This window comes from Thermosipho africanus Ob7 (genome assembly GCF_003351105.1).
Taxonomy (GTDB): Bacteria; Thermotogota; Thermotogae; order Thermotogales; family Fervidobacteriaceae; genus Thermosipho; species Thermosipho africanus.
The window spans coordinates 173,015-213,890 of the sequence record NZ_NKRG01000004.1 but is presented as its reverse complement, the minus strand read 5'-3'; the positions used below and the strand labels follow the sequence as shown (position 1 = coordinate 213,890).

Below are 40,876 nucleotides of genomic sequence, written 5' to 3'. Positions count from 1 at the left end.
TTTTTAGTCTCATACTTTTTTTGATAATCTTTTCTATAGTGTATTGTTTGTCTAAAAGGTAGATTATTTATTTTAATCTTTTCATCTAAAAGATAAGCATATAGTCTTCTCGTAGATTGAATATTAGCTAAATACATAAGGGTTAAAATTAAAATCCTTTTTTACTTTTTACTCTGACCAGGATCTTTTCAAATTTAACACAAATCAAACATTTATTTAATCAATAAAAAACAAGAAATATTGTGAATTTGATATATTTTTGTTATAATTACTTTGTATGGTAATTATAATTAAAAGTTTACCCAAGTACTTTACGGAGGTGGTATTATGAAAATTTTCAACAGACGATGATTTTGTAAATTTAATAAGTCAAATTTCTAACACATCTAGCGAAGAAGGTTCAACTTCATCAAAAAATTCAAAAGATCTATTAAAAACACCTATTTCATTAACTGAAGAAGTTTCATATAAAAATGAATATGATCAACTAATTAAAATTTTCGATGAAATATCAAACAAAGAGAATCTGATCAACAAGCTGAAGCAATTTAGGAAAGCAATAAACAACTTGTTAAAGCATGAAAACAGATACGAGTACTATGCTGAAGTCACAGGGAATGCTAAAATCAAGCTAGAAAATGCTCTAAGGCGATTAAAAGATTTAGATTCAAGTGCTTCAACAACAAATCTATATATCGATTTTAGAGATATCATGGTATTAAATTTACTTATTGAACCATTTATATTTATTCATGACAATCACGATGAACTTGTAAAAATTATAAGAGATTCATCAGAAAGCAACATTGAGCCAATTATTAGAGATGAATTTACAAGTTTAGTTAGTACCTTTGAAGCTTCCTATTCTAATATAGATTTCTCCTATTTTTCAAACCCAACATTTTTAAACGATCTCAAAAATACTCTGGACAAAATCTCGGACATTTCTGAAGATAAAAATTATCTTGACCTAAATGACATTTTCGTTCCAGAGGCTTTTGTACTCAATTGGGTTGATAATGCTATTAATCTCTCGGATCTACTTATAAAAACAATTGTTGAAATTAATGAATATGAAATTAGAAAAACAGATGAAAATGGTTTTAGAAAAGATGGAAAAACAACAATTTGGACTTTTGGAGAAAATAAAGCAGATAATATATCAATTACACTTGAATGGTACAACACTCCTTTAATAGAAGAAGATATTCCAAAAAATGCAAGTATAACTTTGAATGACAAAGAAGTTAACACTTCTACAACAGTAATAGATGTTCTTAAAATTTTAGATTCGGCTTTACCAGATAACACCTTAATTTTTAATATTAGCTTTGCAACTCCAATAAACTTAGAAAGTACCGCAACCATCAACTACTCATTGAAATTTGATTTTGAAAAATTAAATACTTCAGCACTCGACTTAAAAAATTGTAATTTAAAGATTAATGATGGAGTACTAGATATACTTAATGTTGCTTCAATAACAGAACTTACAATGGCTATAAATACTCAAAATATCGACATACTTAATAGTTATTTAAAATTCGTTAGCGAAAATCTTGAATTCGCTTCATTTAATTATGACTCAGGTTCCAACACAACAACCATTAAATTTGAATATAATCTAGAAAACGGAGCAGTTATAGGAACTCTAGAGTTCAAATTTGAAGGAATCACTTTATTTGATTTAATAAATATACCAATTAATTTTCAGGAGAAATTTAGTCACCTAAATCCTCAAAAGTTGTTATTCTAAAACAAATAAATTACTAAAAATCAAAAACAAGGAGCCTTATATGGCTCCTTGTTTTAATAAAATTTACCTCTAATGAACCAACATTCTATATAATTCTTTGTAATTTGAAACTTTCTTTATATTATCCTCAAACTTATTTTTTGGATCAAAAAGAATAAAATCAAGTTTCGCCTTTTTTGCACCTTCATAGTCGGTTTCTATATTATCTCCTATATAAATAGATCTTGAAAGCGGAACATTTGATAATTTTTCTGCATAGAAAAATATATCAGGTTCTGGTTTTGGTTTTCCAACCTTTTCTGAGGTAAGTACAAATTCAAAAAATCTATCTAGTCTTGCAATTTTTGCTCTTTTTTGCTGAACAGATTCCACGCCATTTGTAATAGCAGCCATTCTAAAGCCTTTTTCTTTCAATTTTCCTAAGAAATCTTCAGCACCTTCTATAAAAAAAGCAACACTGGAAAGTCCTTTTAAATAAACCTGTGCAACTTCATTAAAATTCAAATTAAATACTCCAATTTTTTCAAAAAATTCTCTAAATCTTTCTACAACAATCACTTCTTTTCTATACTTTCCTTCTGAAAAAAGCTTCCACCATTTTTCATTTATAGGCCTATAAATTTCTATGTAACTTTCATCATACCTAATATTAAGGTATTCAAACACACTTTTTAGAGCATACTCTTCAGATTTGTCAAAATCCAATATTGTATTATCAAGGTCAAAATATATCATTTCATATTTCATATTTTTTCTCCTTTATCTCATATGTAGAAAATTCAAAAGGAAATTTAACCGGTTTTCCTTCAAGTGCAGATTTATATATCGCAAGGACTATCTCTACTGCTTTTTTACCATCTTCTCCACTTATGTATGGCTTCCTATCATTCACTATTGATTCATAAAAATCTCTATATAGAGGTACATGCCCACTTCCATATACTGTATCTGGATCTGGCAAGGACATAAATGGATGCCCTTCTTCTCCTTCAAATCTCCATTCTTCTATCTTGTTTACCGCCAAACCTCCTATTACCACTGTCCCTTTTTCTCCAAATATTGCTAGCTTTTCATGCAAGTTCTTTGGATATATCGTTGTTGTACCTTCTATCATCCCTATTTTCCCATCTTTAAACTTTATTATCGCTCCTCCAAAGTCTTCTGCTTCTATATATGGATGATTAAAGTTCTTTATTACCCCATATACTTCTTCTATTTCTCCCCCTAGCATCCACTGGAGCAAGTCTATGTTATGTGTGCATTGGTTCATCAACGCTCCTCCATCTTTCTCCCATGTCCCTCTCCAACTTGCTTGTTTGTAATAATCTTCATTCCTATTCCACCTTATTGTCGCAACTCCATAATGAACTTTTCCAAAATCTTTTCCTTCTATCTTTTTCCTTAACTCTTGTATTGGTGGATTAAATCTATTTTGAAAACATACCTCAAGTTTTAAGTTTTTCTCTTTTGAAAGCTTTATCATTTCATCTGCATGTTTTGTAGACAGTGCCATTGGTTTTTCAACAAGTACATGTTTCCCATTATTTAACGCTTCCACTATCTGTTGCAATAGCAACCGCATCTATATCTTCTCTTTTTAGAAGTTTTCTAAAATCTGTTTCAACTTCTGGCCTTTTTCCTAACCTTTCTTCAAAAATTTCAGCACAATTTGATGCTTTTTCTTTTACTATGTCACATACTGCAACCACATCAAATAATTCTTTGTTTTGTATCAATGCCTCTGTATGTTTTTTTGTCGCTATCCTTCCACATCCTATTAATCCTATCTTTAACATATATCTTCCTCCTATCCTAAAACAACATCAAGTGCAGACATTATAAAGAAACCTATTATTAAAAAGTACGTTGACAGTCTTTCATTTCCTCTAAGATGGGTCTCTGGAATTACCTCATCACTTATTACAAATATCATAGCACCACCAGCAAATGCCATCATATATGGAAGAAGTGCTCTTGAAATAGACACTATTCCAGAACCCAAAATACCTCCAATTATCTCAACCACACCAGTTAAAAATGCCACCCAAAACGATGTTTTTATAGAATACCCGGCATTTAAAAGCGCTGCAGCAACAGCGGCTCCTTCTGGTATATTTTGCGCTCCAATTGCAAATGCGATATTAATTGCTTGATCTGAAAATGCACTCACACCAACCGCCATACCTTCAGGTAAATTGTGAATTGTAATTGCAATAACAAAAAGCCATATTTTACTTAATCTTTTAAGTTCAGCGCCCTCATGCCCCTTTAAAAAGTGCTCGTGTGGTGAGTATTTGTCCATTAAATCAACAAGTATTGCACCAAGAAAAAAACCTACTCCAAATCTTAGAAGTCCACCCATTTCGATAGAAGGTGCAACCAAACTAAACGCACTTGCAGCAAGCATAATACCCGCTGCCATACCTAAAAGTGCATCAATAAACTTTTCACTTGCTCCTTTTCTAAATAACAAAAATGGAATTGCCCCTAAAGATGTAGCCATCCCAGCAGCAGAACTTAGTAATATTCCTTTTAAAAACAAATTCATCTTATCACACTCCTATATAGCTCTTTTTTCCTATTTAAAAAATACGCATGCGATATTCCTTCTTCTTTGTATCTAAAAAAATCTAATTTTGAAACATCAAGATCTGCATAAATAAGCTCTTCTTTTCTTCTTGCTTGAGTTATAACATTACCATCTGGCCCAACTATCCTTGAGCTTCCAATAAAGTCCATTAATCCTTTCCCACTTGTTGATGATGTTACAAGAAACGCTCCATTTTCAAGAGCCCTTGCTCTAGTTGCAATTTCATAAATATTCTTTCTCTCCTTTGAAAATGCAAATGGTGCAAGTAACACTTGAGCCCCGTTAAGTGCCAAAACTCTTGAGATTTCAGGAAAACCTATCTCATAGCATATCAAAATTCCAAATCTAACTCCTTGGAATTTAAAAACTAAAAACCTTTCCCCAGGTAAAAAGACATCTTTTTCCCCTCTAAATAAATGTGTTTTATCATAAAATAAAATCTCTTTTTTCTTCTTTATAACAAACACAGAATTTCTAACTTCAGAAAGTACCTTTCTTGGAACGCCACCTACAATAGCCATGTTATATTTTCTTGAAAGCTTTAAAAGCTCAGATTGTACCTCATTGAAAAAGCTTATCGAATCTTCAAGTATATTTTTATCGTAAGTATAGCCGGAAATTGAAAGTTCGGGAAATAAAATTAAACTAGCACCTATCTCTCCAGCCTTTTCAATAAAATCTATGTGCTTTTTTAAATTGTATTCAAATTTACCCGGTTTTGGACTAAATTGGGCTGCTGCTATTAACATCTGCAACCCTCCTTGCAAGTTGCTCTTGTTTTAACCAATATCCATCAAGATACCCTTGCGAAGTTAATAACCCTAGGAACTTGTAATGTTTCTTTGTAAGAACACCTGGTCCAATATTTGCAAGTGGAGTACCTGGAAGAGGCATAAAGGTATGTGCGTGCACCTTGGCCTTGTATTTATTTACAATTTTTTTGATAAATTCAAAAGTTTTTTCAATATCTTCATCAGTTTCAAATGGAAAACCAAATATAAAATCTACTCGAGGAATAAAGTCATACTCTTTCAATAATGATAGAGCTCTTTCAATTTCTTCTAAATTATGCCCTCTTTTTATCATTTCCAATACTCTTTCACTTCCACTTTGTGCCCCAATTACTATGTACTTATTATTAACATACTTTTTTATAACCTTAAGTATTTCCTCATTGACACTCTCGGGCCTAACATCCGAAGGAAACGTTCCAAAATATATTTCTTCAACTCCAACCTTTTTCAAGTTATAAAGCAAGGTATCAACTGCTTCAGGGTTGGGAGTTACACCATTTTTGCTACCGTATCCAAATGAGTTTGGTGAAATAAACCTTGCAATTTTCCTGTTATTTTCCACACCTATCTTTGAATATTCAACTATTTGCTCTATAGGTCTATGTCTTACTAATTTTCCAGCAAGTCTTGGGGTCTGACAATATCCACAAGAAAATGGGCAGCCCCTCGTTATTTCTATAGGCATATACAAATTCTTTTCAGGACAAAACGGAGGATAATCAGAAAGATCTACCCTTTTTGTTATCCCATCATATATTCTATTTTCTGGAAACTTGCCATCTATAAATTTACGTATATTTTCTTCTCCATCCCCAACAAATACATAATCAAACCCTAAATTCAATAATTGCTGTGGCATCGCAGTTGCATGAGGACCACCAGCAACCACCATATAACCTGATTTCTTTAATTTTTTCAACTCATCTACTACTGCTTCAAGATCAAAGCTCATAAAAGAATAGAGGACTACTGTCCCCTCTTTTTCATACGAAAAAATTTCTTCAAAGCTTCTTATATCAACAAGTTCTAAATCCTTTCTGTAAGAATAAATTGACGACACAAGCGCCGTTATACTATATCTATTATTTTGGCTGTATCTAAATAATAATCTCTTTATCTCCACAGAGCCTCATCAACCTCTTCCAATGTTTTCGATGTGACAAAAATATGACCACTATCCATGATAATTATAGACTTAGACTCTTCACCAAAGGTCATGTTGATAATATTTCCACCAATTTTATGCATTCCCCTAATTTTCCTTGCAACAGCAGAAGAAATTGGCAATACTGCAATTATACGGTTCCTTGGAATATAAAGATTATTCGAAATTTTTACAATTTGTTCCACACTTTCACCCCTAAACATTAAATCTTATTGTAATTATATCACCATCTTCAATTATATGCTCTTTCCCAACTAATTTCATCAATCCTTTTTCCTTTACCTCTTTTTCACTACCAAGCTCTATTAAATCTTTGTATTTAATAACCTCAGCTTTAATAAATCCTCTTGCAAGGTCAGAATGTATTGCTCCAGCTGCTTCTACAGCAGTACTTCCTTTCTTTAAAGTCCATGCCCTAACTTCATCAGATCCAACTGTAAAGAATGAAATAAGACCAAGTTGGTCATATACAACCTTTGAAAGTCTTTCTATCCCTGTTTGCTCAATTCCAAGGTCCTTTAAAAACTCTGCTCTTTCTTCTTCATCAAGTTCCTGTATTTCCTTTTCCATTAATCCACATAGTTCAATATATGCAAAGTTGTATTCTTTAACAAGCTCTAATACTTCTTCTTTTGTTTCATAACTATTAGAAGAAAATTGCTCTTCATCTAGATTAAGAGCAATTATTATCGGTCTTAAAGTTACAAGAGAATAGCTGGAAATCAACTTTCTTTGATCATCTGTTAGTTCATATCTTGAAAGAAATTCTTCGTTTTCAAGAACCTTTGCCAGTTCCTTTAAAAGCTTTAACTCATTTTCTTCGCGGTTATCAAGTTTTCTTTTTGCATTTTCAAGTCTTTCAATTCTATTTGTAATAATTTCAAGATCTCTAAATATAAACTCATCCAAAGCCAATTTTAATTGTTTAAAAGCTGTTTCACCATTTTCTGGATATGGAACACTATCATTTTTAAAAGCCCTTAAAACTAACAAAAGCGCATCGGCATTTTGGACCATATTAAATACCTGTATTCTGCTCTTTTTATCCGAAGGATCAAGAGATGGCGTATCGTAAAATTCAAGGGTTGCATAGGTTGTTTTTTTGGGGTTGTACATCTTTGACAAAATATCAACTCTTTTATCATAAACCTTTGCAACACCTTTTTGATGTATAGGTGAATATGGATCAACCTCTATTCCAGTCAAAAGAGAAAATATGGTCGTCTTTCCAACTTGTGGAAGACCAATTATTCCTATCTTCAAAACATTCCCTCCCTAAAAACTTTTTTTAACTTAAACACACTTTCTCTTACCTCATTCTTTTTTAGAAAACTTGACGTTCTCTGCGAAACGGCAATTGCTACTAATCTACCATCACAAACAAGCATAACATCTTGATCTTTCTTAAAATCATCCCTTATCTCTTTTACAAAATCCATAGTTGGTTGTACACCGTTAAATATCTTTTCAACGTAATCTTTATAAATCTCAACCTGTGGTAAATCCAAAACTTCCTCCACTCTTAAAATCCTATTTACAATTTGCTCAGAAGATAGTTCAAATGGATTAATTGAATCTTTAATAGAAAATTTTCCTACACTTTTCCTTACAAGTTCAACAGCTGTTGCCCCACAACCAAGCTTGTAACCTATATCCATACACAAACTTCTAATATATGTTCCAGGTGAAACTACTACCTCAAAAGAAAACTCCGGAGGAACTATCTTTATATTTTCTATCTCATATATTTCAACTTCAACAGGCGGAAGTGAAATAATTTTTCCTTCTCTTGCAAGTTTATATAACCTTTCACCATTATATTTTTTGGCTGAATATGCTGGTGGAACCTGTTTGTATTTTCCTTTGAAAGATAAAATTGCATCTTTTATTTCATCATTGCTTTTTTGACATACTCTTTCTTCCTTTACTTGTCCAGTGATATCAAAAGTTTCTGTAATCAATCCTAAGATAGCTTTTACATAGTATCTCTTTTTTTCATTCTTTAAATACTCCAAAAGTCTTGTTGCACCTGAAATACCAATAACTAGAACACCTTCTGCAAAAGGATCAAGTGTTCCTGCATGGCCTATTTTCTTTGTTTTAAGCTTTTTTCTTAGCTCATCAATAACATCATGAGATGTTACACCTTTTGGTTTAAATGCATTCAAAAATCCTACCATCAGTAATTCTCCAAAAACCTCACATCATTTTTTATAAAATCCCTAATATCTCTTATTCCGTACTTAACCATTGCAATTCTTTCAAGGCCAAGGCCAAATGCAAAACCAGACCATTCGTTTGGATCATATCCTACGTTTTTGAAGACGTTTGGATCAACCATACCAGCTCCTAAAATTTCAAGCCACTTTCCATTAAATAGAATATCAACTTCATAGCTTGGTTCTGTAAATGGGAAAAAGCTCGGTTTTAATCTAACCTTTGCGCTATCTCCAAAAACTTTTCTTGCCATCTCTTCCAATGTATATTTTAAATGCTTTACCGTAACATTTTTATCCACATACAACCCTTCCATTTGGGTAAACATCGGAAGATGTGTGGAATCATAATCTCTCCTAAAAACTCTACCTGGTGAAATAATAGCAAGTGGTGGTTTTCTTTCAAGCATTGTTCTTACCTGAACTGGCGAAGTATGGGTTCTTAGCAAAATTTTATCTGTAAAATAAAATGAATCTTGAACATCTCTTGCAGGATGCCATTCCGGTGTATTTAACGCATCAAAATTGTGCCATGTATCCTCGACTTCTGGACCTTCCACTACCTCAAACCCCATTGAAATGAATATATCTTCCAACTCTTTTTGTATTTTTGTAAGAATATGTAAATGTCCTCTATCTTTTCTTGCACCAGAAAGTGTAACATCAACTCTTAGTTTTTCATACTTTTTCTGTTTTTCGATTCTATATAACTCATTCATTCTATTATTTAAATAATCTTCCACTTCTGATTTTGCTTTATTAACAACTGCACCAAATTTTGGTCTTTCTTGTTGTGAAAGATCCTTTAACTTTTTCATCTGAGAGGTTATTAAACCTTTCTTTCCAAGATATTTAACCCTTATCAGATTTAATTGCTGAAGATCTTCTGCATTGTCTATTTCTTTTTTGGCAGTATCAACAAGTTGTTTGATCTCGTCCATCCAAACACCTCCAAATTTAACCTGTATGAAACGAAATTCAATATTAATTATAACATATATATGCTATCATTTAAACAAATAGGAGGTGAGGTAAATGGATTCAATCGAGCTTAGACACATTTTACACCAAAACCCAGAAATATCTTTTAGAGAATTTGAAACTCAAAAAATATTACTTTCGGCCCTAAAGGATCTAAAAGACGAAAGACTAAAAATTTATAAAATAGCTGGCACTGGTGTTATTGCATTGTATGAACCAAAGAAAGGTGAACCTTTCATACTCTATAGATCAGATATTGATGGACTTCCAATTGAAGAAGAGACAAAATGGGAATTTGCTTCTAAAAATTCAAATATGCATGCATGTGGTCATGACGTGCATATGTCCATTGCATACGAACTAATTAAAAAAATACTTTCTTCAAATATAGAAAAAAATTTTGTCTTCATATTCCAACCAGGTGAGGAAACAGGAGCTGGTGCAAGGTACGTTTTAGATGAAATTGAAGAGCTTGACATAAAACTTGCTCTGGCACTGCACATTACCGATGAATATGATTTTAAAACTGTTGCAACAACTAAAGGAGTTTTATTTGCAAGTGCTACTGAAATTGATTTAACATTCTCCGGCAAAGCCTCTCACGTTGCTTTCTACAAATCTGGTATTGACTCGATTTATCTTGCAAGTAAATTTTTGACCGAATTTTACAATCTAACTTTTGACAAAGCAATTGCAAGATTTGGAAAAATAGAAGGAGGAAATGCAAGAAACATCGTCTCTCCTCAAACCACATTAATGGGAAGTATCAGATCAGAATCTTTAAAAATTACTGAAGAAATAATAAATAAAATACAAGAAGTAGCAAAAAGTGTTGTTCAAAAAGATGGTGGAGAATTTTCAATCTCAAAAGGTTCAATATATCCACCTGTAATTGTAAATGATAAACTGTATGAACTATTTAGAGAATTTGTGCAAAAAAACAACATACAATTTATTGATTGTGGAATGAAATATACAGGCGAAGATTTTGGTTATTTTTCTCAAGAGTACCCTTCATTGATGTTCTGGGCGGGAGTTTCAAAAGGTGAAAAATACGGGCTCCACAATCCAAAGTTTTTACCTAACGACGAAGTTATATTATATTATGCAGATGTTGTTTTCAACTTTTTAAAGGAGCTGGAAATATGAAGGAGATATTCCAAAAAGTTGCTGATGAAATTGGAACACCCGTTTACATATATTTTGAAAAAATTTTAGAAGAAAGAATAAATAAAGTAAAAAATGTCTTTGAAGAAATTAATTTTTTCCCTACATTTGCAACGAAGGCAAACAACAATCCTGCGATTTTAAAAATTCTAAAAAATCATGGATTTGGAGTAGATATATTAGGTGAAGGAGAACTTCTTGCTTGTAAAATTGCTTCAATAGAGGGAGACAAAATTGTCTGGAATGGAAATGGTAAAACAAAGGAGCAAAAAGATTTAATGAAGGAATATAAAGTTAAATATGTAAATGTTGACAGCAAAGAAGAATTCGAAAATCTATGGAAAAATGAAGATGATTTTGAACTGTTTTTAAGGGTAAATCCAGATATAGATGCAAAAACACATCCATACATATCAACTGGATTAAAAAAGCACAAATTTGGTGTTGATTTTAAAACGGCTGAAGAAATTTTAAAATCTCAAAAAATCAGTGGAGTTCATATACATATTGGCTCACAAATAACAGATGTAAAACCTTTTAAAGAGGCTATTGAAAAAACTTTAAAACTTTGTCAAAAATACAACATAGAAAAGATAAATATTGGTGGAGGATGGGGAATAAAATATAAAGATGAAAATGAGCTAAATACTCAAGAATACAAAGAAGAAATAATTCCGCTTCTGAAAAATTTTAAATTAGTCATAAATGAACTTGGAAGGTTTATAATAGCACCTGCAGGATTTCTTTTAACAAGGGTAACATTGATCAAAAAAACAGAAAAAAAATTCTTTGTTGTAACTGAAAGCGGAATGAATCATCTACTTAGACCAGCACTTTACAATGCATATCACGAAATAGAGGTATTAAATAACAGTAAAGACGAAATTCTCGCTGATGTAGTTGGCCCTCTATGTGAATCTGGAGATTTTCTTGCAAAAGAAAGAAAAATTAAAAAACCTGAAATTGGAGAATTATTAGTTATCAAAAACGCTGGCGCATACGGTTTTTCAATGGCAAACAACTACAACGGAACGGTAAGACCTGCAGAAGTTTTAATTACAAAAGACGGTAAAATAAAACTTATCAGGAAACGAGAAACATTTGATGAATTGTTTAAAAATGTAATTTTGTAGTAAAATAGTAATGTACAAAAAAGGAGGCGTTGTTTATGAATAAAATAATGATCATAGACGATGATGAATTTGTACATAAATACATCGATGAAGTTCTATCAAAAGAATGTGAATATGAAATAGAAACCATACATGCTTTTTCTGAAAAACAGGCAAGTAAATTAATTGAAAAATTTAAAGATGATATCTCCGTATTCTTTATAGATGTTTTTATGGAAAATGATAACTCAGGTCTTGTATTAGTTGATCTGATTAGAAATCATCTAAGTTTAAGAAAGCCTAGAATTATCCTTGCAACCTCCTACAAAGAATTTGTAGAAAAAAAACATGATATCTCTGATTTTGATATAAGTTTTTTTATGGACAAGCAATACATGGATGAATTTATGGTAAAACACACATTTTTGATAGCCATCAAATCATACATTGAAATTGTAACTCTTGAAAATACAATAAAATCGCTACAAAAAATAATTGAACTTTCAAGGAACAAAGAAAAATTTGACAACATATTAAAATTTTTAAAATTCATGTTGTACGAAGCTATTAATCTCCTGAGATTTTCTTCAAATATAGGCATTGAAGGTTTTGTAACTTTAAACGGGATCGTATATGCTGCAACTCCAAAGTTTGAAGAATACCTAAATGTGCCACTTTCAAAAGTAAATTTTACATTTTTTCCAGAAAGCACTATATATTTTGAAAAAGAGCTAGCAAAAGATTTATCAATTAAAGTTTATATTATTTCTAATATAAAACTAAAAGAAATTAACAAACACCTTGTAAGTCTTTTTCTTGAAGAAATAACAAATTCGTATAGTTCAAACTATTATTCAAATCTTTATTCACAAACTCAAAAAGAGTTATTGGCTAAACTACTTTCAGCAATTGAGGCAAGATCTGGAGAAACTGGCGAACATGTAACAAGGGTTGGGAAAATTGCAAAGATACTTGCTAGTAAAATTAACTATTCACAGATAGATGAAATAGAAATAGCTGCATCAATACACGATCTTGGAAAAATTGCAATACCTGACTCAATTTTAAACAAGCCAGGTAAATTAGATGATGAAGAATATGCAATAATTAAAGAACATCCTATTATAGGATACAATATACTTGAAAATTCAACTTCTAAAATTTTAAAACTTGCAGCTGTTATTTGTCTTCAACATCATGAGAATTGGGATGGTAGCGGGTATCCATATGGACTTGAAAAAGAGCAAATTGATATATCAGCAAGGATAACATCAATTGCGGACGTATTCGATGCACTTGTAAGTGATAGAATATACAGAAAAGCACTTCCATTAAATAAAGCGCTAGAAATAATTAAAAAAGAAAGGGGCAAAAAATTCGACCCAAATCTTGTTGACATATTCTTTGAAAACCTTGATGAAATACTTGAAATATATAAAGAATAAATCTAGATTCCAAATGCTGTAAATCTTTTAAGTCCATTTCTCCACACAAATTCAGATACACCAAAAACAACAATTAACCAGAATAGTTGTAGAAAAAGTATGTTAAAAAACTTTTCTTAGCAAAAAGAAAATTTACAGGAGTATACAATATTAATCTAAAAAGCAAAAGGGCATGCTTAGTACATTAAATAACGTTTAAATTCTAAAATATGAAAGCCTTCTCAAACTCAGCTCCACACCAATTTTAAGTAACTCAAAATTCCTTTTAAGACTTTTCGACAAAATTCCTCTTATCTCTTCTATTTCTTCTTTATTCTCATACGGAACTTTTATTTTAACACTATTTTTTTCAATCTCTATGGGATATCCAAACAATCTGATATTTTCAACTGTAGTTTTAGTTGGTTTTCCTTCAAAATCAATAACAAGGTTCTTGTATCCAAATTTATTTTTTAAATGTTTTGTTTCAATATCTAATTTTAATTTTCCATTATCTAGCAGCAAAATTCTGGTGCAAAAATCTTTTATCACATAAAATTCATGTGTTATTATAAACACCGTCTTTTCAGATCCAAATGGATAATTTAATAGGAACTCCTTAAAAGCACTCTTTGCATTTACGTCAAGTCCTATGGTAGGCTCATCAAAGAAAAAGATGGAAAGATCATGAATTGATGCCATAAATATTTCTGCCTTCATTCTCTCACCAAGAGAGAGTGTTCTAACTATCCTGCTTAATAACTTTTCTATTCCAAAATATTCATCAAAAACTTTTAAACGCTCGTCAAGTTGCTTTTCATTTAATTGATATACAGCTTTATATAATTTTAGGCTATCATAAACGGTAAGCTCTGGAATAAGAAGAGATTTTTGACCCAAAAGAACACCAATGTTTTTTACATACCTTTTTCTATCCGAAAAAGGATCATACCCCATACATTTACAAACCCACGAAGAAGGTGGTATGATCCCAGTTAATATCTTAAAAAGCGTTGATTTTCCACTACCATTTAAACCCAAAACTGCAACCTTTTCACCTTTGGAAATTGAAAAACTAACGTTTTCCAAAACTGTGATAGTTTTAAATTGAGGGCTGAACAACCTTACAAAAAATTCCTCTCTTTATTATCTGCAATTTTATATGTTCTTGTCAAAGATTCAACTTTTATCAAAAACCCCCCACTTTTTAAAAAACTATCCAACGTACTCTACATCTTCATCCGGTTCTTCTCCTTCAAGGGCAAATTTTAATGATTCTATAGCAACCTCTATTTGCTTTTCATCAGGCTCAGCTGTAGTAAGCTTCTGAAGCAGTAATCCTGGAAATGACAAAAATCTTAAAAATGGAAATTTATCAAATAATTTTAAAAGTTCATAAGAAACAGATGCTACAACAGGTATCAAAACTATCCTAATCACTATTCTTTCAACCCAAGAAAGCGGACGATAAATACCAAAAATACTAAAAAGAATTATAGCAACTATTAAAAAGATCATCACAAAATTTGTTCCACATCTTGGATGAATGGTTGAATATTTTTTAACATTTTCAACGGTTAATTCATCACCGTTTTCATACGCATGAATGGTTTTATGTTCCGAACCGTGATATTGAAACACCCTTTTTACATCTTTCATAAATGAAATTATCCAAACATACAACAAAAACAGTCCAAGTCTTATAAACCCATCAACCAAAGAAAATAAAAATTCGTCATCTTTTACCCCCAAAAGACCTGTTAAAAATACTGGGAGCATTACAAATAATCCAATACCAACTACTATTGCTATAAAGATTGAAAAAAACGTTTCAGATTTTTTCATTTCTTCTCCCGTTGCAATCTCTGCAGACCTATCAAGACCTTTTAGACCAAAGTACATAGAATAAAAAAGACTAAAAAGTCCCCTTACAAATGGTATTTTCAAAACTTTTTTATTCTTTATCTTCCCAAGTTCTTCTTTTACAATTTCTCCTTTTTCATTTCTTACAGCAATTACAATCTTTTTACCCATCATCAAAACGCCTTCAATGATTGCTTGACCTCCAACTTTCATACAATAACCTCCTGTAAACAAAAAAATCGGGGTTATTACTCCCCGAGAATCTCAAGTATTTTTCTTGCATTTTCATCTTCCAAAATAATTTTAAAAAACTTATACGCGTTATTATCTTCTTCTGAATTTTTACCCAAAAAATATTGGCGAACCTTTTTAGCAAAGTCTTCTCGTTCCTCGCCACTCATGTTTGCAACATCTTTAACAATATTCAAAAGTCTTTCATCATCCCTACAGCTTTGAGCAATATACTCTAAATCATTCATCCAATAATTATTCCGCCTTCTTTGTTAAATATACTTTAAAAGAAATTCCTGTTCTTGTTTCACCATCTATCTCTACTTCAATAAATCCTGGAACCGCATATAAATCTTTACCTTCTTCTGACAAAAACCTTCTTGCAACTGCCAAAGCTTTTGAAGCTTGGTTAACAGCTCCAGCACCTATAGCTTGGATCTCAAGCTTTTCATTCTTGTTTAGAGATCCAACTATAGCACCCGCTACCTTGTTAGGATTAGATTTTGAGCTGACCTTAAGTGTTTCCATAGCTATACCACTCCTCCTTGAACAGATATTAATAGAACTGTTACTAATACGATTATATTTTAACATAAAATTACAAAAATTCAAAATTTTATAAAAATTTATATTCTAATCATATTACAACTTTGTTTTTCATCATAAAATATTGATTTTTCTCCGTCTTTCTTTAGAAATCAAATAACGATGATTGGTCTGTTTCAGGTAAGTTATTTAATATCTTCAATTTTTTCATAGTAGTTATATGTGCTTTACTTAATTTTGTTCTCTTTTTCAAATCCTCTATTGAAGTAAATTCTTTTTCTTCTCTTGCTTGAACAATTGAATATGCAACACTATCGCCAACACCTGGAATTCTGTTTAAAGGAATCCTTAGTTTGTTATCTTCAATTAAAAACCTTCTGTAATCACTCTTTAATATATCAGGTGGTAAAAATGAAAAACCTCTTAAATACATTTCTAAAGCTGCTTCAAGTACTTTTTCTTCGTTCTTTTCCTTTACATCTTTTTTCATTTTTACACTAAGTTCAGTTAATCTCTTTTTTATAGCATTTGGACCTTTTAAAATTGTTTCAATGGAAAATTCATCTCCCTTAATGGAGAAGAACGCTGCATAATATGCAAGCGGAAAATGAACTTTAAAGTAAGCAATTCTAAATGCCATACTAACATACGCAACAGCATGAGCCTTAGGGAAAAGATATTTTATCTTTTTACAAGATTCTATAAACCATTCTGGTACATTATGCTCTCTCATCAAATCCTCTTCTTCTTTTGTAATACCTTTTCCTTTTCTAACATTCTCCATTATCTTAAAGGCCGTTGATTCTTCAACCCCTGCTTTTATAAGGTAAATCATTATGTCATCACGACAAGAAATAACTTCTGAAAGTGTTGCTTTTCCGGACCTAATTATATCTTGTGCATTATTAAGCCAAACATCGGTACCGTGTGAAAGCCCTGAAATTCTAACAAGCTCTGCAAATGATTTTGGCCTTGTTTCTTTAAGCATTTCCTGGACAAAATCGGTACCAAATTCAGGAATACCAATAGTACCAACATCCGTTCCTAAATCAGAAGCTCTTACTTTTAAAGGTTTTAACGACGAAAAAATTTCCAAAGTTTCTTTATCATCCATAGGAACAGTAGTGGGATCTACTCCTGTATACTCATATAAAAGTTTAATCATTGTAGGATCATCGTGCCCGAGTGCATCAAGTTTTACCAAATCATCATGTATTGATTCATATGCAAAATGAGTTGTACACATTTCAGAATCTTTCTTGTTTGCAGGATACTGTATTGGAGTAAAATCATATACGGTCATATCCTTTGGAACGATCATTAGACCTCCAGGATGCTGACCTGTTGTTCTTTTTACCCCAGCAACCTTTTCTGCCAGTCTTACTTGTTCAGCTGTATTTAAAGTTTCATCTTTTAACTCCATATAACTTCTCACATAGCCAATTGCACTTCTCTCGGCAATTGTACTGATTGTTCCAGCCCTAAGAACGTTATCTTTTCCAAATAACTCTACAATATAGTTGTGCGCTCTTTCTTGATATTCACCAGAAAAGTTCAAATCTATATCCGGAACCTTATCACCTTTAAATCCCATAAAAACTTCAAAAGGAATGTCTTGACCTGTTTTATTTAATTTTGTTCCACATTTTGGACACAATTTATCAGGCAAATCATAACCTGAACCAACTTCCTTAGAAAATTCAAGGTATTTGCAGTTTGGACAAATATAGTGCGGCGGAAGTGGATTAACTTCCGTTATACCCATAAGGTATGCAACAAATGAAGAACCAACAGAACCCCTTGAACCAACAACATAACCATCTTCGTTTGCCTTTTTTACTATAAGATGTGCAATTTCATACAAAACTGCATAACCGTTATCAATTATACTTTTAAGCTCCTTTTCAAGCCTTTTTTCAATAACTTCTGGAAGTGGATCACCATAAAGCTCTTTGGCTCTCTTTAGAGATAAATTTCTAACATTCTCTTCTGCACCATCAATTATTGGTGGATGGAGCTTTTTCTTTACCGGCGCAATATCTTCAATCATATCTGCAATTTTATTTGGATTTTCAATAACTACTTCTCTAGCAATTTTTTCGTCTCCGAATATTTCCATTGCCTCTTTTAGTAATTCATCGGTAGTTCTCAGATAAAGCTGTGCATCTTTATCGCGTAGATCTTCATCATGTGGATTACTTTTTTCCTTAGGTGAAAGTAAGACATGTCTTGCCTTTATATCTTCTGGCTCTAAATAATGAGCGTTATCAACCATTACAACGGGCATTTTTAACCTTTTTGCAAGAAAATAAAGCCTTTTAAATATTTCCTTTGCCTGTTCTTTATTTACTGAAACAATAGTGCTAAGTGGGAAAATTTCAACATAATCATACTCTTTTAAAAGCTCTATTATTTCCTCATCGGTTGCAGAACCCTTTAGTGCTTCAAAAATTTCGCCCTGCTCACAGCCTGTACCAAATATCAACCCTTCTTTATATTCTTTTAAAACATTCTTTGGAACAAATGGCACGTATTTAAAATATTTTACATGTGCATCTGAAACTAATTTATACAAGTTCTTCAATCCTATTTTGTCTTTAACTAAAATAGTTATGTGATTAAATACTCTCTTTGTCCTTATACTTGAAATAGAAGTACCTGCTTTTAGTTTATTTATATCATTTAAACTCTTTATACCCATCTTACCTAATAATTCAACTAATTTACCAAAAAGTTCTGCAGTCACACTTGCATCTTCAAAAGCCCTGTGATGCTTAAATGGTCCAAGTTTGAAATATTCAACAAGTTTTCCAAGGCCAAAAGACTTAACCTTACCCTTTAAAATTACCCTTGAAAGCTTCAATGTATCAAGATAAGGCATTATCAAATCTTTATCGTACATCTTCCTGTAAACTTCCCTAATAAATCCATAGTCAAAGTCTGCATTGTGTGCAACAAGAACAGTACCTTCTATAAATTCCAAAAATTTTGGAACAACTTCTTCTATACCAGGAGCATCTTTTAACATATCATTTGTTATTCCAGTAAGCTTTTGGGTAAAATCATTTATATCTTTGTTTGGCTTTACAAAGCTTTTAAAGGTATCAATAATTTTTCCATCCTTGTACTTTACTGCACCAAATTCAATTATCTCATCGAATCGTGCGTTTGTACCTGTTGTTTCAAGGTCGAAGACTGTATAAACACAATCCTTAATCACATAATCTTTATCTAAATTCTTTACAATATCTCCAGGTTCATTAAGAAAGTACATTTCAGTTCCAAATATGGGTTTTATTTCATTGGATTTAGCTTCTTCATATAAATAAGGTATAGATTGTACATTTCCATGATCCGTTATAGCTACTGCCTTCCAACCCCATTCTTTTGCTCTTTTTACAAATTCCTTTATATCTATAATTGCATCTAAATCACTCATTTTCGAATGAACATGCAAAGGCACTCTCTTTTCTTGTGATAAATCTTTTCTCTCAATTGGCTCTGGATCTTCGTAAATTTCTTTGACAGAAAAATAAAACTCTCCATTTCTATCAACGCTCATAGAACCCTTAAAGTAATACCAATTATTTACTGAAACCAAGGTCTCTATTTTATCTACATTATCAAATACTTTCGCAAGTATGGAATCTTTGTTATCTGTAACATATATACTTAATAGCGGATTCCCATATTCAGATTTTTCAATTTTAAAAACCTTTCCTCTTAAGAAAACTCCTTTTGCATTCATTGAAATATTTGATGGAAAATAATATTTTATTTTTCCACCTTCAAATGTTTTCAAAGAACTTTCTACTTTTGGAGGAACAAAGCTTATTTCCTCTTCAATTATTTCTACTCTAACATTCTTTTTAGTTAGACTTTCAATTCTTTTTAATTTACTTTCTATTTTCTTAGCTGCAAATTCACCAAAAGCTTTAATAACTATTTCATTTTCAAGAAATTCCACATCTTTTACATAAGGAGCATTACCATTAAGCATATTCAATATTTTCTCTTTATTTATTTCAGGCAAACTATATTCTAAAAACACATCAACTCCAAAAAACATTTTCAACTTCTCACTTAAAATATCTAAATCTCCAATCGCTTCATTTAAGTAAAAAGTAAGCGATTGAGATTTTGTATCATATACAATTTTTACAATCTCACCTGAAAGTTCCAGATTAAAATATTCTGAAAGTTTTGTAATAGGGATATTCAAATTTGGAAAAACATATTTCATTTTTTATCCTCCCTATGCTTTTATTTCAACTGCAAGACACCAGGCAACTGCTAATGCATCGGCAGCATCATCGGGCTTTGGAATATCATTTAAATTTAAAAGCATTTTAACCATCTTTTGAACTTGTTTTTTATCTGCTCTTCCATACCCAGTAACGTTATTCTTTACCTGATAAGGTGTAAACTCATACAAAGGAATGTTCCTTTGCGAAGAGGCCAGAAGAATTACTCCACGAGCTTCTCCTACATGGATGGCTGTCTTTACATTTTTGTAGAAAAACAAGCTTTCAATTGCACAAGCATCTGGGGAATATTCTTCCAATAGCTCCACAAATCTATCATATATATACCCTAATCTTTTATACATTGGGACATCTTTTTCAGTGGTTATAACCCCATGCGTGACATGCGAAATTTTGTTTTTATTCTTTTCTAGGATCCCATATCCAAGTATACCATATCCAGGATCAACACCTATTATTCTCAAAGATAAATACCTCCACTTTTTAATTATTTTTTACTCCAAAATTATATATTAATATGGTTAATAGAGGAAAAACACTTGCACTCAAAAACATGAATATTGTGTTATTACCAAATATCGCTGCATAACCACTTGAAAGGAAACTTCCAATTGCCCAAGAAAATCCCATTGAAATACCAGATGCAAGAGCCTTATTATTTGGTAAAAGCTTTTGAGCAGAAACAATGTTAGATGACATTGTAAAAAAGCTAAAACCGTCAAACAAGACAAAAGAAATTACCTTTAACCACAAATTAGGTACAAATACGAACAACAATCCAAATATTCCCATTCCTACAAAACCAATAGTATTGGTAAATTTATCATTAGTTTTTTCAAGTACAATTGTACCAAAGAAATTAGTAAAAACTCCAAACATCATTCCAAATGTTAATATTGAACCACCTACTATTAAAGATTTTCCAACTTCATTCATATAAATTGGAATATATGTATGAAATATATCCATAGAAAAACTTCTTGATGCAACTATTAAAAAAATAGGCCAAAGTTTGAATATATCACCTTTAAAACTTAATTTCTTTGCTTCAACTGGTTTTTCATAACTAAATATCCTGAATGAAAGAAGTAAAAGAAATGGAATAAAAAATAAAGTTAAAAAGTATAGTTTTTCAATTCCTATTTTTTCTTGATAAAATGTTATAAAAACCGGTGCTATACCAGCACCTAATGTTCCTGCAACTGAAAATAAAGCAACATGCTTTCCTTTAGAACGCCTTCCTGCAAAGCTAGCACCCAGAGGATGAAACATAGAATTTAAAAGCCTAATAGCAACTACAAGAGAGAAAAATAAAATAGCTGATTTTACAATACCCAAAAATGATACCAAAAACACTTCTAATACAACAATTATTGTTATATAAATACCATCTCTTTTTATTTTATCAAAATACATGCCAAAAAATACTTGAAATATAGAAGTAATTCCACCAAGTAAAGCTATAAAGCTTGCAAATGTTTTGTTATCAATCCCTAATTTGTCAATAAAATGAGGCGCAAGAGGTTTTACAAAAGCATTAAAAAAATCTGCAAAAAAGTGAAATATTGCTCCCAATAACTCCATCTTGTTTTCCTCCCTTTTATTATTTAGCTTTGCGAATTATCAAGATTATTATACCAATTTTCTTTTTCATTGTCTAAAACAAAAGATTAAAAACTTTAAATATTATTTGTTTAGAATCTACCTATCAGGAGCGGATTTCTTAGATTTTGAAAAATGTGATCTGAGTTGATAAGATATATTATTTTTGAATTTTTAACTAAAAAGAAAAATCTATCTACAATCTCTTTTCATTCTAAATTCATAATTCATTTTTTATTTTTTCACCTAATAACCAATCTCTCTCACACACCTCTAATTTCTTATAGTCCACTTGTGTTAACGTCGAGAAAAATAATATTAACAGAATGTTTTCATAAATATTCATCAAAAATGGTAAAATATCTTAGGTTATAGTCGCCTGGAACGTGTCTTAAACGCCAAAAAAAGGCTACATGTTCCAGCGGTTGTTTATTTCAAAAAAACTGAGGAGGTGAACTTTGTGTACGCTATTGTTGAAAGCGGTGGAAAACAGTTTCGTGTTGAACCAGGAAAAGTCTTTTTCACTGAAAGAGTTGTCGGTAAAGGTGAAGGAGAAGAAGTCAAACTTGACAAAGTCCTTATGGTAAAAACAGACGATGGAAAAGTTTTAGTCGGGAAACCTTACCTTGACAACGTAGAAATTAAAGGAACCATTGTAGAACATGGCAGAGCAAGAAAAGTTATAGTTGGAAAATTTAGACCAAGAAAGAACTACAGAAGAATAAAAGGTCACAGACAATGGTACACCGCAATTAAAGTAGAAGAAATTCAAGTAAAATGATCACGTGTAAATTTTTTAAAGAAAACGGGTTTTTTGAAAAGTTTTTGATAACAGGACATTCAATGTATGCTCAAAAAGGTAAAGATATTGTTTGTGCAGCAGTAAGCGTTGTAGCTCAGCATACAGCAAGATATCTATTAAAAAATGGAGCCTCTGTCAAAATAAAAGATGGATATTTAGATGTAAAAAACATTTCGCACGATAACATCTCTCAGATATTCGTAAATGAATTAATTGATACCTTAAAAGATTTAGAGGAACAATACCCAAAATACCTTAAACTGGAGGTGAGCAATGATGAAAATTAACATACAGCTTTTTGCAAAAAGCAGTACTGCCAAAAATGGACGCGACAGCAATCCTAAATATCTAGGAGTTAAAAGAGGCGATGGCCAAAAAGTCTTAGCTGGTACTATTATTGTCAGACAAAGAGGAACCAAATTCTGGCCAGGTAAAAATGTAGGAATGGGAAGGGATTTTACCTTATTCGCACTAAAAGATGGCGTAGTCAAATTTGAAGTTAGAAACAACAGAAAATATGTAAGCGTATATGAAGAAAAATAAGGGGGGCATTTATGCTTAACGCCAAAAGAGTGGCAATTATAGGGGTGTTTGCTGCACTTGCATTTGTAGTAATGTATATCGAAATACCAATATTCCCAGCAGTTAATTTTTTAAAATATGATCCTAGCGATATTTTAGTATTATTAACTGCTTTTATATATTCTCCAACTGTTGGAGTAATAGTGCTAGCAATAAAAGATATTTTGTTTTTCATATTTAAATCACAAGATATAGTCGGTATTGCTATGAATTTTGCAGCTGGAGCTTTATTTATCGTTCCTGCAGCAATAATATATGGAAAAAAGAACAGATTCAGAGAAATATTAGGTTACATAATCGGTACTGTCGCTGCAACTGGTGGAATGGCACTTTTGAATATGATAGTAGTCCCATATTATTGGAAAATTCCTTTGGAAGAAGTATTTAAACTTCTGCCATGGATTATTGGTTTTAATGCAATCAAGTTTTCAATAGACTCAGTAATAAATGGAATAATTCATAGACGCGTTAAAAATATTTTAGAACCAGATGAAGCGAAAATATAAGGAGGGAGGAATAACAATGGCAAGAACGTTGCCTATACAAAAAACAACTTTGTTAAAGAAAGAAGAAGTAAAAAAAGATTGGTACTTAATAAATGCAGAAGGTCAAACACTTGGTAGACTTGCAACAAGAATTGCTCTTGTTCTTATGGGAAAAAATAAACCAAACTGGACACCTCATGTCGATTGCGGAAATTTTGTCGTTGTAATCAATGCTGACAAAATTAAACTAACAGGTAAAAAATGGGATCAAAAAATCTACTACAGACACTCTGGTTATCCTGGAGGAATTAAAGAATTTACAGCAAGGCAACTTCAACAAAGAAATCCAGAAAAACTCATTCAACTTGCTGTTAAAAGAATGCTTCCAAAAACAATTCTTGGAAGAAAAGCATTAAAAAGACTTAAAATATATGCGGGTTCAGAACATCCACATAGTGCACAAAAACCAATTGAATTGAATTTTTAATCAAGGAGGGATGTAGAAAATGGCTGAATACTACATGGGTACTGGAAGAAGAAAAACATCAGTTGCAAGGGTATATCTAAAAGAAGGTAATGGAAAAGTTACAGTTAATGATAAAGAATATGAAGATTTAAATGGTTACCTCGAAAATTCTGTTTGGACTCTTCACGCTCTTGAACCATTAAAAGTAACCGGTCTTGAAGGTTCATTTGATCTCTTCATAAGAGTTCAAGGCGGAGGAAAATCCGGACAAGCAGGTGCTATAAGACTTGGTATTGCACGTGCATTACTTCAATACAATCCTGATCTAAGACCTACATTGAAGGAAAAAGGTCTTCTCACAAGAGACCCAAGAATGGTCGAAAGGAAAAAATACGGTCTCAGAAAAGCAAGACGTGCACCTCAATTCTCCAAACGTTAATATTCCTTATTGCTTATATAACTTCACCGTGGCAGTAAAAATACTGCCACGTTTTCCTCGTTTAAAAGAGGTGATTGCTTATTCTTAAAGACACTATTGAAGAAATCAAATCAAAAATTGATATAGTTGAACTTATTTCCCGTTATGTAAGTCTACAAAAAGTGGGAAATAGTTATCGTGGCTTGTGTCCTTTCCATACAGAAACAACACCTTCCTTCTATGTAAATCCATCCTTCAAGACATACCACTGCTTTGGCTGTGGAGCGTCTGGGGATGTGATTAAATTTGTTCAGGAAATTGAAGGCATACCATTCATGGAAGCTTTAAAAAAACTGGCTGAAGAAGCAGGAGTAAAAATTGAATACAGCTCATCAAATAGCTTTCAACAGTTATACTTTAATTTTTATAAAGAACTTCATAAAGAATATATTGAAAAGTTATTTGATGAAAAAATTGCCCTTGATTATTTATTTTCAAGAGGTTTTAATGAAGAAGAAATAAAGGAATATGAGTTTGGCTTTTCACCCATAAATTCTAAAATACCTCAAAAAATTGCTCAAAAATTGGATATTAAATCCTTAAAAAAATTTGGTTTTTCAAATCATGACCAATTTGAAGGTAGATTAATAATACCAATTAAAAATGAATATTCGAATGTTATAGCATTTGGGGGAAGACTCTTAGGTGAAGGGCAACCAAAATACCTTAACTCATATGAAACAGATTTTTTTAAAAAATCGAAAACCCTCTTTTTACTAGATATTGCAAAAGACAAGATTAAAACTGCAGATTTTGCAATTATTTGTGAAGGTTACTTTGATGCTATTGCATTTCATAGAGCTGATTTTAAAAATGCTGTTGCAACACTTGGAACAGCCTTTACAAAATTTCACGCTTTTTCTATTAAAAAACTTACCCAAAATGTTATCTTAGCTTTTGATACTGATAGTGCTGGAGTAAAAGCAGCTCTTCAAAGCATAAAAATACTAATTTCAATGCAATTTAATGTAATGGTTGCTGGAAAAACAAAAGAAAAAGATCCTGACGAAATTTACAAAACTCAAGGTAGTTCTGGATTATATTCTTTCTTAAAAGAAGCAATACCGGCTGAAGAATTTATCCCTTATGTTTTAAGCAAAAACTATGATTTAAACAACTCAAATGCAATACCTCTCTATACAAGAGAAATAAAAAACTGGGAAAAAACATTCGAAAATTTTCCAGAAAAACTTCAAACATTTAGAAAAACTGCTGAAAAGATATCAAAAACGAGCATAACCGTTTCTGTGCCTAAGCCAAAACAAAAAACTAATCTTCCAACCTTAGATGAAATGGTTATATATCTACTTTTAAATAATCCGCAAGTTGATATAGAAATAAATCCGAAAATATTTAATGAACTTACCCAAGAATTCATTAAATCTTTAAAAAATCTTAAGAACTTTTCATTTGAAAAGTTGTCCAAAGATTTGCAAAAATATATTGAAAATATATTGAATAAAATGGAAAAATTTGAAATAAATGAAGATTATATAAACACAGTAAAGAAAAAAATTGAAGAAAAAACTTTAGAAAAAAGGATAGAAGAAATAGATAAATATTTAAATTCCGCAACAGAGGAAGAAAAAAGGGTACTTTTACAAACAAGAATGGAACTTGTTAGAAAGCTCAAAAAACTTGGGAGGTGAACTCCTGATGGCAAAGAAAAAAACTGTAGATTCTTTAGATTCGAAAATTGAAAAGCTCATAGCTATTGGAAAAGAAAAAGGCTTTGTTACATATGAAGATATTGACAAGATGTTCCCGCCAGAAAAGGCAGATGAGTTTGATGGAAATGTATTAGAAAAAGTCTACGAGGAGCTTGAAAAAAATAATGTTGCAATTACTGAAGAAACTACAAACGATGGAATTGAAGATGTCACTTTGGAAGATTTTTTAGAGGAATCTCCAAAGTTTTATGACAATATGGCAACTAAAGACTTAATAAAGATGTATTTAAAAGACATTGGAAAAATCCCACTGTTAAGTCAGTCAATGGAGAGAGAACTTGCAAGACGCGCACAACTTGGAGATGAAAGGGCAAAGCAAAAATTGGTAGAATCTAATCTAAGGCTCGTTGTAAGTATAGCTAAAAGATATGTTGGAAAAGGTCTTTCATTTTTGGATCTTATACAAGAAGGTAATGTTGGCCTTTTAAAGGCCGTTGAAAAATTTGATTGGAAAAAAGGTTATAAATTCTCAACTTATGCAACATGGTGGATCCGTCAGGCAATTACTCGTGCAATAGCGGATCAGGCAAGAACTATAAGGGTTCCGGTACATATGGTAGAAACAATAAATAAAGTCCAAAAGATAATGAGAGAGTATTATCAAGAGCATGGAACGGAAATACCAATTGAAGAACTTGCAAAATTAATTGGAAAACCTGTAGAAAAGGTTGAGGAAATTCTACAAGCAGCAAAGGAAACAACTTCTCTTGAAGCACCAGTTGGTGAAGATGATGATTCAACTGTAGGAGACTTCATCGCAGATGAAACAATAGCTTCACCAAAGAAAGAAGCAATGAGAATGCTAATACGTGAAGAAGTAGATAAAGTTCTTGAAACATTAAATGATAGGGAAAAGTTGGTCCTTAAAATGAGGTATGGCCTTATAGATGGAAAAGCAAAAACCCTTGAAGAAGTAGGACAATATTTTAATGTTACAAGAGAAAGAATTAGACAAATAGAAGTTAAAGCTTTAAGAAAACTAAGACATCCTTCAAGAAGTAGATATTTAAAGCTTTTATTCAAAATGCTTGATGAATCATGAAATTTTACCGCACATATTGTGCGGTAATTTATTAGGGTGATACGTTATGATAAAAATAGCCTTTAGAAACTTCTTTTCAAATTTTAAACTCTCTTTGCTTGTAATACTTGGAAGTATGATCGCAACAATGTTGGTTGTTGGAGCTCTTTCATTGAACGATTCTGTTGATAGCTGGTTTAATTCTAAATTAAGAAATAATTTTGGAAATATAGACATTGTTGCAAAAGATAAAAGTGATACATTCTTTTTTCCAAAAACACTAAATGTAGAACAAGTAGAAAAATATCTTAATAAATATAAAAATGAAGGTGTTGTAAGAGATTTTGTCTTTACCTATCTAGTCTCTTCAAGAATAAAACATAATGGCAATTTTTATGATATCTTTGCCATAGGTTATGATGAAAAAATAAAAGAATTTTCAAAAAAAGATATAGATGGAATCATTTTATCTAGCGATCTTGCAAAAACTCTAAACATAAAGCAAGGTGACACAATAACAATCATAACTCCAAGCGGAAGTAAAGAATTAAAAATTGATCACATCGGACTTGAAGAATTTAACTTCCGTGGAGAAACTGGTATGACAAATGGTAGTATTTTTATTCCAAAAGACTTGATGTTGAGTCTAAGAATGTACACATATAACGCTCCAAACACAGTCTTTATATCATTAAATCTTGATTTAAAAAATCATTTAGAATTTTCTGAAAAGCTCTCTAAAGACCTTGACCTAAGAACCACTCCAACCAAATATAACTTGAAATATTCACCATTAAATAAAGTTATAGGTTACCTATTTCTTGGATTCAGCGGATTTTCTATACTAAGCAGTTTTTTATTCATATCAAACTTTTTCGGTGTACTTGCTGAAGATAGAAGAAAAACTCTTGGAACCTTACGAGCATTGGGACTTTCAAAGAAAAAAAGTGGAATTATCCTTTTTTTGGAAGGATTGATGTATATAATCTCTTCTTCAATTGTTGGAGCACTACTTGGAATTATTTTTGGTAGGTATTTGCTTTCCTTTGTAAATAACCTTCCAAATATTGCATCATCAGACACAACTATTGCTGAAAAAATTCCATACGTGATAACATATAAATCTATTTTTCTTGGAATTTTAATTTCAATTATTTTACCAGTAACATTGTTAATTACTAGAAGTATTTCATTTTCTAAAATTCCACCAGTCGTTCTTCTCTCTGAAGAACAAATACTACCTAAAAAAAGATGGATATTTATATTAGCATTTTTAATCGTTGTAGCTTTCTTTTTTATTAATCCACTTTATTCACTGTCTGTGCTAATAATCTTGATATCTATTTTCTTTAAAAAAAGTTATGTACAACTTCTTGCTGGTGTCCTTTCCATTCTCACCATTTACAACAAAATAGGGACTGGAGAAAGATGGGATTATCTTGCAAGATCAGGAATATTTTTAGCGGCAAGTGTAGTAATAATATTTTCCATTCTTCCCTTAATAAAAAACGTTATTAGAAAATTTTATAGCCTTTCAAACATACTTGCAATTTCATACATTGAAAAACAAAAAATGAGAAATTACATAGTATTTTTTGTCTATGCAATAATAACTCTTGTAATACTTTTAACAGCTGTTATTCCAAGCAGCGTTTTTAATTATGTGGACAAAAAACTTGATAGTGGAATTGTAGGCTATAACTTTTTAATTATAGAAAACCCATTAAAAAGCTTTTTCAAAACAGATTACTACGAAACAGATGAAAATTTTAAATCAATGTTTGAAAACCTTGTAAAAATACAACTTGTAAACGCAAAACTTGATAATAGAAATCTTACGATTATACTTGCAAAAAGTGGCATTGAAAAATCTTTAAAAATTGAAAATGTAAAAATTAATGACTTATCTTTAAAGGAAGGAATAGCAAATAAAGAAATCTTTTCTAAGGATTCAACCTATACTTTTTTGATAAAAGGAATACTACCAGGTATAAGTGCCAGATTTTACGAAAGCTTTAAAGTAGTCGATACTTTTGATCCCAAAAATGTTATAGTCCCATTCGATGGAATATTTGTTTACGACAAAAAGGTTTCTGGAGCTCTACAAGGATATGCCGGAGTTGTAAAAGATGAATACGTAAGTCAAGCTAAAAATACAGTATATGAAAAATTCGATGCTCCATTATATGTTACCGAAGAGCTTAATAAAGTATTTTTGAGTATAAAATACTTTATAAATGTTGCAGTACAACTATTTTATTTTGGTTTTATAAGTGGTTTTTCTGGACTTACAATTCTTAGCCTAAAGAATGTATATGAAAGAAAAAGAATAATTGGATCTCTAAAAGCTTTGGGAGTAAATAGAAAAACTATATTTTCATTCTTTATTACCGAAGCATTTTTAATAGTTACTATTGCTATATTAACAGCAATAATTACAACATTTTTCATTACCATGGATTTAACTACTATGATCTCAAGTGAATTACCCGATTTTTCAATAACTATCCCATGGATTCAAATTATTGAAATAATCGCAGGTATTTACTTAATTACAGGTATATTTACAATTTATCCTGCAAACCTTGCACAAAAAATAAGTCCTGCAGAAGCTATAAGGGTTTTTGATTAATGAAACACATTTTTTACATTAAAAAAATTGACACAGTAAAAACAAAAGTGTAAAATATAGTTTGTGTCAGAGTATATAATTAATAATTATTAAATAGAAGAAGAAAGGGGAGGAGCAAAATGGCAAAATGTCAAATTTGCGGAAAAGGACCCGCTTCCGGAAAAAACGTATCACACTCAAACAGAAGAACAAATAGATGGTTCAGACCAAACTTACAAAAAGTAAGAGTCTTAAGAGAAGATGGAACAGTAAAAAGAATGTGGGTTTGTACCGACTGTCTAAGCGCAGGAAAAGTAAAAAGATACGTCAGCAAATCAGTTGAAGCATAATGAAGCGGGGGGACCCGCTTTGTTTTTTTTGTATAGACTAGCTTTAATCATAATATTTATTATTTCAACACTAATTGTTGCCTACCTTTTGACTCTCCCCATCAATATTATCCCCTTATTGTTAATTGCTTTTTCATACTCAGCTATATCAGTGCTTTTTTTAGAAGCAATAACTTACAAGTTTGAAATAGATGATAAATTCATTATATTTAAAAGTATCTTTTATAAAAAAAGATTCGAGATAAGTAAAATAGAATCTTTTCAGATTTCCTTTTTTTGTGTTAAAATAAGGTCTGAAGGAAAAAAATACACATTTTTACCATTGGGGGGATGGGTACGGAAAGTAGAAGAACGTTTGCGGAAATAAATATAAATAACTATATTGAGAATCTTAAATACTTTCAAAAAAAATGTAGCCCGGCAAAGGTAATGCCCGTTATAAAAGCTAACGCCTACGGGCACGGTGCAGTAATGTTAGCAAAATCTGCAGAAAAAATGGGAATTGATTACTTTGCAGTTGCATTTTTGGAAGAAGCTTTAATTTTAAGAAAAAACGGGATAAATACCAATATTCTCGTGTTTAACTATCTAGATAAAGACTTTGTCCCGCTTGCAGCTGACAATAATATTACAATTACAATAATTTCAAATGAGCAGGTTGAAGAATATAAAGATTTAATCAAAAAACCAAAGGTTCATATAAATATAGATACCGGTATGAATAGAGTTGGAATTGAGCCAAAAGATGCTATGAAAATATACGAAAAATTAATTTCAAATGGTTTTGAAGTTGAAGGCATCTACACACATTTTGCTGTAGCAGATTCTTTAAAGAAAGAAGATATTGAATTTACAAAGAAGCAATATGAAAAATTTTTAGAGGTTAATTTACCTGTTAAAATAAGACACACAAATAACAGTGCTGCCTCTTTATCTGGAATCATATCTTGTGGAGATTATGTAAGAATAGGTATTGCAAGTTATGGCTTAATGCCAAGCAATCAAGTAAAAGATGAAAATTTAAAACCAGTTTTGACCTGGAAAAGTGTTGTATCTCACGTAAAAACACTAAAAAAAGGAGAAAGTGTGAGCTATGGAAGAACTTTTGTCGCACCTTATGATATGAAAGTTGCAACCATACCCGTAGGATATGCAGATGGATACTGGAGACATCTTTCAAATAATGGTGAAGTTCTGATAAATGGAAAAAGAAGAAAAATTTTGGGAAGGGTTTGTATGGATCAATTTGTTGTAGAAGCAGATGATGAGGTTAAAATAGGTGATGAAGTAATTTTAATTGGAAAACAGGGAAATGAATTTATAAGTGCAGAAGAAATTGCTGATAAGGTTGGAACGATAAACTATGAGGTTACCTGCAGAATTTCAGAAAGGGTGCCTAGAATTTACAAAGGGGTGGAACTTTGAAATTACCTAAAGAATTGATTGAAAAATTTAGAGAACCTTATATCTCAGAACTTGAAAATTACATAAATTCAGAAGTTGAAACAATCGTTAAGGTAAAAAGTAAAAGACTTTTAGAGACAAAAAATGGGCAAAAATATTTACTTTTAACATTTGAAGACAAAACAGGCATACTTAGAGCTATTGATTGGTTTAATGCAGAAAAAAACGATGCAAAAATAAGCGTTGGAAATGTTGTAAGGACACAAGGGAAGGTGGTAATATACGATGGAAGAATACAATTAAACATTTTAGAAGATTCAAATATCATTGTTCTTAATGAAGATGAATACAACATTGAAAGATTTGTATCGGAATCTAAGATGTCCTCAGAAAGTGCAAAAACTAAGATTAATTATTTTATTGATTCAATAAAAAACGATACTTTAAAAAAATTACTAATAGAAATATTTAAAAATGATGAAAAATTATCAGAAGCATTTATGAGTGCACCTGCAGGGCTTAGAGTTCACCACAATTATGTAGGTGGCCTTGCAGAGCATAGTATAACAGTTGCTAGTATATGCGAAAATGTAGCAAAAATATACACGTGGCTCGATAGAGACCTTCTAATAACCGGTGCTTTATTGCATGACATTGGAAAAATATACGACTATGAAATATCATCACATGGTATTGAACTAACACAAAAAGGAGAATTAATCGGTCACATTGTAAGTGGATTTGATATAGTAAAGGAAAAATTGAATAAAATAAATGCTAGCAGTGAGCTTTCAGAAAAGCTACTACATATGATACTCTCTCACCACGGTGAATTTGAATGGGGTTCTCCTGTTCTACCAAAGACTCCAGAAGCTTATGTACTACATATGATTGAAAACATGGATTCAAAATTGAACAGAATGTATAACATCAAAGAAAAAGAACTTGAAATAAATCCAGAAAAAACCTGGAGTGATTTTGATCCAAGTCTTGGAAGAAGAATCTTATTAAAACACGATGAGAGGGGTTAATATGTCCAAAAAAAAGAAAGTGATCATAGTAGAATCACCAGCAAAAGCTAAAACTATTGAAAAAATTCTTGGAGATGAATATAAAGTTATATCTTCAAAAGGACACGTTAGAGATCTACCTCAAAAGAAATTTGGTGTGGATTTAAATAATTTTGAACCAGAATTTGAAATTATTCCTGGCAAAGAAAATGTGATTGAAAGTATAAAGAAAGAAATAAAAGGGAAAGAAGTGCTTCTTGCATCAGATATGGATAGAGAAGGAGAAGCTATTGCTTGGCACCTTTCACAAATCTTCAATCTTAAAGGAAAAAATAGAATAGTATTTACCGAAATTACTCCAAATACCATTAAAAAATCTGTGGAGACACCCAGAGAAATAGATATAAAAAAGGTTAACGCACAGCTTGCAAGAAGAATTTTAGATAGAATCGTCGGCTACAAAATAAGTCCATTACTATGGAAAATAATCAAAGGCGCCATGAGTGCTGGAAGAGTTCAATCTGCTGCACTGAAAATAATTTGTGATAGGGAAAGAGAAAGATTCTTATTTAAACCAAAGGAATTCTACAAAGTATCTATTAATGTAAAAAAAGTTAAAGCAAATCTTTGGAGCATTAAAGGGAAAAAAATCAAACAGGAAAATATAACAAAAGAAATTGCAGAAGATATTAAAAATAATGTAAAAGAGGTAACACTTTCAGATATAGTCGAAAAAGAAAGAAAGAAATCTCCTCCAAATCCTTACATTACAAGTACGCTACAACAAGACGCAGCTACAAAGTTAGGTTTTCCTGTTTCAAAAACAATGAAAATTGCACAAGCATTGTACGAAGGTATTGATACAAAAGAGGGGCATCTTGCTTTTATTACATACATGAGAACTGACTCAACCCGTGTATCAGAAGAAGCAAAACAAATGGCTCAAGAATTTATAGAAAAAAACTTTGGTAAAGAATATATTGGCGGCTCAAAAAATAAAAAGAAAACCTCAAAAAATGTTCAAGATGCACATGAATGTATAAGGCCTGTTAATCCAGAAATAACTCCAGATATTGCGAAATCTTTACTATCCAGTGATTACTATAAGTTATACAAACTAATATGGGAAAGATTTATGGCATCACAAATGAAAGAATCAAAATATAAAGAAAGGACATATATTTTTCAAAGTGAAAAATATGAATTTAGAACAACATATTCTCATCTAATATTTGATGGTTTTGAAAAAATATATAACTCTTCTAGCAAGGAAGAAGAAGAAATAGATCTTGAAAAAGGAAAAACATATAAAGTATCAAAAATAAATATTGAAAAAGATACTACAAAACCGCCTGCAAGGTTTACAGAAGCAAGTTTAGTAAAAACTTTAGAGGCAGAAGGGATTGGAAGACCAAGCACTTATGCTACTATAATTTCTACACTTCTTGCAAGAAAATATGTAAAAAAAGAAAAGAAAGAGCTTATTCCTACATTACTCGGATTTACCGTAGAGGACTTTTTAACAAAAAGATTCCCAGAAATTGTTGACAAAAAGTTTACCGCCTTAATGGAAGAAGAATTAGATAAGGTGGAATCAGGAGAAAAAGAATGGAAAGAAGTATTAGATAATTTTTACTCCGAATTTTCAAAATACCTTTCAACCGCACAGAAAGAGTTTTACACTATTGACTATGAAACGGACTTGCCTTGTCAAGATTGTAAAGAAGAAAATTACAAATTAAAAATTGGAAAGTATGGATTATATTTAAATTGTGAAAAATGCAAAATAAATAAAAGTGTGGATAATACAATAAATGCAGTCCTAATAGAAAATAAAATGTTCATTGCACAAGCACTTGAAAATCATGCAAATGAAACCGTTTCAGAAAATTCATGCCCAAAATGTGGTGGCCACCTAGTCAGAAAAAAAGGTAGATTTGGATACTACTTCAAATGTGATAATTGTGATTTTACAGTTTCAGGATATAAAATAGCCCAGGCAAAATGTCCAAAATGTGGTTCATTGGTGGTCATGAGAAGAAGTAAAAACGGTAAAACATATTGGACATGTACTAATTCAGATTGTGATTTTATGTCTTGGACAGAGCCTAAAAATGAAGAATAAAAAATACTTTCATCAAGAAATTCTCTCAAGCGGAGAGAATTTCTTTTTACTTAATTAACAAATGAGAGGTGTATAAAGTGCTAAGAGTTTTCTTAGAATTTGTAAAAATAGGATTTATAGCATTCGGTGGTGGTTGGTCAATTATTGGGATAATTAAAGATGCTGTTCTCTCTAATAATTGGTTAACTCCCGAACAATTCAAAGAAATACTTTCAATATCTCAAATGACACCAGGACCTGTAATGCTAAATACGGCAACGTACGTTGGGCTAAAAATGTACGGAATAACAGGTGCTATTTTAAATTCTATTGCAGTGCTTGTTGCACCTATTACATTTACAACACTATTTTTTATAGTCCGCGATAGACTTCCAAAAGAATTTATAACAGCACTTAAATTTGGTGTTATTTTTTTGATCTCAATTACCTTCATATCGCTCCTTACAAACATAAGCAGTTTCTATCAAATTTTAATATCTATAGTTGCATTTCTTTTATTTACAAAAACCAAAATTGATCCAATATACGTGATTTTTATCTCTGGAATTATAGGTTTCTTCTTGTTTTAGTTTTCACAATAAAACTTTTTAACATAAAATCCATTCTTTTCACAATGTTCCAAATACTTTTCAGCTAATAGTTAGAAAACTATTAGTAAAAATTAAAAAGCATTCTTCGAAAAATTATATATATTTAAACAACATATCTGTATTTGTGATATAATGTATTAAGTACATATATATTTTTTGCATGTGAATTATATAACTTTATTGGAGGTGACCTTATGAAATACGATATTATTGTAATTGGAGGAAGCGCAGCTGGATTGGTGGCAGCTTTAACATCTAGGAAACTTTACAAAGATAAGAAAATTCTTGTTGTAAAAAAGCTTGAAAAAGAACTTGTTCCCTGTGGAATACCTTATATATTCCATACTCTCGGAAAAATAGAAAACGATTACATGGGTATAGAAGATAAATTCAAGGCAAATGGTATTGATTTACTAATTGATGAAGTGGTAGACGGAAACGTTAATGAAAAGAAAATAGTAACAAAAAATGGAAAAGAATTTGAATATGATAAATTAGTTATTGCTACAGGGTCAACACCATTTGTTATCCCAATCCCAGGAAATGATTTAGAAAACGTATACTCCATACCAAAAAATTACAAATACTTGGAAGAAGTTCAAGAAAAAGTTAAGAGAGTTCAAAATATAGTTATTATAGGTGGAGGATTTATCGGTGTCGAGGTTGCAGATGAAATTAAAAAATCTGGTAAAAATGTAACCTTAATAGAAGCAAAAGATTACCTATTGCCCGCCTCATTTGATGCAGATTTTGGTGAAATAGCAAAACAAGAAATTGAAAGTGACAATGTCAAAGTGCTATTAAGTACAAAAGTTACAAAAATTGAGGGAAATGGAAAAGTAGAAAAAGTCATTTTGGAAAATGGAGAAGAGCTACCAGCCGATGTAGTTATTATAGCAACTGGATATAAACCAAATACGGAGCTAGCAAAAAAACTCGGAATTAAAGTTACAGAATTAGGATACATAGAAACTGATGATTATATGAGAACATCAGTAAAAGATGTGTTTGCAGCAGGTGACTGTGTACAACACAAAGATTATTTCACTGGAAAACCTTCAAGATTAATGCTCGCATCCGCAGCCGTTTTTGATGCAAGAATTGCAGCATCAAATCTTTACAAATTAAGACTTCTAAGGACAAATAAAGGCTCACTAAATGCTTATTCAACCGTAATCGGTGGAAAAACATTTGCTTCTGCTGGCATAACGGAATCTGTTGCAAAAGAGGAAGGTTTTGACGTTGTAGTTGGTAGAGCAGAAGTTGTTGATAGACATCCAGGCAAATTTGCAGACGCTTCAAAAATTACAATGAAATTAATCTTCTCAAAGGAATGTGGATTGTTACTAGGTGCACAAATTGTTGGTGGAAAGAGTGTAGGAGAAATAATAAACATCATAAGTCTTGCAATTCAAAAAGATGTTAATATAAAAGACTTACTTACCATGCAAATTGGTACACATCCACTACTAACCGCTGCCCCAACTGTTTATCCTCTTGCAGTTGCAGCTGAAGATGCCTTATCAAAAATGTAAAAAAATAAATATCCCAGTAGCTTTTAGCTACTGGGATTATTTTAATTTTATTATATCTTTTCTGAAAGCTCTAATGCTTCTTGAGCAGCATCAATTATCTGACCAACCTTCATAGCATCTCCAACTAAATAAACGTTATCAAATTGTGAAGATAATTCTTCATATATTTTGTTTTCAGGTTTTGTCCCAGCCGTTATCACAATATCATCAAACTGACCTAATGAAATTTCTTTTCCATCTTTTTCAACAATTACCTCTTTGTCTTTTACTTCTTTAACTAATGTGTTTGTATACACATCAATTTTAGGTGCATAATTTTTTTGGAACAACTTACTTGCAACGATTTCCATACCTCTTCCAATTGAATCTAAGGCTTCAACTACAGTTACTTTTTTTCCTTCTTTGACCAGCGCTTCTGCAACTTCTAAACCTATTAATCCTCCGCCTATTATTAATACTTTTTCCCCTGTTACTTTTTTACCTTCAAAAAAGTCAAAACCAGTAATATAATTTTCAAGTCCCTTTATTGGAGGAATAAATGGTTTTGCACCAGTTGCTACAATAATCGCATCAAACTTTTCTTTTTTAAATGTCTCTACAGAAACTTCAGTATTCAATTTTATATTCAATTCTTTCTCTGCCTTTCTAATCAAATCATCCAAAGTATCTTTCATAGAAAGCTTTCCTGGTGCTCTATACGTTAATACCCATTGCCCGCCTAAATAATTGTTTCTTTCAAAAAGGGTCACATCATATCCTTTTTTCTTTAAATATAATCCTGTAAATAATCCTGCAGGCCCTCCTCCAACAATTGCAACTTTCTTCTTTAAAGTTGCTTTTCCATTAAATTCAACGTGAACCTCTGGATTTGCAATACAACCTACTGGTTTCCCTGCTTTTACATTTCCAAGACATCCTTGAAGACAACTTCCACACCTAATATAGTCATCTGAATTAGAAATTATTTTCTTTGGAAATTCAGGATCTACAATCAATTGTCTTCCTAAAACAACACCGTCAACAACCTTTTCTTCAACCAAATATTTATATCTTTCATTCTTGTACATTCTTCCTGCTGCAATAATAGGTAGTGATGTTAATTTTCTTATCTCTCTTAATTTCTCGTCCATAACATCCAATGGGAGCGACATGTGATTGTAATACCATGGAGCAGAATCACATGCATTTCCCCATCCAACATGGACTGCCGAAACACCAAATCTTTCTGCCAATGCTAGTATCTTTGATAAACCTTCGTTTGTAAAACCACCCTCAACAAATTCGCTTCCCGAAATTCTAATAAATATTGGTATTTCAATGACCTTTGTTATTTCAATAAGTAAATCTCTTGCAAATTTAAGTTTGTCTTTTCCATATTCATCTGTTCTTTTATTTAATCTTTCTGAATAAAATTGATGAACGAGGTACCCATGACCAAATTGAATTTCAATTCCATCTGCTCCAGCTTTTTGAGCTCTCAATGCATTTTCTTTAAATGCATTGATTATTTCATTTATTTGTTGAACAGTTAATTCCCCTGGAATTTGCCCTGTAGATGGACATTTTATTGATGAAGGTGCAAGAACTTCACCTGACACCTTTGGATTAGCCGCTCTTCCTGCATGACTTAAGTGAACAATAAGCTTTGTTTCATATTTATGCAATGTATCTACTAATTTTTTTAATCCTTCAATATGTTCATCTGTATTTAGCATAGTTTGCTTTGGATGCTCTTTCCCTGTAGGAAGTACAGCAATCGGCTCTAAAATTATTGTTCCTACTCCACCTTTTGCTCTTTTTTCATAATATCTAATTTGTTCATCAGTAATAAAACCTGTCTTTGGTGTAGCCAATGCAGTTTTAATAGGAGCCATAAAAATATGATTTTTTGCTTCAAAAATTCCAAATTTCATTGGCAACCACTCTCCCTTATCTTTTTTCAAAATCCTCTATTTCTTCCAAAACCTCTTGCCATTCCTCTTCCCATTCCACGCAAGGAAGGATTTTCATAGTTTGGTCTTATAGCATTTTTTGGGCATTTTTCCATACACACCCCACATCTTGTACAAATATCGTTGTTTATATAAGGATAACCATCATCTTTTACCGTTATAGCCCCTTCAACTGGACATACATTTACACATACCTTACATTAATACAATCGCTTTCCTTTACCCAGGGCATGTAATCACCTCCAAAGAAAAAACAACTATTTTTCTTCACTTAATAGCGCCTTTACTTCTTCTAATGCTTCATCTACAGTCCTGCTTTTAACTAAAATAGGTTTATACCCCAATTTTTCTAATTTAACCATGGAGCCTTTTCCCATTGAGTTTCCAATCCAGACTTTACAGTGTCCCAAAAATTCCAAAATTTCATCAACCTTAGCGTGCATATGAGTTTCAGCATAAGGATTTTTTATCTCCTCAATTTTTTTAAAATTTTCTCCATCAAATTCATATACAACATATATATTTGAATGTCCAAAATGTTCATCATTTATCTTTTTTCCATCTATAGTACCGAATGCTACTTTCATACTAGTCTCACTCCTTAATGGGTTGCATTTTCTACTTTCTCCAATTTTCCACTTTTATAATTTTCAATTATATTTGCCAATGTATCCTTTTTTGTCAAATATACTTCAATCCCTGCAGCTTTTAATACTTCAAAAGCATTTTTTCCAACACTTTCCAGAATTAATACATTTACACCTTTTTCAGCAAGCATTTGAGAAACCTTTGGCCCCATTCCATGGGCTTCATTTGCCGTATTTTCTACAACTTCTACGATCTCACCCTTATCAAAATCATAAATTACAAAAAACTCTGCTCTTGCGAATCTATCGTTGCTTAATGAATCAAGTGTTTTACCTTGTGATGGTATAGCTATCTTCATCTTAACACCTCCTGTTTTATTTTAGTTTTCTCATTACTTTTTCAAATATTTCCTTTATAGCCTTTCCAGCCATGCTATTTTCATACAATACAATTGGTTTCATTTCAAGGTTAGATTTTTCAACCAATTCATCAAATGGAATTTTCCCTAAAATTTCAATATTATCACTCAAACAATAATTTTCTATTTGTTTGCTTACATCAGGATTTAAATCGTATTTATTTATAACTACCCCAAAATCTCTTCTAAAATGTCTGACAGTCTCAACAATTCTCTTTAAATCATGCAACCCTGAAGAAGTGGGGTCAGTAACTATAACAACATAATTTGTTGCAGTTATAGATGATGTAGCTGGACAACCAATTCCTGGTGCACCATCTATTAAAACAATATCTTTACCTTTTTCTTCCGCCTTTTTCAAGGCAAGCTTTCTTACTTCTGCAACCAAACCACCTGAGGTCTCCTCTCCGGGATTTAAATTTGCATGGACAATTTCCTTTTGTTCATCTATAACAGAATAATAATACTCTCCAGAAAGTGCTGTTTCCAGGCTAATAGCATTTTGGGGGCATGCAATAACACAGGCATTACAACCTTCACACGCATATTGATCTACCTCATATACTTCATTTTCAAAGCTAATTGCTTCAAATCTACAAATTTTCTTACAAATTCCACATTTGTCGCATTTATTTTGAACTATTATAGCCTTTTTTCCACCGTAATAGTCATATTTTTCTTCTAATTTACCATTAAACATAAGATTAAGATTTGCTGCATCAACATCACAATCTGCCAGAACAACAGGACTCAATAGTGCACCAAAAGATGAACTTAATGTTGTTTTACCAGTTCCACCTTTTCCACTAACTATTGCTAACTGTTTCATTTAACCATCCCCTTTATTGTATCAAAGACATTAGCAAACTTTTCTTCCCATTCTGGCAAATATTCTGAAAAAATCTTTCCTTCAGAATATAATTTTGCAATCTCTCTATCAAATGGAATTTTCAACAATATTGGAATGTTCTCTTTCTTTGCATATTCATCAATCAAATTTGTATTTCCAGTATCTCT

General features: G+C 31.5%; 40 protein-coding genes and 2 pseudogenes (1 of these 42 only partly in view). 19 read left to right on the top strand and 23 right to left on the bottom strand.

Translation table 11 applies throughout. From position 1 onward, the window contains the following. The first annotated feature begins 568 nt into the window (after nucleotides 1-568). The gene (locus OB7_RS06000; protein ID WP_249031030.1) at nucleotides 569-1,756 is read left to right on the top strand and encodes a hypothetical protein; all 1,188 of its coding nucleotides are present in this window, start codon (nucleotides 569-571) and stop codon (nucleotides 1,754-1,756) included. Nucleotides 1,757-1,825: 69 nt separating this feature from the next. Here the strand turns inward: OB7_RS06000 and OB7_RS05995 are convergent, their stop codons facing one another. The 9 genes and pseudogenes from OB7_RS05995 to pheS form a co-directional block, all read right to left on the bottom strand. Further along, on the bottom strand, nucleotides 1,826-2,503 hold the full coding sequence (locus OB7_RS05995; RefSeq protein ID WP_004101683.1) for a YjjG family noncanonical pyrimidine nucleotidase: 678 nt from the start codon (nucleotides 2,501-2,503) through the stop codon (nucleotides 1,826-1,828). After that, a pseudogene (locus OB7_RS05990) lies at nucleotides 2,493-3,552 on the bottom strand (Gfo/Idh/MocA family protein). Before OB7_RS05990 ends, OB7_RS05995 begins: the two are co-directional and overlap by 11 nt. An 11-nt stretch (nucleotides 3,553-3,563) precedes the next feature. Beyond that, nucleotides 3,564-4,304 carry a ZIP family metal transporter gene (locus tag OB7_RS05985; RefSeq protein ID WP_012580152.1) on the bottom strand — a complete coding sequence of 247 codons (741 nt, stop codon included), beginning with the start codon at nucleotides 4,302-4,304 and terminating at the stop codon, nucleotides 3,564-3,566. Then, the gene (locus OB7_RS05980) at nucleotides 4,301-5,095 is read right to left on the bottom strand and encodes a carbon-nitrogen hydrolase family protein (RefSeq protein WP_012580151.1); all 795 of its coding nucleotides are present in this window, start codon (nucleotides 5,093-5,095) and stop codon (nucleotides 4,301-4,303) included. The genes OB7_RS05985 and OB7_RS05980 overlap by 4 nt, the downstream gene beginning before the upstream one ends. Next, entirely contained in the window at nucleotides 5,070-6,263 is a 1,194-nt protein-coding gene (locus tag OB7_RS05975; RefSeq protein WP_114702759.1) for a TIGR04013 family B12-binding domain/radical SAM domain-containing protein, read from the bottom strand. The genes OB7_RS05980 and OB7_RS05975 overlap by 26 nt, the downstream gene beginning before the upstream one ends. Further along, a complete protein-coding gene (locus tag OB7_RS05970; RefSeq protein ID WP_012580149.1) occupies nucleotides 6,254-6,490 on the bottom strand; it encodes a DUF370 domain-containing protein in 237 nt (78 codons plus the stop codon). Before OB7_RS05970 ends, OB7_RS05975 begins: the two co-directional genes overlap by 10 nt. Nucleotides 6,491-6,500: 10 nt before the next feature. Next, on the bottom strand, nucleotides 6,501-7,568 hold the full coding sequence (locus OB7_RS05965) for a DUF933 domain-containing protein (RefSeq protein WP_004101667.1): 1,068 nt from the start codon (nucleotides 7,566-7,568) through the stop codon (nucleotides 6,501-6,503). After that, nucleotides 7,565-8,485 (bottom strand): tRNA pseudouridine(55) synthase TruB, encoded by a 921-nt coding sequence (truB, locus tag OB7_RS05960; RefSeq protein WP_114702758.1) that lies wholly within the window; start codon nucleotides 8,483-8,485, stop codon nucleotides 7,565-7,567. The genes OB7_RS05965 and truB overlap by 4 nt, the downstream gene beginning before the upstream one ends. Beyond that, complete coding sequence (gene pheS / locus OB7_RS05955; protein WP_114702757.1) at nucleotides 8,485-9,462, bottom strand: phenylalanine--tRNA ligase subunit alpha; 978 nt, start codon at nucleotides 9,460-9,462, stop codon at nucleotides 8,485-8,487. Before pheS ends, truB begins: the two co-directional genes overlap by 1 nt. Before the next feature lie 94 nt (nucleotides 9,463-9,556). Here pheS and OB7_RS05950 point away from each other — a divergent pair, with 94 nt between their 5' ends. The 3 genes from OB7_RS05950 to OB7_RS05940 are packed head-to-tail and all read left to right on the top strand — an operon-like array spanning nucleotide 9,557 to nucleotide 13,226. Next, nucleotides 9,557-10,651 carry a M20 family metallopeptidase gene (locus OB7_RS05950; protein WP_004101662.1) on the top strand — a complete coding sequence of 365 codons (1,095 nt, stop codon included), beginning with the start codon at nucleotides 9,557-9,559 and terminating at the stop codon, nucleotides 10,649-10,651. Next, nucleotides 10,648-11,802, top strand: coding sequence for a diaminopimelate decarboxylase (lysA, locus tag OB7_RS05945; RefSeq protein ID WP_114702756.1), 1,155 nt, complete (start codon nucleotides 10,648-10,650; stop codon nucleotides 11,800-11,802). Before OB7_RS05950 ends, lysA begins: the two co-directional genes overlap by 4 nt. 35 nt (nucleotides 11,803-11,837) lie before the next feature. Next, nucleotides 11,838-13,226 carry an HD domain-containing phosphohydrolase gene (locus tag OB7_RS05940; RefSeq protein WP_114702755.1) on the top strand — a complete coding sequence of 463 codons (1,389 nt, stop codon included), beginning with the start codon at nucleotides 11,838-11,840 and terminating at the stop codon, nucleotides 13,224-13,226. A gap of 2 nt (nucleotides 13,227-13,228) precedes the next feature. On the opposite strand, the gene OB7_RS10215 is transcribed toward OB7_RS05940, so the two are convergent. From OB7_RS10215 to OB7_RS05900, 8 genes are all read right to left on the bottom strand, one after another. Next, nucleotides 13,229-13,327, bottom strand: a complete 99-nt coding sequence (locus OB7_RS10215) for a hypothetical protein (protein ID WP_114702765.1) — start codon at nucleotides 13,325-13,327, stop codon at nucleotides 13,229-13,231. Nucleotides 13,328-13,421: 94 nt separating this feature from the next. Next, the gene (locus tag OB7_RS05930) at nucleotides 13,422-14,294 is read right to left on the bottom strand and encodes an ATP-binding cassette domain-containing protein (RefSeq protein WP_012580145.1); all 873 of its coding nucleotides are present in this window, start codon (nucleotides 14,292-14,294) and stop codon (nucleotides 13,422-13,424) included. Nucleotides 14,295-14,420: 126 nt separating this feature from the next. Then, entirely contained in the window at nucleotides 14,421-15,281 is an 861-nt protein-coding gene (locus OB7_RS05925) for a DUF1385 domain-containing protein (protein WP_004101654.1), read from the bottom strand. A gap of 35 nt (nucleotides 15,282-15,316) precedes the next feature. Continuing rightward, nucleotides 15,317-15,547: a hypothetical protein gene (locus OB7_RS05920; RefSeq protein WP_004101652.1), complete on the bottom strand. Its 231-nt coding sequence runs from the start codon at nucleotides 15,545-15,547 to the stop codon at nucleotides 15,317-15,319. A gap of 7 nt (nucleotides 15,548-15,554) precedes the next feature. Beyond that, nucleotides 15,555-15,827, bottom strand: a complete 273-nt coding sequence (locus OB7_RS05915; protein WP_004101650.1) for a stage V sporulation protein S — start codon at nucleotides 15,825-15,827, stop codon at nucleotides 15,555-15,557. Nucleotides 15,828-15,990: 163 nt separating this feature from the next. After that, entirely contained in the window at nucleotides 15,991-20,088 is a 4,098-nt protein-coding gene (locus OB7_RS05910; protein WP_114702754.1) for a PolC-type DNA polymerase III, read from the bottom strand. 12 nt (nucleotides 20,089-20,100) lie between these two features. Further along, nucleotides 20,101-20,574: a crossover junction endodeoxyribonuclease RuvC gene (gene ruvC, locus OB7_RS05905; RefSeq protein ID WP_004101643.1), complete on the bottom strand. Its 474-nt coding sequence runs from the start codon at nucleotides 20,572-20,574 to the stop codon at nucleotides 20,101-20,103. Nucleotides 20,575-20,593: 19 nt separating this feature from the next. After that, a complete protein-coding gene (locus OB7_RS05900) occupies nucleotides 20,594-21,694 on the bottom strand; it encodes an MFS transporter (protein ID WP_004101641.1) in 1,101 nt (366 codons plus the stop codon). Nucleotides 21,695-22,172: 478 nt separating this feature from the next. Between OB7_RS05900 and rplU the strand changes: the two genes are divergently transcribed. The 15 genes from rplU (at nucleotide 22,173) to OB7_RS05820 (ending at nucleotide 36,901) form a co-directional block, all read left to right on the top strand. Continuing rightward, nucleotides 22,173-22,493, top strand: coding sequence for a 50S ribosomal protein L21 (gene rplU / locus OB7_RS05895; RefSeq protein ID WP_004101639.1), 321 nt, complete (start codon nucleotides 22,173-22,175; stop codon nucleotides 22,491-22,493). Continuing rightward, on the top strand, nucleotides 22,490-22,801 hold the full coding sequence (locus tag OB7_RS05890; protein ID WP_004101637.1) for a ribosomal-processing cysteine protease Prp: 312 nt from the start codon (nucleotides 22,490-22,492) through the stop codon (nucleotides 22,799-22,801). The genes rplU and OB7_RS05890 overlap by 4 nt, the downstream gene beginning before the upstream one ends. After that, nucleotides 22,791-23,057: a 50S ribosomal protein L27 gene (gene rpmA, locus OB7_RS05885; RefSeq protein WP_004101635.1), complete on the top strand. Its 267-nt coding sequence runs from the start codon at nucleotides 22,791-22,793 to the stop codon at nucleotides 23,055-23,057. The genes OB7_RS05890 and rpmA overlap by 11 nt, the downstream gene beginning before the upstream one ends. Nucleotides 23,058-23,068: 11 nt before the next feature. Continuing rightward, on the top strand, nucleotides 23,069-23,602 hold the full coding sequence (locus tag OB7_RS05880) for an ECF transporter S component (protein ID WP_004101634.1): 534 nt from the start codon (nucleotides 23,069-23,071) through the stop codon (nucleotides 23,600-23,602). Nucleotides 23,603-23,618: 16 nt separating this feature from the next. Then, entirely contained in the window at nucleotides 23,619-24,068 is a 450-nt protein-coding gene (gene rplM, locus OB7_RS05875) for a 50S ribosomal protein L13 (RefSeq protein ID WP_012580142.1), read from the top strand. A 19-nt stretch (nucleotides 24,069-24,087) separates the two neighbouring features. After that, complete coding sequence (rpsI, locus tag OB7_RS05870) at nucleotides 24,088-24,486, top strand: 30S ribosomal protein S9 (RefSeq protein WP_004101630.1); 399 nt, start codon at nucleotides 24,088-24,090, stop codon at nucleotides 24,484-24,486. Between the two features lie 74 nt (nucleotides 24,487-24,560). Then, nucleotides 24,561-26,174 carry a DNA primase gene (dnaG, locus tag OB7_RS05865; RefSeq protein ID WP_004101628.1) on the top strand — a complete coding sequence of 538 codons (1,614 nt, stop codon included), beginning with the start codon at nucleotides 24,561-24,563 and terminating at the stop codon, nucleotides 26,172-26,174. 7 nt (nucleotides 26,175-26,181) lie between these two features. After that, entirely contained in the window at nucleotides 26,182-27,297 is a 1,116-nt protein-coding gene (gene rpoD, locus OB7_RS05860; RefSeq protein ID WP_012580140.1) for an RNA polymerase sigma factor RpoD, read from the top strand. A gap of 46 nt (nucleotides 27,298-27,343) precedes the next feature. Then, complete coding sequence (locus tag OB7_RS05855; RefSeq protein WP_004101624.1) at nucleotides 27,344-29,908, top strand: ABC transporter permease; 2,565 nt, start codon at nucleotides 27,344-27,346, stop codon at nucleotides 29,906-29,908. Between the two features lie 119 nt (nucleotides 29,909-30,027). Beyond that, a complete protein-coding gene (rpmB, locus tag OB7_RS05850; protein ID WP_004101622.1) occupies nucleotides 30,028-30,237 on the top strand; it encodes a 50S ribosomal protein L28 in 210 nt (69 codons plus the stop codon). Nucleotides 30,238-30,567: 330 nt separating this feature from the next. Next, a complete protein-coding gene (gene alr / locus OB7_RS05840) occupies nucleotides 30,568-31,662 on the top strand; it encodes an alanine racemase (protein ID WP_012580137.1) in 1,095 nt (364 codons plus the stop codon). Continuing rightward, nucleotides 31,659-32,672 (top strand): 3'-5' exoribonuclease YhaM family protein, encoded by a 1,014-nt coding sequence (locus OB7_RS05835; protein WP_114702752.1) that lies wholly within the window; start codon nucleotides 31,659-31,661, stop codon nucleotides 32,670-32,672. Before alr ends, OB7_RS05835 begins: the two co-directional genes overlap by 4 nt. A 1-nt stretch (nucleotide 32,673) precedes the next feature. Beyond that, the gene (gene topA / locus OB7_RS05830) at nucleotides 32,674-34,776 is read left to right on the top strand and encodes a type I DNA topoisomerase (protein ID WP_114702751.1); all 2,103 of its coding nucleotides are present in this window, start codon (nucleotides 32,674-32,676) and stop codon (nucleotides 34,774-34,776) included. Nucleotides 34,777-34,853: 77 nt separating this feature from the next. Next, nucleotides 34,854-35,345 carry a chromate transporter gene (locus OB7_RS05825; RefSeq protein WP_004101610.1) on the top strand — a complete coding sequence of 164 codons (492 nt, stop codon included), beginning with the start codon at nucleotides 34,854-34,856 and terminating at the stop codon, nucleotides 35,343-35,345. A gap of 215 nt (nucleotides 35,346-35,560) precedes the next feature. Beyond that, nucleotides 35,561-36,901 (top strand): FAD-dependent oxidoreductase, encoded by a 1,341-nt coding sequence (locus OB7_RS05820; protein WP_114702750.1) that lies wholly within the window; start codon nucleotides 35,561-35,563, stop codon nucleotides 36,899-36,901. Between the two features lie 50 nt (nucleotides 36,902-36,951). Here OB7_RS05820 and OB7_RS05815 read toward each other — a convergent pair whose 3' ends face one another. The 6 genes and pseudogenes from OB7_RS05815 to OB7_RS05790 form a co-directional block, all read right to left on the bottom strand. Then, a complete protein-coding gene (locus OB7_RS05815; RefSeq protein WP_038042369.1) occupies nucleotides 36,952-38,814 on the bottom strand; it encodes an NAD(P)/FAD-dependent oxidoreductase in 1,863 nt (620 codons plus the stop codon). A 134-nt stretch (nucleotides 38,815-38,948) separates the two neighbouring features. Next, nucleotides 38,949-39,014 (bottom strand): annotated as a pseudogene (locus OB7_RS10185) ((4Fe-4S)-binding protein); the annotation flags it as partial. A 96-nt stretch (nucleotides 39,015-39,110) separates the two neighbouring features. Next, nucleotides 39,111-39,440, bottom strand: a complete 330-nt coding sequence (locus OB7_RS05805; RefSeq protein ID WP_004101602.1) for a NifB/NifX family molybdenum-iron cluster-binding protein — start codon at nucleotides 39,438-39,440, stop codon at nucleotides 39,111-39,113. 14 nt (nucleotides 39,441-39,454) lie between these two features. Beyond that, on the bottom strand, nucleotides 39,455-39,799 hold the full coding sequence (locus OB7_RS05800) for a NifB/NifX family molybdenum-iron cluster-binding protein (RefSeq protein ID WP_004101600.1): 345 nt from the start codon (nucleotides 39,797-39,799) through the stop codon (nucleotides 39,455-39,457). Nucleotides 39,800-39,815: 16 nt separating this feature from the next. After that, on the bottom strand, nucleotides 39,816-40,688 hold the full coding sequence (locus OB7_RS05795) for an ATP-binding protein (RefSeq protein ID WP_114702749.1): 873 nt from the start codon (nucleotides 40,686-40,688) through the stop codon (nucleotides 39,816-39,818). Further along, nucleotides 40,685-40,876 carry the end of a P-loop NTPase gene (locus OB7_RS05790; protein ID WP_114702748.1) on the bottom strand. Its footprint extends 657 nt past the window's final position, so only the last 192 of its 849 coding nucleotides appear in the window; its start codon lies off the right edge, out of view — the gene reads right to left on this strand; the stop codon is at nucleotides 40,685-40,687. The genes OB7_RS05795 and OB7_RS05790 overlap by 4 nt, the downstream gene beginning before the upstream one ends.

Excerpts from the sequence above, each read along its gene's own strand:
- OB7_RS05995 (WP_004101683.1), bottom strand. The coding sequence starts at position 2,503 with ATGAAATATGAAATGATATATTTTGACCTTGATAATACAATATTGGAT.
- OB7_RS05985 (WP_012580152.1), bottom strand. The coding sequence starts at position 4,304 with ATGAATTTGTTTTTAAAAGGAATATTACTAAGTTCTGCTGCTGGGATG.
- OB7_RS05980 (WP_012580151.1), bottom strand. The coding sequence starts at position 5,095 with ATGTTAATAGCAGCAGCCCAATTTAGTCCAAAACCGGGTAAATTTGAA.
- truB (WP_114702758.1), bottom strand. The coding sequence starts at position 8,485 with ATGGTAGGATTTTTGAATGCATTTAAACCAAAAGGTGTAACATCTCAT.
- pheS (WP_114702757.1), bottom strand. The coding sequence starts at position 9,462 with ATGGACGAGATCAAACAACTTGTTGATACTGCCAAAAAAGAAATAGAC.
- OB7_RS05950 (WP_004101662.1), top strand. The coding sequence starts at position 9,557 with ATGGATTCAATCGAGCTTAGACACATTTTACACCAAAACCCAGAAATA.
- lysA (WP_114702756.1), top strand. The coding sequence starts at position 10,648 with ATGAAGGAGATATTCCAAAAAGTTGCTGATGAAATTGGAACACCCGTT.
- OB7_RS05940 (WP_114702755.1), top strand. The coding sequence starts at position 11,838 with ATGAATAAAATAATGATCATAGACGATGATGAATTTGTACATAAATAC.
- OB7_RS05925 (WP_004101654.1), bottom strand. The coding sequence starts at position 15,281 with ATGAAAGTTGGAGGTCAAGCAATCATTGAAGGCGTTTTGATGATGGGT.
- OB7_RS05920 (WP_004101652.1), bottom strand. The coding sequence starts at position 15,547 with ATGAATGATTTAGAGTATATTGCTCAAAGCTGTAGGGATGATGAAAGA.
- OB7_RS05915 (WP_004101650.1), bottom strand. The coding sequence starts at position 15,827 with ATGGAAACACTTAAGGTCAGCTCAAAATCTAATCCTAACAAGGTAGCG.
- OB7_RS05910 (WP_114702754.1), bottom strand. The coding sequence starts at position 20,088 with ATGAAATATGTTTTTCCAAATTTGAATATCCCTATTACAAAACTTTCA.
- OB7_RS05900 (WP_004101641.1), bottom strand. The coding sequence starts at position 21,694 with ATGGAGTTATTGGGAGCAATATTTCACTTTTTTGCAGATTTTTTTAAT.
- OB7_RS05890 (WP_004101637.1), top strand. The coding sequence starts at position 22,490 with ATGATCACGTGTAAATTTTTTAAAGAAAACGGGTTTTTTGAAAAGTTT.
- rpmA (WP_004101635.1), top strand. The coding sequence starts at position 22,791 with ATGAAAATTAACATACAGCTTTTTGCAAAAAGCAGTACTGCCAAAAAT.
- OB7_RS05880 (WP_004101634.1), top strand. The coding sequence starts at position 23,069 with ATGCTTAACGCCAAAAGAGTGGCAATTATAGGGGTGTTTGCTGCACTT.
- rplM (WP_012580142.1), top strand. The coding sequence starts at position 23,619 with ATGGCAAGAACGTTGCCTATACAAAAAACAACTTTGTTAAAGAAAGAA.
- rpsI (WP_004101630.1), top strand. The coding sequence starts at position 24,088 with ATGGCTGAATACTACATGGGTACTGGAAGAAGAAAAACATCAGTTGCA.
- rpoD (WP_012580140.1), top strand. The coding sequence starts at position 26,182 with ATGGCAAAGAAAAAAACTGTAGATTCTTTAGATTCGAAAATTGAAAAG.
- OB7_RS05855 (WP_004101624.1), top strand. The coding sequence starts at position 27,344 with ATGATAAAAATAGCCTTTAGAAACTTCTTTTCAAATTTTAAACTCTCT.
- rpmB (WP_004101622.1), top strand. The coding sequence starts at position 30,028 with ATGGCAAAATGTCAAATTTGCGGAAAAGGACCCGCTTCCGGAAAAAAC.
- alr (WP_012580137.1), top strand. The coding sequence starts at position 30,568 with ATGGGTACGGAAAGTAGAAGAACGTTTGCGGAAATAAATATAAATAAC.
- topA (WP_114702751.1), top strand. The coding sequence starts at position 32,674 with ATGTCCAAAAAAAAGAAAGTGATCATAGTAGAATCACCAGCAAAAGCT.
- OB7_RS05820 (WP_114702750.1), top strand. The coding sequence starts at position 35,561 with ATGAAATACGATATTATTGTAATTGGAGGAAGCGCAGCTGGATTGGTG.
- OB7_RS05815 (WP_038042369.1), bottom strand. The coding sequence starts at position 38,814 with ATGAAATTTGGAATTTTTGAAGCAAAAAATCATATTTTTATGGCTCCT.
- OB7_RS05805 (WP_004101602.1), bottom strand. The coding sequence starts at position 39,440 with ATGAAAGTAGCATTCGGTACTATAGATGGAAAAAAGATAAATGATGAA.
- OB7_RS05800 (WP_004101600.1), bottom strand. The coding sequence starts at position 39,799 with ATGAAGATAGCTATACCATCACAAGGTAAAACACTTGATTCATTAAGC.
- OB7_RS05795 (WP_114702749.1), bottom strand. The coding sequence starts at position 40,688 with ATGAAACAGTTAGCAATAGTTAGTGGAAAAGGTGGAACTGGTAAAACA.